The sequence below is a fragment of the Dietzia sp. IBK-p2-16D genome, assembly GCF_057773085.1.
The window spans coordinates 745,645-803,315 of sequence record NZ_JBYMTL010000001.1 but is presented as its reverse complement, the minus strand read 5'-3'; the positions used below and the strand labels follow the sequence as shown (position 1 = coordinate 803,315).

The 57,671-nt window shown below is 66.0% G+C and carries 28 protein-coding genes and 1 tRNA gene (2 of these 29 only partly in view); 13 read left to right on the top strand and 16 right to left on the bottom strand.

Annotated features, from left to right (window positions below; all coding sequences use genetic code 11):
- The 6 genes in view from AC3DE3_RS03695 to AC3DE3_RS03670 are tightly spaced (at most 1 nt apart) and all read right to left on the bottom strand, a layout consistent with a single transcriptional unit that may run on beyond the window.
- Positions 1-4,172, bottom strand: the 5' portion of a protein-coding gene (locus AC3DE3_RS03695; protein ID WP_488368992.1) for a DEAD/DEAH box helicase. It extends 502 nt beyond the left edge of the window; the window shows 4,172 of its 4,674 coding nt (coding positions 1-4,172); its start codon is at positions 4,170-4,172; the stop codon falls past the left edge of the window.
- Positions 4,169-8,851, bottom strand: coding sequence for a hypothetical protein (locus AC3DE3_RS03690; protein ID WP_488368991.1), 4,683 nt, complete (start codon positions 8,849-8,851; stop codon positions 4,169-4,171). Before AC3DE3_RS03690 ends, AC3DE3_RS03695 begins: the two co-directional genes overlap by 4 nt.
- Positions 8,848-11,181, bottom strand: a complete 2,334-nt coding sequence (locus AC3DE3_RS03685; RefSeq protein ID WP_488368990.1) for a 3'-5' exonuclease — start codon at positions 11,179-11,181, stop codon at positions 8,848-8,850. Before AC3DE3_RS03685 ends, AC3DE3_RS03690 begins: the two co-directional genes overlap by 4 nt.
- A 1-nt stretch (position 11,182) precedes the next feature.
- Positions 11,183-17,566, bottom strand: a complete 6,384-nt coding sequence (locus AC3DE3_RS03680; protein ID WP_488368988.1) for a DEAD/DEAH box helicase — start codon at positions 17,564-17,566, stop codon at positions 11,183-11,185.
- Positions 17,563-22,173, bottom strand: coding sequence for an Eco57I restriction-modification methylase domain-containing protein (locus AC3DE3_RS03675; protein ID WP_488368987.1), 4,611 nt, complete (start codon positions 22,171-22,173; stop codon positions 17,563-17,565). The genes AC3DE3_RS03680 and AC3DE3_RS03675 overlap by 4 nt, the downstream gene beginning before the upstream one ends.
- A 1-nt stretch (position 22,174) precedes the next feature.
- Positions 22,175-25,156, bottom strand: a complete 2,982-nt coding sequence (locus tag AC3DE3_RS03670; protein ID WP_488368986.1) for a helicase-related protein — start codon at positions 25,154-25,156, stop codon at positions 22,175-22,177.
- Between the two features lie 264 nt (positions 25,157-25,420).
- Between AC3DE3_RS03670 and AC3DE3_RS03665 the strand changes: the two genes are divergently transcribed.
- From AC3DE3_RS03665 to AC3DE3_RS03650, 4 genes are all read left to right on the top strand, one after another.
- Positions 25,421-30,850, top strand: coding sequence for a DUF4011 domain-containing protein (locus AC3DE3_RS03665; RefSeq protein ID WP_488368985.1), 5,430 nt, complete (start codon positions 25,421-25,423; stop codon positions 30,848-30,850).
- Between the two features lie 261 nt (positions 30,851-31,111).
- On the top strand, positions 31,112-32,545 hold the full coding sequence (locus tag AC3DE3_RS03660) for a DUF3375 domain-containing protein (RefSeq protein ID WP_488368984.1): 1,434 nt from the start codon (positions 31,112-31,114) through the stop codon (positions 32,543-32,545).
- Positions 32,542-33,177, top strand: coding sequence for a DUF4194 domain-containing protein (locus AC3DE3_RS03655; protein WP_488368983.1), 636 nt, complete (start codon positions 32,542-32,544; stop codon positions 33,175-33,177). The genes AC3DE3_RS03660 and AC3DE3_RS03655 overlap by 4 nt, the downstream gene beginning before the upstream one ends.
- On the top strand, positions 33,170-36,598 hold the full coding sequence (locus AC3DE3_RS03650; RefSeq protein ID WP_488368982.1) for an ATP-binding protein: 3,429 nt from the start codon (positions 33,170-33,172) through the stop codon (positions 36,596-36,598). The genes AC3DE3_RS03655 and AC3DE3_RS03650 overlap by 8 nt, the downstream gene beginning before the upstream one ends.
- Positions 36,599-36,638: 40 nt before the next feature.
- On the opposite strand, the gene AC3DE3_RS03645 is transcribed toward AC3DE3_RS03650, so the two are convergent.
- The 3 genes from AC3DE3_RS03645 to AC3DE3_RS03635 all read right to left on the bottom strand — a co-directional run bounded on the left by AC3DE3_RS03645 (position 36,639) and on the right by AC3DE3_RS03635 (position 43,366).
- Positions 36,639-37,811 carry an ISL3 family transposase gene (locus AC3DE3_RS03645; RefSeq protein WP_488368981.1) on the bottom strand — a complete coding sequence of 391 codons (1,173 nt, stop codon included), beginning with the start codon at positions 37,809-37,811 and terminating at the stop codon, positions 36,639-36,641.
- 276 nt (positions 37,812-38,087) lie between these two features.
- A complete protein-coding gene (locus AC3DE3_RS03640) occupies positions 38,088-39,839 on the bottom strand; it encodes an RNA-binding domain-containing protein (RefSeq protein WP_396443664.1) in 1,752 nt (583 codons plus the stop codon).
- 530 nt (positions 39,840-40,369) lie between these two features.
- On the bottom strand, positions 40,370-43,366 hold the full coding sequence (locus AC3DE3_RS03635) for an AMP-binding protein (RefSeq protein ID WP_488368980.1): 2,997 nt from the start codon (positions 43,364-43,366) through the stop codon (positions 40,370-40,372).
- 202 nt (positions 43,367-43,568) lie between these two features.
- Here AC3DE3_RS03635 and AC3DE3_RS03630 point away from each other — a divergent pair, with 202 nt between their 5' ends.
- A complete protein-coding gene (locus AC3DE3_RS03630) occupies positions 43,569-44,684 on the top strand; it encodes a hypothetical protein (RefSeq protein ID WP_488368979.1) in 1,116 nt (371 codons plus the stop codon).
- Between the two features lie 154 nt (positions 44,685-44,838).
- Complete coding sequence (locus tag AC3DE3_RS03625) at positions 44,839-46,965, top strand: FAD-dependent oxidoreductase (RefSeq protein ID WP_488368978.1); 2,127 nt, start codon at positions 44,839-44,841, stop codon at positions 46,963-46,965.
- Between the two features lie 42 nt (positions 46,966-47,007).
- Here the strand turns inward: AC3DE3_RS03625 and AC3DE3_RS03620 are convergent, their stop codons facing one another.
- Positions 47,008-48,198, bottom strand: coding sequence for a PD-(D/E)XK nuclease family protein (locus AC3DE3_RS03620; protein ID WP_488368977.1), 1,191 nt, complete (start codon positions 48,196-48,198; stop codon positions 47,008-47,010).
- 197 nt (positions 48,199-48,395) lie between these two features.
- On the opposite strand from AC3DE3_RS03620, the gene AC3DE3_RS03615 reads away from it, so the two are divergent.
- Positions 48,396-48,469 (top strand) — tRNA-Met (locus tag AC3DE3_RS03615).
- Between the two features lie 212 nt (positions 48,470-48,681).
- Here AC3DE3_RS03615 and AC3DE3_RS03610 read toward each other — a convergent pair.
- On the bottom strand, positions 48,682-48,990 hold the full coding sequence (locus AC3DE3_RS03610) for a hypothetical protein (protein ID WP_260488147.1): 309 nt from the start codon (positions 48,988-48,990) through the stop codon (positions 48,682-48,684).
- Between the two features lie 375 nt (positions 48,991-49,365).
- Here AC3DE3_RS03610 and AC3DE3_RS03605 point away from each other — a divergent pair, with 375 nt between their 5' ends.
- Together AC3DE3_RS03605 and AC3DE3_RS03600 are read left to right on the top strand one after the other, a co-directional pair.
- Complete coding sequence (locus AC3DE3_RS03605) at positions 49,366-49,875, top strand: hypothetical protein (RefSeq protein WP_260488145.1); 510 nt, start codon at positions 49,366-49,368, stop codon at positions 49,873-49,875.
- Positions 49,876-49,962: 87 nt separating this feature from the next.
- Complete coding sequence (locus AC3DE3_RS03600; protein WP_260488143.1) at positions 49,963-50,292, top strand: nucleotidyltransferase family protein; 330 nt, start codon at positions 49,963-49,965, stop codon at positions 50,290-50,292.
- A 21-nt stretch (positions 50,293-50,313) separates the two neighbouring features.
- Here the strand turns inward: AC3DE3_RS03600 and helR are convergent, their stop codons facing one another.
- Positions 50,314-52,563 carry an RNA polymerase recycling motor ATPase HelR gene (gene helR / locus AC3DE3_RS03595; RefSeq protein ID WP_488368976.1) on the bottom strand — a complete coding sequence of 750 codons (2,250 nt, stop codon included), beginning with the start codon at positions 52,561-52,563 and terminating at the stop codon, positions 50,314-50,316.
- A gap of 241 nt (positions 52,564-52,804) precedes the next feature.
- Between helR and relB the strand changes: the two genes are divergently transcribed.
- Entirely contained in the window at positions 52,805-53,026 is a 222-nt protein-coding gene (gene relB, locus AC3DE3_RS03590; protein WP_119192871.1) for a type II toxin-antitoxin system RelB family antitoxin, read from the top strand.
- Position 53,027: 1 nt separating this feature from the next.
- Positions 53,028-53,300, top strand: coding sequence for a type II toxin-antitoxin system RelE family toxin (locus tag AC3DE3_RS03585; RefSeq protein ID WP_488368975.1), 273 nt, complete (start codon positions 53,028-53,030; stop codon positions 53,298-53,300).
- A 23-nt stretch (positions 53,301-53,323) separates the two neighbouring features.
- Here the strand turns inward: AC3DE3_RS03585 and AC3DE3_RS03580 are convergent, their stop codons facing one another.
- Entirely contained in the window at positions 53,324-54,172 is an 849-nt protein-coding gene (locus tag AC3DE3_RS03580) for a class I SAM-dependent methyltransferase (protein WP_488368974.1), read from the bottom strand.
- A gap of 150 nt (positions 54,173-54,322) precedes the next feature.
- Between AC3DE3_RS03580 and AC3DE3_RS03575 the strand changes: the two genes are divergently transcribed.
- Complete coding sequence (locus AC3DE3_RS03575) at positions 54,323-54,658, top strand: hypothetical protein (RefSeq protein ID WP_488368973.1); 336 nt, start codon at positions 54,323-54,325, stop codon at positions 54,656-54,658.
- 109 nt (positions 54,659-54,767) lie between these two features.
- Positions 54,768-55,988: a methyltransferase gene (locus AC3DE3_RS03570; RefSeq protein WP_488368972.1), complete on the top strand. Its 1,221-nt coding sequence runs from the start codon at positions 54,768-54,770 to the stop codon at positions 55,986-55,988.
- Positions 55,989-56,047: 59 nt separating this feature from the next.
- Here the strand turns inward: AC3DE3_RS03570 and AC3DE3_RS03565 are convergent, their stop codons facing one another.
- The 3 genes from AC3DE3_RS03565 to AC3DE3_RS03555 form a co-directional block, all read right to left on the bottom strand.
- Positions 56,048-56,347, bottom strand: a complete 300-nt coding sequence (locus AC3DE3_RS03565) for a hypothetical protein (protein ID WP_260488133.1) — start codon at positions 56,345-56,347, stop codon at positions 56,048-56,050.
- 121 nt (positions 56,348-56,468) lie between these two features.
- Positions 56,469-57,275 carry an enoyl-CoA hydratase/isomerase family protein gene (locus AC3DE3_RS03560; protein ID WP_488368971.1) on the bottom strand — a complete coding sequence of 269 codons (807 nt, stop codon included), beginning with the start codon at positions 57,273-57,275 and terminating at the stop codon, positions 56,469-56,471.
- A 1-nt stretch (position 57,276) separates the two neighbouring features.
- On the bottom strand, positions 57,277-57,671 hold the 3' portion of the coding sequence (locus AC3DE3_RS03555) for a class I adenylate-forming enzyme family protein (RefSeq protein WP_488369106.1). 1,210 nt of this gene lie beyond the right edge of the window; only the last 395 of its 1,605 coding nucleotides appear in the window; its start codon lies beyond the right edge, outside the window; its stop codon occupies positions 57,277-57,279.

Sequence of the window (57,671 nt, the reverse complement as noted above, 5' to 3'; positions counted from 1 at the left end):
TCGTGATTGTGTGGCTTGGCCCAGCCACAGAACGCACAGACAGAGAATCCACCGCCCAGGCCCTCGGAGAGCACCACCATCTTGGCGCGAACACCAGCCGTCGCCGTGGTTATGACATCGCTGCCGGTGAGCTCCACCTTGAGCCGGGAGTCCCCGGGGTCCTCGACGTGCGACGACCCTATCGATCGCCGCACCGGCGGGGCCGCACCAACGGCAAGTGGGTCCGGATCTGCGACGAATCCCCATTCCGGGATGATGAACCGCTTCGTTTCGGAGCCGGTGACGGGTTCTGAGCAGACCGTGCAATCGGCAGCCTCAGTGCCTAACGAATGGCCGGAGGAGAACGCGTCGCAGTTCTTACACACTCGGTACTCCTGCCGGACGAACGCCTTTCCGGGCTGCATCGCCACGGCCCGAGAGGTCCACAACTTGCCCGCGGCGACGACTTGGCTGCCCGGTGCATAATCGAGAATGGCAAGAGCCAAATCGCGGTCCAGCTCGAGCTGTTGCCCAGCGGGGTCGGACGAGTGGTTGGTGCGCATGCCGACGGTGTCAACCGGGAAGCCGTACTTGGGTAGCACGTTGCGCTGGGCAAGGACTGACAATGCCTGCCGCTTCTCGACCGTGTTGAGAGTGCGCACCAAACGGTCGGCGAATTTGAACTTCTCCTCGTTCTTCGCCTTGTCCTTCAGCTCGTTGAGCTCTACTCGTTCGGCGTTGAACTCCTCCGCTGTGCGGGTGAGGAGGCTTACGAGATCCGATACCCAGGAGCTGTCCGCGACTCCGAGATCATCGTGGAGCTCCCACGGCACTACGCGGGCGACGGATTCAGAAATCTCGGCGGGAACAGGGTCGAGAAAGCCTCGGATTTCCTCCCACGGAGCGCGGCCGGACCCATCGGTGCCAAACAGGTCCACTACGTGCCGGAACTCGACCGATGCGGTGTCGAATTTGTGACGGAAGAAGGCAGAGAAGACGATCGAGTGAATGTGCCGGCGAGCGATCCTCTCGTTGGTTATGGGGACCCACGGCACGCGCATGACTCCGCTGATCATGTCGGTCGGATCATTGAAACGGGAGAGATCGCGAGACCTCCGCTGCGCGTAGGTGGTGACGAACGCCGCAGAATCAGTGCGACGCCCAGCGCGTCCCGCTCTCTGGACGTAGTTCGCGGTACGCGGAGGCATGTTCCTCAGAACGACTGACTGGAGATCGCCGACGTCCACACCGAGTTCGAATGTGGTGGAGCATGACAGGACGTTGAGCTTTCCTTGGATGAAGTCGTTCTGTACTTCGAGGGCCTGCTCTGACGTCCACTGAGCGGTGTGCTCCATTGCCGAGAGCGGCGCAATCTGCAGAGACCGGTACAGGTGCCGATAGTGATTGGTTTCGTCCGCGAGCTCGGGGACCGGTGCCTCGATCAGTGTTCCGTCGCAGTTGATCGTGGGGCAGATGTTGGCGGCGTTGTGGGCGGTGAGCGTTCGGCAGACATTGCACTGCCACCACGTCGCAGACGTCCCCGAACGGAGCTCGATCACTCGGTGGTCGAGCTGGAACGCGCCGGTCTTCGGGGAGTTGGGACGGAACCAGCCCAGCCCGGGGCCACCCGGTCGAGCCGGCGGATTCATGAATCGCCACAGGTTCTCAAGAAACTTCGGCGCCTGGTCCTTCATGCCGACGGTCTCGAGGACCCGCTGGAGATAATTGAGACGCTTGTTGGTTCCGCGGGTGGGAGCCCAGGAGAGAAGGTTGCTTCGCCGGTCTGAGCCTTCAGGACTCATCGACACCACAACATTTCTCGGCGCGAAGATCTCATCCTTGACGTTGACGCCTTCCGGCATCGTCACCGCACCTTGTCGCCGGGTCATGACGGCGAGCTGCTGCAGCACGGCTACCGCGCCCTTGTCGCCGAGGGCTTCGACCAGCGGAGGCGGAAGTTTGATGCCGTCCGGCATATGCATCGAGACGAGCATCAGCCCAAGTCCCTCGAGCGATTGCCTGACGTCGGTGCCGATCAGATCTGACATCAGCCAGTTGCCGACCTCGCGATCCATGGTCATCTTGGTGGCCTTGACCTCGAACAGATGCGCAGCTTCCCCTCGTGCGACTCCGCTGTGGATCATGTCGGTGACACTTCCGCCGTAAATGGAGAAGGCTGGATCCTCGAGTACCTGTGCGAGGAGGCGGCGCTGCATGAGGCGTGAGTAGCTGGAGTCGAGATAGGGCGCGGCGTAGGCGGCTGCCTGGCGTGAGTCGCTGAACATGAGGAGTTTGCGCCCCTCGCCGACGTACTCACGGGAGGAATCACGAGCGATGGGCAGCTGTTGGTACAGCGATGTGGTGACGACGGCCGAGGGGGCGTCGTTGCCCAGGTCGAGTCGGCGGACGAGGTTGGCCTTGCGGGCTCCGCAGTGAGTGCAGGTGGACAGCCCGGCCTTGGATGTCTGCAGCGAGGTAATGGGGCGGATCTCGCCCTGACCGCAGTCACGGCGACAGGTGAGGGTGGCGCTGTCGGAAACGTGGCCGCAGCCGGTGCATAGATAGTTGAGTCGCGGATTACTCTCGGCGGCATCCGCCTCAAGAAGGTCGTCGTCCTCATCCACCGTGACCTCGTCCGAATCGAGGAGGGCGAACCACTGTGCGCGAAGCTGTCGACCGTTGACGGGCACCAAGCGGTCTGTCTCCCCGTCGATCTCGCCGGCCAGGTAGACGGTCCCGCACGAGGTGCACGTAGCAAACTCAAAGGTGGCGGCGTCACAGGTGGGGCATTGTTCGTGCCGGGCCAGGTGCACGTGCGGCCCGGACGGCGAGAGGCAGGTGAAGGCACCCTCGGTGGCGCGGACGAAGAAGTGGTAGCGAGCTGAGAGGACGGGGTGCCCGTTCGGGAGGCGTACCTGGCCACCGAGTCGTACGAGACCTTCGACCAGCCGGTCGGCGTCATCGTGGTCCGGCCACAAAGTAGCTCCGACGGCCCGGATGTCGCCGGGACTGCCGGCGAGGAGTTGGCGGAGGGCGACCACGTGCTCCTCGTGGTCGAGGGCCGTTCCGGCGTCCGGGTGTCCCGACAGGGTGACTAGAAGGTCCAGATCGGGCCCGGAATCGGTCTCCATGCCCCAGTCATCGGTTTTGCCCTCGAGCACGGCGGTCAGGTCTTCTGGGCGGAGCGACCACGTGGCGGCGTCGGTGTTGGGAATGCGGTCTGCGTAAACGACGTCCTGGATGGCGGGATCATCTGTGTACTCGAATGGGGCGTTGAACAGCTCGCTGGCGAAGGTCGTGACCGCATCCGGTTCACCGTCAAGTGAGGCGGAGGTGGCGATGTACTGGAGCCGCCCATTGGGGGTGACGCGGTCTTTGAGGCGGCGCAGAAGCATCCCGACTTCCGCTGCCTGTGCGCCGTCGTAGACATGGGCCTCGTCGAGTGCGACAAAGCGCCAGGTTTGGCCGGCGAAGAGTTCGATGTCTCGGGGACGTAGCAGAAGATACTCGAGCATCGCGTAGTTGGTCAGGAGAATGTGTGGAGGATTCTCCTGCATCTCCTCCCTGCTCAGCCGTTCGTTGGGGAGGATCTCCTGATCCGGATGGAGCGCCTTGAAATGTGCGTGTGCCGCTTTGCGGGTCTGCTTGGTCTCACCCGTATACCTACCGAAGGTGATCTCGGGGACGTCAGCGAGCAGCGTGCGTAGTCGCTTGAGCTGGTCATTGGCAAGGGCGTTCATGGGGTACAGCAGAAGTGCACGGACCCCGGGCCCCAGCGATCCCGCATCCCGCTGGGCGATGAGGTGGCTAAAGATCGGGATCAAGAAACTCTCGGTCTTACCTGAACCGGTGCCGGTGGTGACCACGACGTTCCGCCCGCCCACCACCTTGCGAATCGCGCGCTCCTGGTGGGAATAGAGAGGCCTGCCCAGCGGAAGATTCTCGCTCTCCAAGCGACGGAACCCAGGGGTGAGCACACCCTCCTCGACGAGTTGGTCGAGTGAAGCGCCGGGGCTGTACGGCGGTGTGGTCTCGAGAAGCGGGCCCTTGGTCAAGCTGCGCGTGTTTGCCACGACGTCCGAGAAGGCGGTGTGAAGCTCGGGATCGTTCGGACTGAGCAGCGTGGTGATATAGCGCTTGTAGGTGGATTCAATTGCGCGCGCGGTCGCCAGTGGATCGAGCATCTCTGTCATCGGTAATCCTTCTGCACTACGGAAGTTGTTTCAGCGTCGGCGGCCACGATCGCATTCGCCCATTCTTCGTCGCTGCGCCAAGGAGTCGAGATGATGTCTGGGAAGCGGTGGTGCCTCACGAGAGCTTCGGCCAGCAAGAGATCGACCATGGTCTGGACGGGTTCCTTTCGAGCGAACTCGGACCACGCCTCGAGGAGGGGCTTCTGCTTGAAATATCGAACCTGCCCCATCGCGACAAGCCTGGCGAACAGGGCCAGGGCAAGGCTGACGAACGTCGCGTTTGCCCAGGCGTACTCCTGCGTGTCGAGACCGTCGAGCGGGTCGCTACGGGACTCGACGTGCCGCCACAACGTGGGGGATTTCTTGAGCTCGCGCATCGGACTGAAACCGCGGCCCATCACGACCTTGTACAGCTCGGTGAAGACGGATCGGTCCTGTGCGTGCTGCAGCTCGAAAAGCGAGAAGAAGCCTTCGTAGCGAGTGTCCTCGTCGACGAGTCCCCCGGGAACGATCTTCCGCCCGGCGAGCACGCTCTTGAGAAGTTCCGGATTGCTGCTCAGCGTTGCCGCGTTGCGATCGACGACAGTCTCCGAGAGCGGATCGACGCCCGTGTCGAGGATCTTGATGAGGCTACGACCGCCGATCTCATCAAGCCGGCGTAGCAACCACTCGCGGAGCCCGGGGTCGGCGCGACGTAGGTCTGCCATGGACACGAGCATGTCGAGCCAGGGTTCGGTAGCCAGTTCCCCGCGGCGAGTTCCTGGCCGAGAGACCTCCACAGACTCGAAGACCAACCCGGTACGGATGTAGAGAGCAAGCTTCTCCGAGGTGGACAAGTTGGACTCTGCTAGAGAAAATGCGCTCATTCGCGCATGTCGACACACGAGGTCGGAAATCAACTTGAACTGGGCCTCGTGGGAGTCGAGAAGGCCTCGGTCGAGATACGCCAGCGCATGCCACAGTTTGTAGTTGGACGCCTCGACATTGGGGTAAGGCGTCTCGCCAGCAAGGAAACGCGAGAGGCCCGCTGACGGTGTTTCCCCGAAATCCCCGGGCCGTTCCAGACGCACACTGTCCCTGGTGGGAAAAGGCTCTGCAGGCAACGGATCCCAGTCGTCCTCGATGACCGGGGCAACCCGCAGCGGACCGACATCGCGAACCGAGGTGGGGATCTCGGCTTGTCCGTCTACTACGGGGATCGAGATCGGGGCCCTCCAGGGACGTGCGGGCTGCCAGACGTGCAGCACCACGTCCTCGGTTGACGCGAGTCCGCTGACATAGATCGTGTCGTCGTCCGCGGTGATTTGCACCCTCGGGCCGACAGTTGAGAAGCGCGCGAGCGGCGCAATCCATGTGCCAGCAGTTCCCGGGTAGTGCAGAAGTAACTCAAGCTTGCCGCTCTGCGCGGTCTTGGCCGCAAACGCGAGGCGATCGGAGCTCACCTTGAGGACGTCGGACCGAGTCCGCTCGGTGATCTCCAGGCGGGCTTGGATATCACCGCGCGGGTCCCGGATGACAACCTCGGGCCGGACCCCGTCCGGAACTCCTCGCACCGCGAGCGTCGCCTGGCTCAGAGCTTCAGGCCGTATGCCGATCTGCCGGTCGCTCCATGTGGGCAGCGCGCCCACGGGAGTGAGCCGGAATTCGACGCGGGGCGGTCGGACTTTCAGCGTCGCCGATGCTGGACCGTTGGACAAACGGACATCGCGAGAGGAGGTACGCGAGTCGAAGTCCAGGCGCTGAGGTGACACGCGGAGAGTGTCCGAAGTGGTGGTGAGGGTGGCACCGAATTCTGACAGTCCGTCGCTTTCGGGAAGTCGCACGTCGTCGTCGTACTCGATCTGCAGTCCTTCGGCGACGTAGACACTGTCTTCGAAACGAGCCCCGTCGGGGCCTGTGACGGCGATGTCGAACCGGCCGAGGAGCTCGTGATCTTCTTCGAAAAGCTCCAAGGCTTCCAGCTCGTCGGGGGAGTAGGTGCCCTGCACGATCCAGTCGTGTGCGCCGGAACGCCTGTACCTGACAGTCCACGGCACAACATCGAGTGGACCAAGGGGCGGCAGGGCGATGTAAGGCCTGGATCCAAAGACCGGAAGACGCTCGTGAAACACCCCGTCAAGCAGATCGAGCGGGTCGTCGTCGGTCCAATAAAGGTATGGCAGCTCGCGCTTGCCTACAGCGAAATCGACCGGTGGGTGGGTGCGGTGTTGTAGACGCACATGGTCGGTTTCCGATAGATCCCACTGGTGAATGTGCCACCCGGCCCACCCATTGGGCGCGCCGTATTGTGCGGCTACGCGCGGGGCGAGACGGCCTTCGCCTTTGATCTCCAGGTCATTGGGCTGGACCACCACCATCTCGCCGCGCGGTAGACGCTGACTGATGGGGATGTGGGCACCGTCGGTGGTAAAGGCGATAAGCGGCTGCGCGGGTTCGTAGAGGCGCATCTCCACCGGATCGTTGAACGAGGGGTGGGAGACGACGATACGACGAGTCGGCCGGTCGATGGGGACGTCCACTGACTCGTCCCGGGCGAATCGATCCGGAGAGACGTGGATCACGTCCGAGTCCAGGGTCACAGCCCACGGCGAAGACGTGTTGCTGATCGGCGCAGGTAAACGGATCACGAGCCCGTCATCGCCGCCGAGATGCAGCGTGGGCGTCATCTTGGACGATCGACGCCGGGCGCGGACCTCCTCGCCGATGTCCTCCCGCAGGAATGCGTCGCGGAGTGCGAGGCGGATCAGCTCAGGAAGGCTGTCGGCGGCGGCAGCCACGGCGGCTTCTCCGCTGATGTGTTCGTCAGCAACGGACGAGACAATCGATGCCAGCGAGCTCAGGATCTCGTGGCCGCGGGGCCCGGAGTGATCAATGAAGATCTTGATGGATGCGTCGAGTTGGTCATAAAGCGCATCATGGCTGGGTTCGACGATCCACGACGGGAACGGGCGGTCCTCCTGGTTGTCGACCAGCGCTACGTAGGTCGTGAGCGCGTCCAGTAGCTTGCCGAAACTCGATGCTGGAATGCCGGCGTGAATAGTCAGGCGCTGTACGTGCCGGTCCTTGGGAAGACCCGCTATGGGATCGAGGCCGAATCGTTCGAGCAAGGGTTGCACGCTCTGACGGAACGCGTTCTCGTCAGTTTGCCTGCGTTCGATTTCGAGACGTTCCCAGAACTTGGACCAGTAAGTGTTCTGCTCGAACCCGACCGACCCCATCCCAACTAAGGCCAGCAATGTGGCGGCAGGATAGAGACGGATGAACTGAGCCGTGGAGGTCTGGCGGCGGCGAGAGAGGCGGTAGCGCTCACCGAATGTGTCGAGCAAGCGAGTGAGGTCGGCTGCCGACAAGTCGACGTCGGCGGCCAGGACCGCGCCGGTCAACTGCCCACGGAGGACTTTCTCCCACGTATCCAGGTTCGAATCGGGCGGTACCAGGGGTGCGGCCGCCGGGGCCTCGTGCTCCTGGACAGGCGCCGGTTCGTCAGTGTCCGGTGCTGGCGGGGAGGGTTCGGTGACAGCGGCGGGCTCATCTGCTGAAGGCGTAGCCGGCTCGTCGATTCGCGGCGGAGCAGGCTCCACCGCGGGTTCCGGGCCCGGAACCGGTGTCGGTGTGGGCGTCGACTCCGACACAGGTGCAGGGTCGGGCGTTCGAGCAGTATCGGAATCAGGAACCGGTGCCGAAGCCGGTGCCGAAGCTGGAGCAGGTGCCGAGGGCGCAACCGAGCCGCTCGCCGGTGCCGGCATGGTCCGTACCCCGGTCACCGCGTGGCTGCGGAGAACACGGTTGACGTCCGCAGCGGGAAGTCCGAATCCCTTGCCAATCTCGGTGAGGATCGCGTCGGGATGCTCGATGACCCATTCCAGGATCGCGTGGTCGTCCGCGGACAGGCCGACGGGCGCAGTCCCGTTGATGTCCGTGACGAGCTCTCCACGGTTCAGGGTCAGATCAGGGGAGATCGCTGCCACTGCCTCCATGAGCGTCACCGGAAGGAGCGGGATCTTCCGCAGCAGTTGGGGGTGCGACGAGGTCAGAGCATCAGCGGTGCGGCGACCGGTGTGGGCGTGGATGCCGGCGATCCAGTCCTCCACTGTCGGTGTTCCGGCGAGGTCGAAGGCGCGAGCCGCAGCCTGTCGGATGAACGCGTCGAGATCGGGGACGTCGAGGTCTCGGGCTGCGTACTCCTCGGCTTTCGTGCGGTCGCGCCCGCCGATGGCGACGTCGACCAGAGCGTAGAACTCCGTGGGGTAGAGAGCGAAGAGAGCGGAGCCCACTGCGGACAGGATGTCGTCGGTGGGCCAGCTGATCGCACCGGTGGCGCCCGCAGCGGCGTTGGCCTGGGCAAGAGTCAGATGGATCTGCCGGACCCCCTGACGGGAGCGGACGGGGAGAACATCGACGGCGGCGACCGACGCGACTGCGGCGAATGTAGCGGGATTGGAGTCTTGGCCTAGTCGCAACGGAAACCGCGCCGGGATGAGCGGATAGAGCTCGCCGAGTGAGAGGTCGCTGACCGACCTGTATGCCGAGGCGATCTCGAGGATCGTTTCGGTGCGGTCCTCCGGACTGGTGCTGTGGATTGCCTCACGCGGACCGACAGGCACGTGGTCGGCGATCGGCTCCCAGTGCGGGAACGCCTCGATCCACCAGGTCCCCGCACCTCCCGATGCGCGCCTCATGCGGCCGCCTCGATGATCGAATCGGCGGGTAGGAGGGATGAGGGCTGGGCTCCGGTCGTAATGACGAGCTGGTCACGTGCACGCGAAGCCGCCACGTAGAGCAACGAGCGCTCACGGCGCAGCAACAGTTCGCGGTCCTCCTCGGTCAGTGCCTTGTTGCGGACCGGGCCGGGCATGGTCCCCTCGGAGACCCGAGCGAGAACGACGTGAGAGAACTCCATTCCCTTCGAGGAATGCATGGTCATGACGTGCACGCCGGGTCCCTCGCCGGTCGAGACCGTGATGCCGCGCGCGGAGAGGCCGTCGGCGATCCTGTCGACATCGCGCTTGTTGTGCGTGAGAACGCCGATCGACACGCCCTGGGCATCGTCGTCCAACCATTCCCGGATCTTCTTCTCAGCAACGGACAGTTCGTCGGCCAGGGTTTCGCACTTGGTGATCTCTGGGACCGGGCCGCTGCGGGCTGAGCGGTAGCCCTTGGTCGTGTCTTCCTCGCCATCGGTGTTCACGAAGGTGGCCCCTTCGAGGATGCCCATGGCGAATCCCAGGTTCTCGGCAGTAGTCCGGTAATTGAGCTTGAGACGGTTGGCACGGCCCCTGATGTTGATTCCAAAGTGCGAGAGGCGGGTGGGCCGACCGTAGATCCGCTGGTGGCCGTCCTCTGAGATGAACAGATCGTTGGGCCCGTCCGACACTACCGCCCTGAGGAGTCGCCAGTGGCCCACGTGGAAGTCCTGAGCTTCGTCCACCACTGCGTGGTCGACCAGTCGCCCGCCGCCTTCCTCGGCCTTGAGGTCGAGCACCGCGGCGGCGAGGCATCCGAGGACGGGGAACGTGTGCTTGTTCTCCCGCCGGGCGATGGCGAGGTACGCCTCGATCGCCGACCACACGGCGATACGCGCTTTGCGATTGAGCGCGGTGCCTCGTCCCGAACGATCGGCCTTGAGGTAGCCGCCCTTGGAGGTGATGCGCTGGGCCAGGACCACGGCCTCGAATTCCCCGCGGAGGAATTCCGGGGTGGCCGCTGCGCCTTCAGGAGCCGTCTCGGTCCGCTCCACCGCTTCCAGCCAGAGGTCCCGGTCGTCTTGGTCGCTCAGCGGTGCGGGAGCGGCCGCCAACGGTTCGCCGAGCACCCGTTGCCCAGCCTGCGAGATCTGGTCCCTGGAGGCTCTGCGCAGCGCAGCCATGGTCACCTGGTCGATACCGGCGACGCACACGCCCGGATCGCCCACCTTCGTGGCTTTGGGCAAGGAGGCGTCGAGGACAGCAAGCTGCCGTTCGAGGGATGCCGCGAGTGTCTTGGTGAACGTGGTGAGCAGGACCCGGGGTGGATTGCCGTCGAGGCCGGGCCCATCGATGGTGCCGTCGACCAGCGCCTTGGTGCGGTGGAGAGCGACCACGGTCTTACCGGTCCCCGCTCCTCCGGAGACTCTCCACGACCCCTTGCGGCTGCGGGTGGCGAGCGCACGCTGGGTGGGGTGGAGGAAGGTGGTCCAGGCCTGGAAGTCCCGATTCTCGATGATGTCCCGCATTGCGGCGTCGGCATCCTCGGAATCCCCGAGGTAGATGAACTGCATGGACGAGGCCGGCCGCCTGACGGCCTCGAGGAACTTCTCCTCGGTCAGCTCGTCGTCCTGGTCGGTAGGAGCAGGTTCGTCGCTGACGTCCAGTCCTAGCTCAGAGCGGACCTGCTCGATGCTGTAGCCCACCGCGAGGCCCAAAAGCGCGTCCCGTTCCCACGGTGCTGCCGTGGCGAGCACACTCTCGAGCTCGTTCAGGGTCTCTGCCGCCAGTGCCGGGGCGGCCACGGCATTCTCGATCCCCAGTTCTCGCTTCAGGGCGTCGGCATCGATCCCCGACTGGGCGAACTGCGGTGCGGGCGAGCGCGGGCCCGCCTGGGGCTCACCGGCTGCCAGTTCAGCCTCTGCAGCCTTGGCCTGTGCCTCGGCGATCTCGGCTTTCCGCTTGTTGGCGGCCGCGATCCGGGCGTCGATGACCGGGTCCTGTTCCCGAACCAGCGTGAGCACACCGTTGACCGGGTTGACGGTCAGTCGCTGGGTGGCGGCCTTGGCGTACGCGTCGTCGTGCGGGAACGTGCCGACGTAAACGTAGTGGACCTGCTCGCCGCCGCTGATGCGGAACAGCAGCGCCCGGAACTTGTCATTGACGCGGACCGAACGGATGCGCGGGTCGATCGCGTTCTTGATCGGCTCCACATGCGCGCCAACGGTCGTGTCGTCCGCCCGGAGCTTGGCGAGCATGTCGTACACACGCTTGGACAGAGAGCCGTCGAGATCTTCCTTCTCGTCGATCATTGTCATGGTTGCCATGTCAGTTCCCCTCTCCGCTCTCGCCGCTCAGGGCGGCCTGTAGCTGCCCGGCAACGTCGTCAGCCGACCCGTCGATCACGTACCAACCACCCGATGTGAGCGACCGCACCATATCTTCGGAGTCCGACACGATCACCGCAATACGCTTGTCCGGCCACGAGAACGAGGCGATCTGCCCCGCGAGCTCCTCGCCGTAGTCGGGTATTGGCACGTCGAGTGGGGCCAGCAGGTCGATCAGTTCCCGCTCGCGGAGGGACTCGTCGAGGTCGGGCTCGATCTGCTCGGCGATCTCCTGCCATTCGGCGGGCAGGATGACCGCAGTGGATTCGGTGGATACCGCCACCTCCGGTTCGGCGGCCGCCGCGACTTCTGGTTCGGTGACGACGACGAGCTCGTCGACCACTCGGATCGTCGACCGGGTCTTGCGCAGAGAGAGCAGATTGGACCATCGCAGGAACCAGCGCCAGTCGGCCAGGTATCCGTCCGATGCGACGGCGTCGTCCGAAGCATCGATTGCCAAGTCCACAGTGAGGCTCGACGGTTTGCGTGGATCGCCCGTGAACGTGGCGCGAGCGTGCGGGCGGATTGTCTCGCGGACGGCACCGTTACGGGTGCTGGTGGCAAGTCCGTACGCGGCGCTGACGTCGCCGACCGAGCGCCATTGATTCACGTCGGGGTCGAGGAGATACTTGACCAGGAATGTCACCGGGTCGCCCGCCGCGACCTCGAACTGCGCTTGTGTAATCCCCAGTGTCGAGCTGAGGTTATTTGCAAGAGCGGGGTTCCCCCAGGTGACGGCACTGGCGTTTGACTCCAGTTCGTTGAGGTCCTCATGGGTGATCGCCCACGGGACCCACCTTTCGATGTCGCGGATCGCCTCCCGCTTGTCCACGTCGTCGGCAACTCGGTTGTGTTGTGGGGTCGCGTGGTATTTGGCGCCGTCGGCGTAGATGGCGAAGGTGTGCAGGTTCTGGTTGTCGGGTCGTAGGACGTAATCGGGCCGGGTCAAGGCGCCCGGGGCGTCCACCTGGGCTTGGAGGTCCCAGGTGACTTTGGATCCGGGCATGCGGATCTGCAGTTTGCTGTATTTGCCTGCGGGCAGCTCCGTGATCTTGGCCCGGGTGTTCTCGAGCGCGGTCCGGAACGCGTGCCGGAAGCGGACCTCCAGCGCGGAATCTCCGAGTTTGTCCTCTTCTTGCGTCTCCACGATCGTCCAGTCGTCGCGGGAGGGCGCTGTGTCGTCGTGCCCTCCGCCCGATAGGAGCGCCAACAGCGCGGTCTCCGCTGCGGCGCGGGAAGTCCGGTCCACGTCGCCTGGGGAGGAGTGGGGCAGGAGGCACTTCGGACAAGCGAGTCGGTTCTCTTCGGCGCACGGGCAGTCACGGACCGCCTCCCACGCGGCGTGCAGCAGTTCCCACACCTGGTGGGGTGAGGTGAAGCCGGCAAGATATCCGGTCCCTCCGGGTACGCGGTCGTGCATGAGAAGCGCGGGGGAGGGTGTGCCCAGCTGGGGGACCAGGACGGAGGCCACGTCGAGGTGGCTGGGGTCGCCTCCGAGTACCCGTTTGAAGCCGAGCTTGAGCGCGGCGACGAGGCTGGGCATGGCGAATCCGTCGTAGGTGGAGACAGTGCTGGGTAGGTAGAGCAGTACCCCCTCTGTGGCGAGTGTGCGGCCGAGGGCTACCTGGACGGAGTGTTCTTCGGTCGCTGTGGCGTGGACGCACCAGGGCCGGTGGTCGCGGCGTGAGTTGTTCCCGGCCTCGGAGTCGAGGTGCCCGCAGTACTCGCACAGGCGGAACCGGGGGGCGGCGGGTTGGTCACCTCCGACCATCAGCTGCGCTCCGTGCCCGGTGCCGAGGTTGAGCCAGCGGACATCGGCTTTGCGGAGGTAGCGCGCGCCGAATCCGTTGTTCTCCACGAACCAGGCGGAGCTCGCGTCGTCGGACTTCCACGCCAGGGTCCGTGCCACGGTGAACCGGCGACGGTGCCGGTCCTCGTGGCGTTCGTCGACGGTCGCGGAGTCGCGCGTGACCTGGGCGGCGACCCGGCGCAACGGGATCACGTCGATCAGCTGGTCCGTGTCCGCGTAGCCGGCGGCGCCACACGCCGGGCACGAGCCGGGCGCGGCCCCGGCCAGAACGGTCTCGGAGTAACTGCAGGCGGGGCACAGGCGCCATTTCTCCAGGGCATCGCCGTCGGCACCCATGTCCACGCTGCTGATCTCGATCCGCATGCGGTCGGCGTAGAAAGAGTTCCCCGGCGCCAGCTCGGTGAGTGCGGAGGAGACGGACCGCGTGAAGGTGGACGACGTGGCGTCCCACTCGAGGGTTTCGGGATCGTAGGTGGAGATGGAGGCGGTGAGGTCCACCGTGTCGTCGAGGAGCTGGTACCCGGGCAGCAGCCCATACCGCTCGAAGGCGGAGATCCAGTACTCCTGGACATGCTCGCGACGCTGACGCAGCGTGGCTTTGAGGGACGCCTCGGCGGCGCGATGGTCGTCCTCGTCCTGATCGCTCGCTCCGGGGCTGTCCACGCGCTCACCCAGCACGACCAGGACCGCGTCGAGCGAGTCGAGGCGGTTCGACAGTTCCTTATACTCGTCGCGCCAGCGGTGCGCGGCGAGAAGCAGCGTGGAGGTGAGTGACTGGGGCGCGGGTGTGCCGTCAGAGGTGGTACCGGTTGCCCACCCCCGCAGGTCAGCGGCCGCGGTCTCGCTGACAAAGGTGCCGAGACTGCCCAGGAATTTCTCGAGCAGGCCCTCCACGCGCGGCGGGATCTCGGTACCGAGGACGGCGATAAAGGCGTCGGGTTGGGTGGACATCACGTCCCGGGCCCTGCGGCCCTCAGGGTGGATGCCCTCGAGCAGGAGCGAGTCGATCGCGTGGGCGAGGAACTGCCGGCGCAGGATCTCGGCGGCGGACAGGAACGCGGCGGGGGGTTGGACGGCCCCGTTGATCATCGAGAGTGGGTCGTGGACGACGGGCAGCGTCTTGCCCCGCCCACGCACCAGTGCCACCACGAGCGAGTTGCCGGTCAGGCGTCCGGCGCGGCCCACGCGCTGAACGTAACTGGCCACCGAGTCCGGCAGGGACGAGAGCATGACAGACGAGAGGTCTCCAATGTCGATGCCCATCTCGAGGGTGGGGGTGGCAACCAGGACGTTGGGCGCGCCGGGCTCGTCGGCGGCGGACTTGAACTGCTTCTCGATCCGCGCCCGCTCGGCGTTCTCCAGAAGGCTGGTGTGCTCTCGCGCGACCACGGCTCGGCTGTTGGCTGAGTGGTAGAGACGGCGGTAGTAGTTGCCTGAGTCGATGGGGGCTGTCTGTAGCTGCCCCCGGCATTCCACGGTCAGGCACGGCGCGCCGGCCACATGGGCACGCACGGATTCAGCGGCGGGGGTGGCGTTGTGGCAGACGTCGCAGCGCAGCTCTGCGGGATGTTCCTCGGCGGTGACGACCACCTGCTTGGGGTCGATCCCGTATACCTTCGCGTTGGTTTCGGTGGTGGTCGCGGTGAGCACGTCGGCCTCCGCGAGACCGTCCATGAGTGCGGTGACGAGCTTCGCTCCACTGTCGGGTGTGACAGACAGGTGCCGGGCGGTCCAGCGCGCGTACCAGCCCCGGCTGCTGGCCACGGCGTCGGTGCCGTTGCGGTAGGAGTCGCCGGTGAGTGTGGATCCGACTCGGGGGAACATCGGTGTTCCGCCGATGGGAAAGCCCGGCACTCCCTTGGCGCGGGCCGCGCGCTTGTTGAGGTGCCAGGTGTTTCCGTCGGTCTGTACGAACTCGCGCACCCAGGCATGATTGATGCCGCCGCGCTGGAGGATCCGCTCCACCACTACTCGGGCCCACGTTAGGAGCTCGGTCGCGCTTGGCTCGGACTCGGTCAGCGTGGACTCGACGGTCGTGACGTCCCACGCGGCCTTGGCGGCGGCTGTAAGCACTGCGGGGGAGGCGTCGACCTCCGCGATCGCAGCGCCGGTGAGCGAGAGGGTGCGGCCGACGGTGGACCGGAGTCCGAACTCGAGGGAGAGGTCGAACAACAGTCGGTCTTCGACGGACCTGGTGGCTTTGCGCTTCTGGGCAGCGGGTGCTTTGGGGTCCCAGAAGGGGGCGAACGAGCGGCGGTCGGCAAGGGAGGGGTGGAGCAGATGGTAGCGCTGGACGGGGGTCTGAGCCATGCTCTGGACGCGCCCTGCGAGCAGATCCAGTCGGATCGAGTCGCCGTCGAGTGCCGAGGTGATGGCGGTGCGCAGCGCGAAGGCGTGGGATCGGGCCTGGACGAAGCCGGCGCGGTGCGAGGCGTCCTGGACGGAGTCGCTGAACACGAGGGTGCGCTTGTCGGCGCTGTCGAGTCCGCGGGTTCCGAAGAGGTTGGACAGTGCCACCGAGAGCAGGGTGGCCACGGCGGATCCGATGAAGCGGATCGAGTCGCGGGTCCCGCAGGCCGGACACGTCTGGCGCTCGGAGAGCTCCTTGGCGGCGGCACCGGTGTGCAGGAGTACCGGGACGATCCGTGGGTCCACGTCGCCTGTGGGATCAAACGATTCCGCGGTCCGGAGCTGGGATTGGGGGGAATCGAGCCACATCAGCGAGGTGGTCGAGTCGCGGGAGCCACGCACCTGGGACAGCGGTACATCGCTATCCAGGGCCGCGTTGACCTCCTGGTCGGCGGAGATGAGTGCACGGGTGGAGGTGCGGTCGTTGAGAGAGGCGCGCCGGATGGTGTCCGGGGTGAAGGTGGGGGTCTCGGTTCCGGGCTCGAACACCGTCATCCAGCCGGCGCGTCCGCAGTGTCGGCAGTAGATCGCGGGCAGGTGGTCTCGGGACGACTGGAGGTCGGCCTCGGCTGCGTCCTCCGGGTAGGCGTCGGGCCCGTCGTCGTGCCAGCGGTAGGCGATGTCGGTGGCCACCGCGCGGTCGAGGCGGGACAGTTCACGAACCCAGAGGTGTGATTCAAAAGACGGCAGGGTCCGGCCCACGATCGGGTCACGCGAGGTGATCTCGGCCCGAAGATGGCTGAGTGCGCCGAGCACGTGGGCGAGGAACTGCTCTGTGGCCTGCCTGCGGCGTGAGTGCTCGGCGGGTAGTGTCAGCGCGGTGAGCTCACTCAGGCTGATGGCATGGGCGGAGTGGGTGAGGATCCGGGCGATGAGATCGTGCGTTCGTGTGGCGTCCAGCGCCGCGTCGAGGGCGGCCTCCTCGGACAGTCCCAGAATTTCGGTGCAGTACGCGGCGTAGGTTGCCTCGGCGGTGTCCTCGCCGCGTTCGATCCGCTCAGCGATGCTGGCGTTGAGGATCTCGATCTGGGCGGGACCCGCCGAGGTTCCGGTGGGCACCCGGTCTGTTGCGGGCACGCCCATCCACTGGTCAACGGTGAGGCGGGATTCAGTGAGGACGGCCTCGGCGGGGAAGTGTTCGCCGAAGATCGTCTCGGCGAACTCGCGGACGGCCTTGGTGTCGCCGTCGTCGCCGAGGGTGGCGGAGGTGGCGACGGGCGTGATCCGCCCGAGGGGGCGGGCGCGGTCGACGTCGGTGCGGGCGATCGGCGCGGCGTCGGTGGAGTCGAGGTGGTTGACGACGACGAGGCCGAGCCGTCGCAGGAGGAGCGCAACATCCGTGCCTTGCGCGGCATCGTAGGTGTGGAATTCGTCCAGCACGACGTATTGGAGCGCCGGTGCGGAGATGCGCCAGATGTCGGCGTCCTCGGGGCGCAGGAGGAGCTGGTCGAGCATCTTGTAGTTGGTCAGCAGGAGATCCGGGGGATCCTCGCGCATGGTGGCGCGGTCGGTGATGAGCCCCGCAGAACTGACGGTGGTGCGGCCTGAGCCGGAGTGTTCGCCGGTGTAGAGACCTGCGGTGATCCCAGCCAGCCCGGGCTCGGTAGTAAGGAGCCGAGTGAGGCGTTCGGCCTGGTCAGTGGCCAGGGCGTTCATGGGGTAGAGCAGGAGTGCCTTGACGCCCCGCAGGCCCTGCTTGCGGGCGCGCACGGCGTGGTCGAGGACGGGATAGAGAAAGGCCTCGGTTTTACCGGACCCGGTGCCGGTCACTACGAGTGTGGGGTCGGGGCGCCGCCACGGCTCGGGGGAATCCGGGCCGGGCCTGCTCGAGAGGCGCTCGAAGGCGGCGGCCTGATGAACGTAGGGCCGGAACGGGAAGGTCGTGGGGGCCCAGTCCAGCACCTCGGAGGCGCCCTCGGCGGCGGGTTCGAACGGCATGCGGGTACGCACGAAGGGGCCTTGGAACATCCCGGTGCTGCGGTTGCCGACGAACGCGGTCAGCGCGCTCTGGGTGAGCGTGTCGGCCAGGGCGAAGGTGGTGGAGAGATATTCTCCGATCCCTTCCTGGAGTTGCTGGGCGGCGGCCAGGGGCAGCAGTGCGCTCATGCGTTGTCCTCCGTGAGTTCGCGTGCGAAACGTTTGTAGGCGGCCCGCATATCGGCCTCGCGGTCGAGGATCCGGAAGGGATACTCGAACACGTAGGTCGCCCCGGATTGCGGGTGCGTCCAGGCGCGCTGATCCTCACCGAGTTCCTGCCCAGGCTTGAGCTTGCGTTCAAGCTTCGCTACGTCGTCGGCGACCTTGCGACCGTTGGCGTCGAAGAGGTCCTGGGAATCGTATTTGCGCATCACCGGGAATTGGGTGCGGTAGATCATGCACAATTCGTCGGCAGTCACGCCGAGGGCCAGCGCGACAAGCGCGTCGATCTCGACTTGTGCCTGGCGGCGTTCTTCGCCCTTGCGAAGCGAGAGCTCGGGAGTCCATTCGATGCCAGTGACTTCTTCCCAGAGAGGAGCGTAAGCAGAGGTGAGGCAGTTGAGTCTGAGCGATCTTGAGATAACAGGAGATCTTGCAGGGCCCGGCGGAAGGCTAGGGAGAAAACCGACAGCATCGCCGTACAGATGTGATTTACCGGCAGTCCGAACAGTGTAATCGATCAGAATGGAGGAAAGTGCACCAGAAATCAAGGCTATTGTTTCGGGCTTGGCAGCGACGAGACAGTCGACGGCGTTTACATTTGCAGTGCCTGGTGGGATAATTGCGGGATAAAGAGTCCGGAACCCAGTAGTGGAGGCCATGTCGCGCCAAACGACTCGGAAAAAGTTCCGCAAACTAGCGGGTGGCCCGTTCGCGATACGAATTTTTTTGTATGAGTCTGCGTAGGTTGCTGGATCGACTATCCTGCGGTATGCGGTCGCAGGTATAAACTCAGGCGACGCTGCCTCTAGATCAATTTCCGACCAGTCAAGATTATTTTTGAGAGTCGGGTTGGGCTGTTTTGATAGTGGGTTTAATACTCCTAGGTGTGGACCTTGGATAATTACTTCGGCCCAAGATTCTGGTATGGACCACATCGTGTCGAAGTATCCCCGCTTCTTATCGGCCGATTCTTCCCAGCCGTTAGAGAAACCCGCACTGTACTCGCGGACTCTTGGGGCTACGACTAGTTTCCGAAGAACGCCCTCTGCCTCGCGAGTCACCGAATAGATCATGCGCGATTCTAGGGCGGGCGTGTCCTCGTCCTCAAGAATCGACTTCCACAACTCGAGAGTGGATTCGTCGATGTGGGTGATCCGGTCTCGATGGGGGCGTAGGTCCCACTTGCCCTCGTCATTTTTCAGGCCGGGCAGTGGGCCTGTTCCGTCATGAAGCAGCGAATCTGCGACGGTTGCCGGATGATATAGGTTCGTGGCCGACGAGAATGATGGAAATTCCTGGTGGCGACCGTACGTGTTGATGCCATAGGTGACGAGATGATGAACGTCGAATAGTGCCAGCTCGTTGATGAACTGCCAGTGTCTCCGAAGCCTCAGGTAGGCTTCACGCCTCAGTGGTGCCGCCTTCTTCTCTGTAAAGTGCGACTCAGGGTGGATGAGCGTGACTACACCATTGTCGCCAGCTGAACGCCAGCTTCGCTGGATGAACGCTCGGTAGAGGTCGGGTTTCTGTCCGGCGAGGAGCGGGTACTGAACGGTGCTGCTGAAGAAGGCTGAGGTCACAAGCGTCTCTGCTAGGCCTTCTACTAGAATGTCTAGCGCCCCTGGCCTGCCTAATGTGAGGTCTCGGCGGTCGCTTTTCGCGGCCTGTGTCGGCTTGTGCGCCAGAATCCACCACGGGTCGGACTCGCCAAGGAGTGCCTCGATGTCCGATTGCGGCCGCACCCACGGCGGGTTTCCCACCTGCAGATCGAAGCCGCCAAGAGCGAAGACGGGGGAGAAGTCCAGCTCCCAATGGAAGAAACCACTGTCATCGGCTACCCGCTTGCAGATCGTCAGCCACGGATGGTCGCGGAGAACCTGATCGATCCGTGCCTCCTGCGCGAGGGAGCGGTCGATGTCTTCAGCAGAGTCGATCTCCGCCCACGTCAGGTCGCCGCCAAGGCGGGCCTGGTCGTCGCTGTGGCCGTACTTCCTGCTGCCCTTCTGCGCGTCGGAGTACGACTTCCCCAGCAGCGCCTCGAGACCATCGATCCACTGGTCCAGGTTTGGGGGAGTGATCACCTCGCCGCCGACGGTCGTTCGCTCCTCCGTGAGGGGCCAGAACCACATCGCGCACCACGCGTCCATCGCGCGGCGCAGCCGCTGGAAGGCGCTACCAGGATCGGCGAACGATTCCTCGATCACCGCGCGGGACACCGGGTTGGCGGGTGTGGTGACGTCGGTGCCGTAGACGTCGATCTTCCGCCGCACCTGGTCGTCGGCGATCCGCATGCGCACCAGCGCGATCTGCCACAGGCGTTCGGTGCGCTCAGCGAGATCCGTGAGACGCCGCACCTGGGTCTTGGTGGGCTTGACCGTGACGGACTTGCGCCACGACTTGAGTTCGGCCTGCGCCTCCCCGACATAAGGCTTGAGGTCCTTGGCATCGGCAGCCGAACCCCAGCCGGCGGCGGGCAGGAGGAAGTGATGGATCCGGCCGCGCAGGGACGGATCGACTCCGGTTTCGCCGTCGACCGCAGCGGCCAAGGCCTCCATCGGTGCATCCTGAGGCTCAGCGGCCAGCCACTGCTTCTTCTCCACCTGCGTCGGCGAGTACGTAGCGCGCCGGGCGCCGATCAACGAGTTGCCGCGGCGCAGGTGCAGTCCGAACCACGGCGCCTGGAGGCCCGGCGTCATGGTGTCCAACCACAGAGCGATCTCTGCCAGCTCAACGGCGGTGGCATTGAGGTCCACCCCGTACACGTTGTGTAGGGCGAGGTAGGCCTTGACCTTCTGCAGCTCCGCCGTGCGAGTTTCCGGGTCGATCTCGTCGTCCAACTCCTGCTGGCGCCGGTCGAGGTACAGCTCAGCGAGCTGGCGGACCGCCTCCACGGCGAACGCGCCCGAGCCCATCGCCGGCTCACAGATCGAGAGCGAGAGGATGTCCTCGGCACTGTCGATCCGGCCAGTCGCGTCCAATTCCTCGATCGCCTGACCCACCACAAACTCACTGAGCACCTGTGGCGTGTAGAACGACGCCGACCGCTCCCGGTCCCGCGAAGACTGGCGGAACACGAACGACCCGCGCGGGTGCGTGACCCACCGGTCCTCGCCGGTCACGGGATCGCGGCGCAGCACGCGATCGCCCGCCGGAACCTCAAGCGAATCGTCCCGACCGACCACCCACGACCCCTTGGACGCATCGCCACCGCGGGCGACCTCCCACAGGTCCTCGGTAGCGATAAACCCCGAGTACGACATCAAGCCCTCATAGACCTGGCCCAGCTCGGTGACGCCCAGGGTGGCGTAGGAGATGAAGCCGCGATCCCGACCCGCCTGCTCAGGGGTCAGCAGCAAGTTGGCGAGCACCCGGTACAGCGCGATGTTGGACAGCCGCACCTCGTCGATGAGCGCCGTGGCAGACGCGGAGAACAGGTCCGCAGAGAGCTCGTTGAACTCCAACCCCGGCGCCAGCGCGGGATCCTCGACGGGATGATGCCCGCGATCGACCAGACGGAACAACAGAGCGAGCGACTCGTACAGATAGGTGCCCTGCTCCTCACGCGGCGTGGCCGGCGGCGCGAGGATCTGGTCCCGTAGGCGGGTGAGGCCGTAGCCGTCGTCGTACTCGGTGGAACCCACCGGCAGAATGCGCAGCTCGGGTGAGGCCTCGGCGAAGAGCAGGAACAGGATTCGGTACAGGTAGCGCAGCGACTGGCGGGCCAGCAGCTGGCCATCCACGTCGTCGGCACTCAGGCCATTGCGCCGTCGGCGGGTTAGCACGTCATTGGCGATGAGCTCAATGGACTCGCGGACCGCCTCGCGCAGAGACTCGGACACCTTGACCGAGTGCTGGCGCGAATCCTCCAACACCTCGGACCACCACACCGTGCCGTCGGGACGACGCTCGGAGGACTCGCGGCTCGCCGCCGCCACTACGCGCTCGACCTCGCCACCCGCGCGGGTGTCATTGCGCTCCAAGGCAAGCAGGAGGTCGATCGCCAGCGAACGACCCAGCGGCCACGACTCGCGCTCGGCCAACAGGAACCAGCGACCCGCGAGCACCGCGACGAACGCCGGCGGTGTGTCGGAGACGAACAGCTCGCCGACCAGCTTCCCGATCTGTGAGGCGTTGGATTTGCCGTCCAGAGTCACAGAGCCGAGGGCAGTAGCGCCCCGCAGGTCCTCGACCGTGTCCACCGGCTCGGCCTCAAGCAGCACCATACCGTCGCCTGCCCATGCCTGTGCCGTCCACGACGCGTCCCCGCGCGTCCACGCGAACTCGGCAGGGGTGCCATAGCCGAGAGCTCGGCGCAGGCGAGTGCGTTCGGCCTCGTCCGCCGCAGGAATCCGTCCGTCCTCATCGGGAGCGAGCTGCGACAGCGATGCGAGAAGCGCCTGCCGCTCGCCGGTAAGGCGCTTGAGCGGCGATACCGCGCCGTCCGCAACATCCTGCTTCCACCCCTTGACCAGGTTCTTGACCTGGGCGAGATAGGACTGCTTGGTCTCGTCGGTGGTCAGGTAGTGCTCGCTGATCCACTCCTCGACGTTGACGATCGCGCTGTCTGCCGCCATGTCAGCGATCCTTCCGGTCGGTGGTGGCCTCGGCGGCCACGGGATGGTCGTGGGGGACGACGACGACGAGGGGCCGCACCAGCCGTTGCTCGGGACGGAGCTGCTCGGCGAGCTCGGCCTCCTCGCGGACCCGGCGGGAGCGGTCGCGCCACTTGGCGGAGTTAAACAATTCTCCGGCCTCGGTGCTCCACTCGTCGGAGCGGTTGTGCCAGTACTCCACCCTCGACTCGGCCTCCGCCGATGCCGAGGCGAACATGCCGTCCAGACTCGCCCCGGTCTCCTCCACCGCAGTGGGGATGAGCGCAGAGAACTCGTCGGACTGAGCGACGGGGCCAGGGTTGGTGGCCGACCCGTCGAGCCCCAGATCCCGCAGCCAGGCGTACACGTCCGGGATCGTTCTGCCAGCCGGGAACGTGGGCGTGCGGAACTCCACCACGTGGAACGCTCGGGAGACCACCTGCCCGCGACGGTTCATCAGCGTTCCCATCACAAGGACCGTGGGGTGGTCGACGCGGCCGCGGATTGTCGGCACCTCCAGCCGCGCCATCGACGACAGCGCCCGGTCGGCTGCCCAATCCGTGACCGGATGCAGCGGCCCGAGGAAGTGCGCGATCGGCCACGTGGTCTCCGAGGCGCCCTCCCGTGCTTCCAGGAGCGAATCCGTTGCCCGTTGCGGTGAGGTAGCCAGCGTCAACTGCTCGCGGACCTGTCGCTGACGGACATAATCTTCGGGAAGCAGGTCGAGACGGCGAATCAGGTCGTCAGTCGGCTCAAGCTGAGCGACGTCGTTGGCGTGACGACGCCACGCGATGCCCCCGGCCCGCCTCGGCGCCTCGGGCGTTCCGTGGAAGGCCTCGTTCACAGCATCCTCGAGGTAGGAGACCTCGGAGGAGTAGACGCTCCGGCGGCCCTCGATATCTGAGTTCGTCCCGCTGGTAGTGGTGGCCTCGTCGTCGTCATATTCACTGGCGCTGCCACCGGCACCTTCCTCGGTGCCGCCCGCCCCCATCAGCTCCAACCAGGCGTCGATGTCGTCCAAGTCCACCGCCTCTGCGGCGCCCGCCTCGCGGACGGCCTCGGTGACCTGCTCCGGGCTACGCACCGCGTCGTCAAAGTCGCGGCGCCGAGCCAGCACCTCGCGAATCGCGTCCTCCTCGCCGCGGACCGAGTGCTCACCCATGAGCGACGCCACGTCGCCGAGCTGGGTGTGCGCCTCGTATTCGCGCTCCATCAGCCGCTGCAGCACCCGCAGATCGCCCGGGGCCGCGGCCTCCGGAGGGTCGAGCAGCAGCGTGGTGATGACCGGTGAAGTCCGCTGCCCGTAGCGGTCCACGCGGCCATTGCGCTGCTGGATGCGGATCAGCGACCACGGGATGTCGTAGTGCACCAGCTGGTGGCACTGCGAATGCAGGTTGACGCCCTCCGACGCCACATCGCCAGTGACCAGGACACGCAGCGGACTCGACGAGCGCTTGAACGCGTCCACCACATCCATCTGCTCCTGATCAGACAGGCCACCGTGCATCACCTCCACCGCCTCGAGCTTGAGCTTGAGGTCCCGTGCCAGGTTGGACTGCAGCCAGTGCAGCGTGGCCACGCGCTCGGAGAAGATCACCACCCGCTGCGGACTCCTGGGGCCGATCCCTATCGAACCCAGGTGGCGCAGGAGTTCCTGGTACTTGGCGCTCGTCGCCGGCGTGACCTCGGTCGCGAGTTCTGCCAGCCGGTCAAGCGCCGCCCGCTCGGCCGGTTCGCCGGTGGTCTTGCGGCGGTTGGCCACCGACTCCGAGAGTGCAGCAGGGGAGGAGAGGTAGGCCTTGGCCAAGGTCCACGGGAAGAGCCGGTTGTCGCCCGAAGGCGGGCGCACCCCGGGGCCCGTCCACGTGTCACGAATCTCCCGGGCCAGGGCCGACTCCTGGAGAGACGCCGGCACCAGCACGTTGTTCGGTTCAGCACGCTCCGCCCACGCCGCACCCACCTCATTGGCCACCTCCGGGCTGTGCCGGTGCCGACGAATGATGAGCCGCTCCAGATCCTCGCGCCGGACACTGCCGTCCGGGTGGACCACCGTCGGGTCCAGCAAGCTGAGGATCTCCTCGAAGCTCTCCGCCTTGCCGTTGTGCGGCGTGGCCGAGGCCAGTAGCAGTGCCTCCGTGGTGGGGGCCAGCAGGCGGGCGAGCTTGTTGTTCTGCGTGGAAGCGTTAGTGGCGTTGTGGATCTCGTCCATCACGATCGCGTCCCACCGCACCCGCTCGAGTTGGGCCTTGTACTTGGCGGACTTGAGCGTGTCCATCGAGACGATCACCCGAGGGAAGTACGTGAACGGGTTGCGCGTAGCCGGGAGCGTGCGGCGCACTTTCTGGATACCCACCGAGTCCAGCCGGACCAGCGGGATCGCGAAGCGAGTCCAGAGCTCCTGCTGCATCTGCTCCAGGACGTGGCGCGGGGTCACCACCAGGATCCGTTCGCCTCTGCCGCGACGGATGAGCTCGGCGAGAATCATTCCGATCTCCAGAGTCTTGCCCAGCCCCACAGCATCCGCAATCAGCAGGCGAGGTCGCAGAGCCTTGTTGGACAGCGCCTTGCGGACCGCACTGAGCTGGTACTCGAGATGGTCCGCGAGCATCTGCGGGGCGACGTGCAGCGACTCGTCGTAGAGGGGGACCGGCGTGCGCCGCAGTGTGGATTCGAGCCACAGACGCGAGCGACGGTACCCGGGGGAGTCGTCGGCGACGACCGTCGAGTCCCTCGGGTCGAGGGGTCGTACGTCGTCCAGATCCGTGTAGAAGGACGCGGTGGTGTCCCGAACGTAAGGGCTCACCCCACGCACGTGGAGGAGATAGCTCTCGCCCCCGGACGAGGGCGTCGCCGCCCGCTCAACTGCCGTGATGAGCCACTCCTCGTCCCGCACCACCACCGTGACGCCGGGGGCGAAGGGGACCTGACCTGTATCGACGATCTGGGCGGTCTGAGTGCTGGGCACAGGCGAAGTCCTTCGTCTTGATCCTCGGGAAAGGAACCCCTGAGGTTAGTGGTGATCACACTTTTCCGCACGGAATCCTGGACAGGTGTCAGGCGCGAAATGGCAGGATCCTGCGGAGAGGAGCTCGAGTGCCCGGTGTTTACATCGGCGCCAAGCACCTCTGGACCCGTCGTTGTCTGAGCAGACTCTTATGATCTTTGTCGACGACAACTTCTGCCTACACAGATCGGCCGACCTTTGACTTCGAGGACTGAGAACAGCGTCGTGACGACCGAGATAGAAGACCGAATTTCTCACCAGCTTCGCGGGTGGCGCGAATCGCTGATCGACCTGAGCAAGCGGCAGAAGCTGCTCTACTTCAAGCACCTGCGCGTGGGGACCCTGGAGATCCGGTCCGATTCCCTCGCCGACCTGTACGGCCGGGTCAACTCGACAAACCTGGTCCTCACGTCCGGCAAGGATGAGGATGGAACTGTCATAGCCCCCCGCGGTGGTGACACGCTGTACTGCCCGAACGTAACTGAGAAGGCGATTCAGAACGCCGCCACGGCGCTTCTGAACAAGGCTCGGGACGTCTCGACCGGCCAGGGTGTGTGGTCATTACATCTCGGCCTCGGGATGCTTCACTGGAACGATCCGGTGGCGGGCGAGAAGCCGGAATCGCCCGTCCTCATGATCCCCGTGGACATGAAGCGCGACGGTGTGGGGAAGCCGTGGAAGGTCGCCATTCGCGACGAGGAAATACAGTTCAACCCTGCACTCCGCCTGAAGCTCCGAGAGTTCGACATCACCGTCTCGGACGACGATGAGGCTGAATCCCCTGTGGATCTTCTCGCCGAGCTCGCCAGCAGTCTTCCTGCGGGATGGGAGCTTCGCGAGCGGACGGTGTTGGCAAACTTCTCATTCCCCAAGCTGGCGATGTTCTACGACCTGCGTGACAACTATCAGCAGATCTTGAACCATCCCCTGGTCCAGATGCTCGCGGTGGGATCGGACGCTCCGGCCGCCCACGAATTCCCCTTCGAACCCCGGCCCCTCTCGACCCTCGATACCTATCGCCCACTCGGGTCGTCGATGAGCATTCTCGATGCCGATTCTTCGCAGCGACAGTGCGTTGCCGCAGCTCTCGACGGACAGAGCTTCGTGATGGACGGTCCTCCCGGTACCGGCAAAAGCCAGACGATCACCAACATCATCGCCGAGCTGATCGCAGCGGGAAAGTCGGTTCTGTTCGTTTCCGAAAAGGTGGCGGCCCTAGAGGTCGTGGAGAAGCGCCTGGCCGAATCCGGGCTGGGGCACCTGGTCCTCAACCTCCACGGGGATCGAACCAGGAAGGAAGTCGCACAACACCTGGCTGAGACTCTCACCACGTCGGTATCCGAGCGGAGCCGGATGAATTCCGGTGACTTGGGGGCCCTCGCCGATTCGATCGACGATCTCACCAGTTTCGCCGCCGCCATGAACGAAAATCGTCAGCCACTCGGCAGGTCGCTCATCTCCGCCATCGGCGAGGTAGACCGCCGGGTGCAGGGGATCGCGCTGCCTCCCCTGAGCTCTCCGGTTGATGTCGAGCACCTGGACGACAAGGCGCTGAGAGAAGCGGAGAAGATCGCCGGCAGGTACGCCGAGAGTCAGACAGAGTTCAATGAGTTGACGGATCCGGTGTGGGTTGGGCTCGCGACCTCCACCCATTCCCGCAACGAGATTAACCTCGCAAAGCTCAACACCCGTCAGGCGGTCGATGCGCTCACCACCGTCCTGGACGCTGTGAGCACGCTCGACGAGGATTTCGACCTTCCCCCGGCAGCGAACATCGACGAGCTCGGACAGCGACTACGGCTCGCGGACCTCATGTGGGCACCACGGAGGGTGCCCTTCGAATGGTTCGCCAACGAGATGGCTTCCATCGCCGATCGATTGAATGAGTTGCTCGCGCTTCGCGACACGTGTGCAGCAGAGAGCCGGAAGCTCGACGCGATCGTCAAGGACTCCTGGCGGACGTGTGATGCACGTAACCTCCACGAACGGCTCACCGCCGCACTCGAACCGCTCAGCGGTCAGTGGAACGCGGATTCCGCCCGTGCTGCTGCAGCCGAGCTCGGCTCGTGCGCCCAACACCTCGCGGAGATGAAGGGTGCGCTGGGCTTACTGGTCCGGGCGTTCGGCCTCGACGAGGCGGCGGTGACCGGAGCCCAGGTCGCGCACCTCGTCGACCTGGCCGGACTCGCCACAAACCCGAACCGACCGCCCGCGACATGGTTCGACCCGGCGCGTCTGCCGCAGATTTCCGCCACCGTGGCGGCGATCGGAGAGGCGGCACGCGCAGAGGAGGACGCGCGGGCAAAGGCCTCGGAGTTCTTCCTGCCGTCGCTCCTCGGCGAGGACTTGCAGTCACTCGTACAGCGGTTCGCCGCGCACAAGGGGAGCGTCTGGTCGAAGCCCGGGCGGGCCGATCGCAAGCTGTTGAAGCAGCACACGGTCAGCGGCAAAGTGCCGAAGCGGATTATCGAGCAGTTGCCCAGTGCAGTGCAGTGGGAGGCGGCCGCGAACCGATTGTCCGCCGAGTGCGAGAAGGCGGCACTCGTCCTCGGGTTCGCTCCCGATCCGAGCGCTGAGTCAATCGAGAACTACATGTCGGCTCTCGATCTCGGCGAGACCGCCGTTCAGATCGCGGGACTCACCGTGCCGTTGGCTTCGGTGGCGGAACAGTTGGCGTCGGATGGGACTCCCGCTCCCACCCTCCTCCCGGCCGCACAGTCGGTCCATGAGCATCGATCAGCCGTCCATTCACACCTGGAGAACTCGGAAGTCCGCAGGCTCGTCAAGGCCTGGAATACCCTGCCGATCGATGCCACCGCGCAGGAGGTTCGTCGGACCCTGGATTCCCTCTGGAATCTCGCAGGCGTGTTGGCCGAGTCCTACGAAGCGTTGAGTCCTGGCGACGAGCCAGGTGCAGATTCGACCCGCGTCCTCTCGCTGCTCGTCCGCATCATCGAGTTGGGCGACAACGAGGCGGAACTCCAAGGGAAGCTCGACCAGCTGGGACTCAGCAACCCGCAAGGGCTCGATCGAGATGAACTGTTGGCTGATCTCGAGTGGGCTGAAGCGATCCGCGCTGCGGTCGGGCGGAGACTCGAGCGTGAGGACTACGAGGCGCTATACAGGGTGCCCCGCTTCTCGGCCGATGTGAACGACGCGCTCGCCGCCTATCGCGCCGCCGTCGGGGACTTTTTGGCGATGTTCGCAGCAGAGCGTCGGGACGAGCTCGCAGAGGAACTGGCCGGGACTCCGTCCCACTGCATCGATCTCCTTGCCAATGCTTCCGACGAGGCACCCCGGGTCATCCCCCTCGTGGACAACCTCGTTCAGTGCCGCTCGTTCATCGACGAACAGGGGTTGGGTAGGGTTGCGGACTTCTGTGTGGACAAGGACATGGAAGCGTCCAAGGTCTCTGACATCCTGGTGGGGGCGCTGCTCGATTCATGGATCGATCAGGTATCGCTGTCCGACCTTCGGCTCGAGCGGTGGCGCTCCTTCGAACGTAACCAACTCGTCGCCACGTTCGCGAATCTCGACCAGCAGCTCCTCAGGAGTGCCTATTCCAGGATCATCCGCGCGTACAACGGCAGAATCCGTGGCGTGTTGCAAGAACCCGGGGCACAGGTGATCATTCGCGAGTCCGAGAAGAAAACTCGTCACCTTCCGATTCGGAAGCTGCTTGATCGGTCCACGGATGTCGTCCAATTGATCAAGCCCTGCATGATGATGAGCCCCCTGACGGTGTCGAACTATGTCCCGGCCACGACGAGGTTCGACGTCGTAGTCTTCGACGAAGCGTCCCAGGTCAAGCCCGAAGATGCCGTGAACTGCATTTACCGCGGCCGACAGCTCATCGTCGCAGGTGATCAGAAGCAGCTACCTCCCACTTCGTTCTTCTCGGGTACCGACGACGAGTCCGACGAGGAATTGGACGACTTCGAGTCGGTCCTCGATTCCGCGAAGGCAGCCGGCCTGACTCCGCTGCCGCTCACGTGGCACTACCGATCCAGGCACGAGAGTCTGATCGCGTTCTCGAACCGAGCTTTCTACAAGGGACGCCTCCTGACGTTCCCGAGTGCCACCTACGAGGCCGACGACCTCGGTGTCAGCTTCCACCACGCGCATGGCGTCTACCGGCGGGGAACCTCCAGAGACAACCCCATCGAGGCCGCGAAGGTCGCCGAACGCGTGCGGTTCTTCGCAGAGAACTATCCTGACCTATCGATCGGCGTCGTCACCATGTCCGAGGCGCAACGGACCGCGGTTCAGGGCGCCATGGAGCGACTCGCGCAGGAAGCCTCCGCTATCGGGTCACTGCTGAATTCCGGAGCGGGGATCGACGACTTCTTCGTGAAGGCATTGGAGAACGTCCAGGGTGACGAGCGTGATGTCATCATCATGTCGATCGGCTACGGGCCCGATGAGCACGGCAAGTTCACGATGACGTTCGGGCCGCTCAACAAGAAGGGCGGCTGGAGACGGCTCAACGTGGCCATCACCCGTGCTCGCCGACGCCTCGAGGTCGTGGCCTCTTTCGAACACGACCAGTTGACTCCGGGGGACAACGAGACGCTTCGTCACCTCCGGCGGTTCATAAATTACGCGCAGAACGGTCCGGGCGTCCTCGCTATCGATTCCGAGGACAGCTTGGGCGGAACCGAGAGCGTTTTCGAGGACCAGGTCCTCGCTCAGATCGAGTCCTGGGGGTACGAGGTGGTGACCCAGGTCGGTGTGGCCGGGTACCGGATCGACATGGCCGTCCGGCACCCGGATCGGCCCGGCACGTATGCGCTCGGAATCGAATGTGATGGGGCCGCCTATCACTCGGCCCCGACGGCGCGTGATCGCGACCGGCTTCGTCATGCCGTCCTGGAGGGACTCGGGTGGCGTCTCCACCGGATCTGGGGCCTCAGCTGGTGGCGTGACAGGGACAATCAGGTTTGGGCATTGAAGCTGGCGATCGAGAACGCCATCGCCGACTCGGCCCCTGCTCACGAAGTCCATGTGAGTAGCGTGGGCGGCAGCGCGGCTGTTGACTCGGTGGAACTCGACTTCGGCGCATCGACCGATCGAGACGAGTCGGCCGACGAGCCTGACGGTGACCGATCGGTCGGCCAGGGTGGAGACACTGGCTCGCTTCCGACGTGGGTCCAGCCCTACGAGTTCGCCGAAGTCGCGCCGACCGTTCGAGATGGCGTCTCCTACAGTGCGTTTCTCGCGGCGCTTCTCGAAGAGGCTCCGGTGAGCGAAAACCGGATGCACGAAATGCTGAAGGCCTCGTTGGGCGTCGCCAGGGTGAAGCCGGAGCAGCAGGCACAGGTCATCGGAGAGATAGACAGGGATCCACGTTTCACCCGTGATGAACGAGGGTTCGTGCACGCCGTCGGTAAGCCGGTCGACTTCTTCCGCACGCCGGTCAATACCGGGGCGCGCACGGTTGTCACGGAGATCTCCGACCCCGAACTAAAGTTTGCAGCTATCCAACTAGTGGGCGAACACTTAATCATCGATCGCGAACGACTGGTGGAGGAACTCGTTCGCATCGCGGGGGATTCACAGGTGACCCGACCTGCCCGCCGAATCATCGAGAACGTCATGGAGCAATGTCATCTAGAGGGCTCCCTGACCATCGACGACGACGGGGCAATCTCCTGAGCTCCGCAGGACCGCGCCTCGGGTGGTTCCAGATACCGGGCGCAGCGATTATGGACCGGATACGGACCACGCTGAGGAGCGGCCCAGCCAATGAAGCCCACACCGGCAGGAAGGTCGTGGCCAGAGGCAGCGCAGCTCAATTCGAGTGATGAGGTTCATTCGACATCGCCCCGCCGCGACCTCCTCACCCCCCGCTCCTAGACTGTCCCCTCGGTGCCCGAGCCGCCGTCACCTACAGTCACCCACCCCGAGGAGCCCCACGTGGAGTACGCGCAGATCGAGGCGCTCCGCGAGCGGCATCCCGCCTGGCGGATGCTGCGCGCCACGCACGCGCCGCTGCTGCTCACGGTGCTGGGCCGGTTCTTTGTGGATGAGGGCCGGGGCGCCAGCCCGGAGGGCGAGCTGGTGGCGGCGCTGGACGACCAGCTCTACGCCATCAACGCCCAGGATCCGGAGAATCCGCGGTTCCTGCGCACGGCCGCCGAGTACCTGGCGGACTGGGCCGGCCCGGAGGCGGGCTTCCTGCGCCGCTTCTACCCGCTGGGCGCGGACGAGATCCACTACGACGCCACCCCGGCCCTAGAGAAGGCCTACGCCTGGGTGCAGGGCCTTGCCGAAACGTCCTTCGTGGGCACCGAGTCGCGCCTGCAGACCGCGGTGGACCTGCTGCGCCAGATCGCCCAGGGCACCGAGTCCGACCCCGCCAAGCGCCTGGACCAACTCGAGCGCCGCAAGCAGGACATCGAGCGCGAGATTGACCAGCTCCGCCAGGACCCGGCCTCCGGCCTGTTGGACCGCACCGCGGTCCGCGAGCGCTACCAGCAGTTCGCCACCACCGCCCGCGAGCTGCTGGCCGACTTCCGCCAGGTGGAGGAGAACTTCCGCGCCCTGGACCGCTCGGCGCGCGAGCGCATCGCCACGTGGCAGGGCAGCAAGGGCGAGCTGCTGGCCGAGCTCGTCCACGGCCGCAGCATGATCGACTCCTCCGACCAGGGCCGCAGCTTCCAGGCCTTCTACGACCTGCTGCTGTCCACCTCAGGCCAGGAGGAGCTGTCCATGCTGCTCGAGCGCCTCACCGGCATCGACGAGCTCGGCGCGGACCGGCGCCTGCGCACGGTGCACCACGGCTGGGCGGAGGCCGCGGAGCGTACGCAGCAGACGGTCCGCAACATCTCCGAGCAGCTGCGCCGATTCACCGACGACCAGGTGTGGCTGGAGAACCGGCGGGTGCTGGACCTGGTGCGCCAGATCGAGACGTCCGCGCTGCAGGTCCGCGAGGGCGAGCTCCCGGAAATCGGGCTGGAGCTGGAGGAGACTGCCGTCGACGTCGCGCTGCCCACGGATCGTCCGCTGTTCACCGCCCGGCCCGCCGCGGAGGTCAACAGCCTGCTCGATCCTGTGGACACCGAGGAGGTCGACACCTCGGTGCTGACCGACCAGGTCGTCGTCGACCCCGCCCGCCTGGCCTCCCGCATCCGGGCGCTGATCCCGGTCCGCGGCACCGCCCGCCTGGAGGACATCGTCACCATGTACCCCCTGCAGCACGGGGCGGCCGAGATCGTCGGCTACCTGGCGCTCAAGGACGACGACCTCGAGGTGACCACCAACGAGCACGAGGAGACCGTGATCCAGTACCACGAGGCCGGCAGGTCCATGCGTGCAGTGATGCCGCGGGTGGAGGTCAGGCGCCGATGAGCGAGGCACACCGCGCCGCCCCCGACCGCAGCGCATCCGACAGTGCTGGACCCGACCGCGCCGCCCCCGAACGAGCGGTGGCCGTCAGCGCCATCCGCCTCATGCAGGGCGTGGTCTACCAGGAGACCGACGCCTGGGACGACCTCGTCCGCCACCAGGGCGCCGTCCGCGACCACTTCGCCGTGGTCGGCCTGGAGGTGGTGATCGACGACGACGAGGGCTACGCCTACCTGCGCACCGCCGACACCCCGGAGGGCGAGGACGCGCTTCCCCGGGTGATCCGTCGCCGCAGCCTGACCTACGCCGACAGCCTGCTGCTGGTCCTGCTGCGCAAGCGGCTCGCCGAGTTCGAGTCCGCCGGCGATCCCGGGCAGTTGGTGCTCACCCACGACGAGATCGTGGAGATGATCCAACTCTTCCTGGCGCGCAGCACCGACGAGGCCCGCGAGGCCCATCAGGTGGACGCCTCCATCAACCGGCTGGTCGGGATGGGGTTCCTGCGCCAGCTCAAGGACCGCAAGGGCACGTGGGAGGTCCGCCGGATCCTCAAGGCGTACGTCGACGCCGAGACCCTGTCCGATTTCTCGGCCAAGCTCGCCGAGTACGCCGAAGCGGGGGCACAGAATGACTAGCGGCCTGACGAGCGGCACGGCCAGCGGCCTGTTCTCCCCGGTCGAGCTGGGGGTCAAGGGCCGGCCCGGGTTCCGCCTGGCCCGGCTGGAGGTCCTCAACTGGGGCACCTTCGACTCCCGGGTGTGGCACCTGGATCCGGCGGGGGAGACGCTGCTGCTCACCGGCGACATCGGCAGCGGCAAGTCCACCCTCGTGGACGCGGTGAGCACGCTGATGCTGCCCTCGCACCGGATCGACTACAACAAGGCCGCCGGCGCCGCCCGCAAGGAGCGCACCCTGCGGTCCTACGTGGAGGGCCACCACAAGACCGAGCGCAACGAGGCCACCGGCACCGTCCGGCCCGTGGGGCTGCGCGACGCGCGCTCGTACTCGGTGATCCTGGGCGTGTTCCGCAACGAGGGCTACGGCGACGAGGTCACTCTCGCGCAGGTCTTCCAGCAGCAGGACGCCACCGGCCAGCCGTGGCGCCGGTTCGTCACCGCCGACCGGGCGCTGTCGATCGAGGGCGAATTCACCGACTTCGGCACCGACCTGTCCACGCTGCTCACCCGGCTCAAGGACTCCGGCGCCGCGGTGGAGAAGGACTTCCCGACCTACGGCCGGGCGATGCGCCGGCTGCTGGGGATCCGGTCTGAGCAGGCCATGGAGCTGTTCCACCAGACCATCTCTATGAAGTCGGTGGGCGACCTCAACGAGTTCGTCCGCACCCACATGCTCGAACCCGCCGACGCCTCGGCGCGGATCGAGGGCATCCTCCGGCACTTCGAGGACCTCACCCGCGCCCACGACGCGGTCAAGCGGGCCCGGACCCAGCTGGACGCGCTGGAGCCGCTGGTCGAGTCCATCGAGACCTACGACGCCGCCCTCCGGCGCCGGGAGCGCCTGCGGGACGAGCGGATGGCGATCCGGCCCTACTTCGCCGAGCTGCGGCTGGCCCTGCGCCAGTCCGAGATCGACACCCTGGGCCACGAGGTCGCCACCGCCACCGCCGAGCTGGCGCGCATGCGCGAGCGGACGCAGGAGCTGGCCACCGAGCGCGATGGCCTGGTCACCGTGCGCGCCGAATCCGGCGGTAACCGCGTGGGGGATCTCGAGCGTGATGCCGCCGCTGCGCGGGAGCAGTTCGAGGAGCGTCGTCGTCGTCGGGACAGGTTCACCGACGCCCTCCACCGCGCCGGACTGGACCCGGTGACCGACGAGGCGGGGTTCACCCGCCTGGCCGAGCACGTCGCCGCCCGCCAGGCCGAGCTCGACACCCTGGCCGCCGATCTCAAGACCCGGCACGACGCCCTGGTGATGGACCACGGCGAGCGCCGGCGGCTGCTGCGCGAGGTGACCCAGGAGCTGGAGAGCGTGTCCGGGCGCTCGAGCAACATCCCCGCCGAGCAGCTACAGGTCCGCGACCAGCTGTGCACCGAGCTCGGCGTGGACGCCGCCGACCTGCCCTTCGCGGGCGAGCTGATGGACGTGGCCCAGGAGCACGCGCAGTGGCGCGGCGCGGCCGAGCGGGTGCTGCGTGGGTTCGCCCTGTCCCTGCTGGTGCCGGAGAGCCTGTACGCGGGCGTGTCCGAGTGGGTGAACTCGCGCCGGCTCACCGCCCGCCGTTCCGACGGCCGCGAGGTGGGCGTCCGGCTGGTCTACGAGCGGGTGCCCGAGCGGCACGTGCCGCTGCAGCGGCCGCAGGCGGCGGGGTTGCTGCTGGCCGACACCATCGAGATCGCCGACTCCCCGCTGCGGGGCTACCTGGCCAAGGAGCTCTACGCGCGCGCCGACCACCGGTGCGCGGAGACCATGGAGGAGTTTCGCGCCGCCGACCGCGCCGTGACCATCCAGGGGCAGATCCGGTCCCGTGGCTGGCACGTCAAGGACGACCGGCAGTCGGCCACCGACGCCCGCGGCTGGGTGCTGGGCTGGCGGACCGAGGACAAGGTGACCGCGCTGCGGTCCCGCCGCGCCCAGCTGGAGGGCGAGGTCGCCGAGCGGGCCACGAGGCTCGACGCCGCCGTACGCGACCAGGCCACGCTGGGGGAGGCGCGCACCGCGCTCATCCGCCTGGCGGAGTACACCACGTGGCGGGACCTGGACTGGGTCGAGGCCAAGGAGCGCGCCGAGTCCGCCGAGGCGGAGCGGCGCCGCCTGGTCGAGGGCAGCAGCGAGATGGCCGAGATCGACCGGCGGCTGGCCGACCTCGACAGCCGTAGGGCCGCGCTGGCGGAGGACGAGCGGGAACTGGCCGATCACCGCAGCCGCTGGCAGAGCAGCATCGACCACGAGACCCGGCAGATGGCGCGGGACCAGCGGGCCCTGGCCGAGCTCGACGACGAGCTGCTGTACGCCGCCCGGGAGGTGTACCCGCAGCTGCGCGAGCGCCTGGGCTACACCGAGGACAAGGGCGCCGAGTACGCCCAGACCGCGGACGAGGCCCACACCGCCGAGCAGGCGCTGGGCGACGCCGTGGACGCCGACGTGGAGCGGGCCCAGCGGGAACTCAACGCGCTGACCACCCGCATCCAGCAGGCCATGGCCGAGATCTGCCGGCGGTGGCCGGACCAGACCAAGGAGATGGACGCCTCGATCGCCGCGCGGGACGAGTTCGTGCGGTTCCACGCCCGCCTGGCCGACGACGACCTCCCGCGGTTCGTGGGCGAGTTCGAGGAGCAGCTGCGCAAGAACACGATCCGCGAGCTGGCCGGCTTCCACAACTGGCTGCTGCGCCAGGCCGACGACATCGGTCAGAAGATCGAGAAGACCAACGAGGCGCTGGGGGCGATCGACTTCAACCCCGGCCGCTACGTGCGCCTGGACCGGGAGCACACGGTCAACCAGGAGGTCCGCCAGTTCCGCGCCGACCTGCGCGGGGTCACCGACCAGGCATTCGGCGGCGAGGGGCAGTACTCCGAGGAGCGGTACGAGCAGGTCCGGGCCATCCTCGAGCGGCTGCGGGGCCGAGAGGGCCACAGCGACGGCGACCGCGCCTGGCGCTCCCGGGTCACCGACGTCCGCAACTGGTACACCTTCTCCGCCTCCGAGCGGGATCGCGAGACCGATCAGGAATGGGAGCACTACCGGGATTCCGACGGCAAGTCCGGCGGGCAGAAGGAGAAGCTGGCCTACACCATCCTGGCCGCGTCCCTGGCCTACCAGTTCGGACTGGAATGGGGAGCCGACAAGGCCCGCGACTTCCGCTTTGCGGTAATCGACGAGGCCTTTGGCCGCGGCTCCGACTCCTCGACCCGCTACGCGCTGGAGCTGTTCGCCAAACTCGGCATCCAGCTGCTGATCGTCACCCCGCTGCAGAAGGTGCAGGTGATCGCGCCCTACGTGCGGTCGATCGGGTACGTGGACAACGTGGACGGCCGCTGTTCGCGGCTGGTGCAGATGACGACCGAGGAGTATCACGAGTTGCGCGGGGGGCAGTGAGAAACTGGCCCTTCCGGATTTAGAGTGCGTTGATCCGGTTCTAAAGCTGTCCGGAGTGAATGAGCGACCGCAAGATGTAGTGCTTGAGGTTGCGGAAACCTAGGGCGATTCCGCGGAGGTGCTCGAGGCGCCCGGCCCGGATCGAGCGCAGGAGCTTGTACATCGCGATCTTGCCCTCCCGCTTGCCTGCGGCTTCGTAGGCGGCGATGAGTCGCTGGTAGACGCTGTAGGTGACCTCCACCGCCGCGTGCGCGTCATTGGCGGTGAACGCCTTGAACAGACGGACCTTCTGCTTGTCGGTCAGCAGCTCAGCGCGGGTGCGCAGGGTGCGGCGGATGCCGTACAGCGGATCGCCGGTCTGTCCCCGGTGTCCGGTGGTGGCCTGCTGGATGCGTTCGCGGCACACGGTGAGCTTGTCGGCGGCCAGGTGCACGACGTGGAAGGGGTCCATCACCGTCCGTGCTTCGGGGACGGCTTTGGCGGCGGCGGTGTGGTAGCCGGCGAATCCGTCCATCGTGACCACCTTGACTCGGTCTCGAAAAGCCTGGTCGCGGGCGTCGAGCCACTCGGTGAGGACCTTCGCCGAACGGCCCGGGACCATGTCCAGCAACCGGGACGGGCCGGTGCCGTCCACGACCGGGGTGAGGTCGACGAGAACGGTGACGAACGAGCTGCTGCCGTCGCCGCGCACGTGCTTCCATTTATGCTCATCGACCCCGAGAATGCGGACGCCGTCGAAGTGTCCGGGCTGCTCGTAGACCATGGAGCGGATCTTCGAGACCGCCAGGTCGTTGACCAGGTCCCAGCCCAGCCCGAGGGCCTTGGCCACGGCGGACACGCTGGTGCGGTCGATCGCCAAGCGCTGCAGGATCCAGCGGCTGCAGCGGCGGGTGGTCTTGGCCCGCGGCTCAGCCAACGCCGGCATCCGCTGCTGGAAGACCCTCGTAGCGCACTCGGTGTTGTCGCAGGTGAAGCGCGGTACCCGCACGTGCAGTCTGGTCGGGTGCCCGACGATCGGTAGATCCGTGACCTTCCGCTGGACGTGGTCCCGCAAACGGCCCGCCATCCCGCACTCGGCGCAGGTCGGGTCGAGTGTGACCGGGGCGCAGAACAGGTGCGTGAGCTCGTCAGCCACAGCGGCGTCGGTGATGGTCACCCCGAGTTCGACGGTGCGGCAGATGGTGTCGGCGAGCAGGCTGGCGGTAGCGTTCAAAGCGGGTCCTGGGGATGCGAAGTGCTGGTGTAGGAACTTGCATCTTCACACGCCCCAGGACCCCTACATCTTGTGCCTCACCGCATCACCGGCGAACCCCAGCTATGCACTCCGGATCCGGAAGAGCCGAGAAACTAACCGTCCGCACCCGCACATATTCGTTAGTGTTGTCTAATCGGGCCGGTGGAGAGTAAGCACGGCCGGTGAGAATGCACTGATGGAACTCAGGAGAACGTCGTGCATCGCCGCGGCTAATTGGTGTGGTAGTCAGCTGTTTTATAGGAGCCCGTTCTGGTTGGCGTACTCGAACGCCTCGCGTCCGTCAAAGAACTTCGTCCTCGGTCCCTGTCGGACAAAGAGGCCGCCCTTCTTCCTATCAACTTCCTGTTCGCAGAAGATTGCTTTAGGGCTCGCTTCAGCGTCTATTCGAATTAGCTGCCTGCCGCGAGGAGTGGGCCAACTGATCGAGAGCAAAGCAACCCCGGCCGCGCCGAGGTGAAAATTAAGCTTCTCGACCAGGAATAGGCCGAGTTTATCCCGAGATCCTTTGCTTTCTATGTCGGGCTCGATGCCGCGAACAGTTCCGTCGTCTTCGACTCCAATGAGGAGTGTTCCACCTCTTGAATTTAGGAACCCCATCACCGACTTTATTACCTGGTCGACGATCACTTTTTCGGGTTGCCCTTCGTGGACTGGTACCACTAGGGACGTTTTGAACTCGACGGCGTCACCCTCGCCGGCTTCAATTAGGTCACTCACCTCGACGGCGGAGCCGGATGCCAAGGTTGCCCTACGCCGAGCGAACTGGTGGATCTGGACTAGCGCTGTGAGTAGGCCACTTTCTGCGTACCGGCCCGACCTGAGTTCGACCAAACCGAGGCGCTCGAGTTCAAGATGCGCGAACTCGGGGTTCTCAACCAGGTCTGAAAAGTCGACCTCCTTATCGAGAAGCATGTCAATCGCCGCACCCTCGTCTGGGTATCGGTCTGCAATGTACTTTCTTGCCTGTCGTAAATAGGGTTTTGAAGCGCGCAAGTATTCGGCGGAGACGTCGTTTACCTCTGCTGCGGAGATGTGCTGGACTTCGATCGCCGTCTGATCCTTCCGCTTCGCTACTGCGGACGCCAAAGTTCGAAGGAGGGTGACATTGCCTCCTGACACTTGCGCAGCTTGCCGCACAGCTTCGCTATCCCAAATTAGACCGCGACGAGACCCAATCTGATTAAGAAGGGATGCCGATTCTTCCAGCGAGAGAGGTTCAAGATAGAAGGTGCGCGCAAATCGAAAGAGAGGATTCTCTCTGCCATATAATGTGTGTTCTTCAATGATTGCGTTCGCGAGTCCAACGAAGCCGAGATTGAATGATCCGAAGTTGGATCCTTGGTACTCTGACTGGGAGTAGTCCTTGCTGATCTTCCGCAATACCCCCAGGAATTCCACTACCTTCCTTTCTGTCTCGCTGCCAACTATATGCGGCGCCTCGGGCGAGCAAATGTGTTCAACTTCGTCGAGGACCAATAGTACGCTTACGCCCTTATAGCTCCTCGATTGAAGAAGGTGTCTGAGCGCGTTGTCGAACTCGTTGATTGTAGGCTGCGCGCTTAAGTTCGAAAGCTCTTCTACTCGGAGGCCCTTTCGTCGCGCCGCTAGTTTAATTCCTTTCGCAACTTCGGCAACCAACTGGCCAATTTTGAGATCTTGGATCGCAGGGAGGCCTTCGAGGTCTGCGTCGCAGACTAGCTGCTCCCTTTCTAATTCGGCAGTCTTCTCGAGCTTTTGTCGAAGCATATTGACTACCGATGTCTTGCCAGTCTTTCGCATCCCAAAGAGTCCGAACGCCGACCCCGAATTGACGCAAGTTTCGAGGTTGGTCAGTAGTTGGTCGCGGCCAAAGAACTGGTCGCCTTCTACCGGGTTCGTAATATCGTAAAGCTCTGCTTGGGCAACTCTTTGGGCGGTGATTTGGAATATCTCGCGGCCTGATTCGGGATCGGATAGCGGAGGAAGGGGGATGAAAGTAGTGGTCATGGCCCGGGTGACGTTATCTACCGATGCGACGAGCCGCGGCGTATTGGCGTTCAGATAGCAAATCCATTTCGTGACTTGTCTATCTCCGACTTGAGACAAAATTGAGGGGAGCGCTTGGGGCAACCGCGCTTGAACATCGTGATGCGGGGAATACAGGATCGGAACTTCGGTGTGTATTCCAAAACGCTTCTGCATGCCCTCGGAAAGTCTAAGGAGAACCAGCCAAACACCTTCGAACTGTAGTGGCTCCTTGATGGGGCCTGCATAGGTGAAACGGCACCCTAGCTGCAAGAAAGAAGCATGGTGATTCTTAGCGTGAGGGAATCTACTCTCCAATTCTTCAATTTGCGCACGAACGCGGTAGTTGTTCGGAAAGGGAACGCTTCCGATCCGCAGGGTGTCTACCGAATTGGTGTTAGCTTCTGGTGTCATAATATTTCTTTCGGTCCGAGTTGTTCAGGACTTCGTCATATTAAGCCCGAGAGCTCGATTCTGACGCAGATATCGAGCCTACAAGTACTGAGTACGTTCTAACCCGCCGCAGTCAGCTCATCCCGCACCGCCTTGGTCAGCCGCACGTACTCACCCGTGTCGGGATTGCGGATCCAGGTACGCGGGCCGGCCTTCGGAAGTCCCCGGGCTGCGAGCGTCCTGGGGTCCGGCCGGAACCAGTTGGTCACCCGGATGTCTTTGACGACGTGGACGATGTCCGGTTGTCCGGCGGGCGGGACCGAGGCCAGCGCGCCACCGATGTCGGCCGCGGTAATGGGATCTGAACCCCATAGGTTCACCGCGGCGACGGCGACCGGGCCCATAGCGCCATCCACCTCGTACAGCACGGCTAGGTCTACCTCGGGCAAATCGCCGAGTGCGTCGGCGACCTGGATCGGGTAGACGGGACCATGCTCGGTGTGGACGACCGAGCTCGCTGAGCCGAGCAGCCAGAAGTCGCCGTCCCTGTCACGCTCGAAGATGTCATTGGTCGACACCCACGTGTCGCCGGGGCGGAACACCCCACGGAGTTGGCGCACGGAAGCGTCCAATCCGACCCTGGGCCGGGTGAGAAGGACGCCGGGTGCGTCGACCTCACTGGGTACGGCGAAGCCATCGGGGCCGGCGAGGATCGCGCCGGTGTCGGAATCGACCTCGACGAGACGCACGTCGGCGGTGCCGGGCAGTGGGCGTCCGCGCGCGCCCGGCTTGGAGGTGGTGAGGTTGGCCAAGACCACATCGGACTCGGTGCCGGCATAGAACTCAAGGACCCGCGTGCCCGGGTAGCGGTCCAGGACCCGCCGCCACAGCCCACGGGGCATGCCTGACCCCATGAAGAGTGAGAGTGTCGGGAGCGTCTCGCGCGGATGCACCGGCCGGCGCACCAACTCGCGCATCATCGCCCAGGTGTAGGACACCACCGTCACGCCGTAGCGGCGGATCTCCTCGTCGAAGGTCGCCGGATCGAAACCGCGGGACAGCGCGATTCGGGCTGCTCCCGCCACGGCACCGCCGACGGTGGTGAGCAGCCCCGATGGGTGGTGGAGAGGGCTGAGGCAGTAGACGGTGGACTCGGTGGTGAGACGCGCGGCGCTGGCGGTGCCGAACGCGGACGCCGCCCACCGGTGGTTGGTGACGAGCTTGGTCTGCCACGTGCCCGTGGAGCGGGTGAAGAACACAAAGGCCAGGTCGCCCCCTCGGCCGGGGTTCGGCCGGTACCAGCGGGGCAACTCGACCGCCTCGGGGTCGATGCGCTCGAGGTCGACGACGTCCTCGCCGAGGTCCGCGGGCAGGTCGCGCTCACCGCCACCACCGCCGAGCACGAGCGCCCGCGCTCCGGCATCGGTGGCCTTGGACGCGTGCTCGGGGTCGGCGACCACGTCGGTCACGGAACTCAGCTGGAGAAGTTCGGGCAGTGACTGGGACGGGGGCAGCAGCACGGCCACGGCACCGAGACGCGACAGCGCGGCGATCGCGACCAGCGCCGAGGGGCGCGTCTCCATGACCACGCCGACGTGGTCGCCCTGGCGCACGCCGACCGTGATGAGGCCCTTGACCACGTTCGTGATCCGGGTGTCAACGGCCGAGTACGTGTGGACGCGGTCGGAGAACAGGAAGCACGCGTCATTCGGCTGGTTCCGGGCGCGTTCGCCGATGATCTTGGCGAACGAGATCCGGGTCGCGGGCTGGATCTGCCCCAGCCGGATGAGACGCGGTGCCGCGCGCACCGCCTCGTATCCGACGGCTCGCGTCGTCTGCAGGGCGCCCAAGGCGAGCTGCCCCGCACCGCGCACCACGCCGACCCCGAGTCCGGCGGCCTGGAACGCCCCGTCCGCCGCGAGCATGATCGCTTTGGTGGGGGAGGAGTCGACGACGGTGTCGGGGTCGACCTCGGTGACGCCGTCCGGTGGAACCCCTCGGTCTTCGATCCAGTCGATCCAGTGAACGACGGTGGGCCACGTCAGCGAGGCGGCGGTCGAGCCCACGACGAGGCCGAAGTGCCCGGCGCGGACCGAAAAATCGTAGACATCGGCCGCGGGAGCGACGGACGCGATCTTGCGGACGCCGGCCGGGACGCCGATTTCGTCGACCTCGCCGAAGACGGCGAGGACCGGACAGGTGATGTCCGCGAGTGAGACAACATGGTCGCCGACGACGAATCCACCGACCATCATCCGGTTCTGGATGACTACCTGTTGCATCATGTCGACGATCGCGGGCCCGGACCAGGCCACGAATCCCTCGCCCCCGATGAAGCGGCGCTGTCGCTCGTGGCCGAGAAGCGCGTCGCGGTCATGGAGTTGGCGCAGGAAGTCCACCTGCGAACGGGCGGTCTTGATCGGGTCGAGCAGGCGGAAGGCTGCCGAGGCCAGCCACCCGGGCAGTGGACGTTCGTTGAAGACGTAGTCGGCGACAAGGCGCGCGATGGTGACGACCACCTGCTCGGGAATGCCGAGCGGGGCATTGGCGCGCCAGTCGACGGGGGAACCGAACGTCACGATGCTCTCGAGGTCGCGTGAGCGTCGGTAGGCCGCAGCCTGGTAGCAGAACATGCCGCCCTGGCTGTACCCACCGAGATGCACCGAGCGGCCGGTGGCCGCGGTGGCGAGGTCGACGGCGTCGCTCACCGCCACCACGTGGTCGGTGAGGGTGCGTTCGAGACCGCCGGTCTCGAGGTCCGGGGCACCGAAGTCGACCACCCACGGGTCCATGCCTGCCTCGTGCAGTGCGGCCACTGCGCTGGTCGAGGGGGACACGTCCCAGACTTCCGCGGAGATCATCATCGGCGGAACGAGCACGATCGGCGGCCGCGGCACCTCGTCCTCATCGATGTGGACGCCACTATGCCCAGCGTCCCCCGCCGCCGGCGGGTAGTAGCGGCGCAGTCGGAACATCGGGCGCCGTGCGACGATCTCGAACGGAGACTGCTCTTCGTCTGTCTGAAGGCCGCCGAAACGCAAGACCTCGACCGCGTTGAGAACGTAGGACGTCGCGGTCTTGAGTGCGGCCGAGACGATGTCAGGGGTGGGAGGCATGGTGAGTCCGAGGGTAGAGGGTGCAGCACGGGCACCGAGAAGATCCAGCGGATAGCTCCGCGACTTGCGGCTGTCCGCCCCCGCCGGGCCGATCTCGTCGTCGCTCGCATCCCCGCTACAAAGCCGGGATCCTTCAGCATGGCCAGACCCACTTAGACGCTTCTCCCGAACGAGTGTCTTACTGAGAAGCTACTCTCCACCAATGGCCTCTCTTAATAACTCGCTTATCCCAAACTGGGTGCCCGATCCCGCTGTCGCCACGTGGGCAGATCAGCAGGGCTTCGGGCCGGCGACCCAGATGTCTGACAAGTCGCTCAGAGCTCTAGCGAAAAGGCGGAGCGGTAAGCCGGCGGGTCTGTACATGTGGGAGGGTGAGGCCAACGAGGTGTACGTAGGAATCTCGAGCACGTCGGTGGTGTCGAGGCTGCGGCAGCACGTCAAGGACTATGATCACGCGAATATACAGTCGTTCCGATATATGCCAGAATCTGCGAACACGGCAACCTTGAGGGCGGCAGAGCGCGAACTGATCTACGACCTCTGCCGAAACGGGTTCACCTGTTTCAACCGAGAGCACAGCGCGGTGATCTACGGGACGTCCGTCTTAGACGAGCTCGTCTCGGTGGAGGAACAGAAGGCATGGTTCAACAGCCCTGCGGAAGCCAATCTCGCTGATCTTCGGTCTGGCGAAGCCGATCGGTCTGTCCTCGGCGGAAAATCGGCGGAGGTGCGCTCGAAGGTCAGGTTCGAAGAGCTTTCTTCGCACCCTGAGTTCGAGTCGATTCTGGAAGCGCTTGCGACGTATCTGCACGGGTGCGTGCTCTTCCCGAGGCGCACGCAGGGCCAGTTCTGGTCCCTGTCTTGTCTCCCGAGCCTGAGAATGGGAGGCGGAGTCAAGCGTCTGGTGACGCTCAATATGGGGATGCTCGAGGTCTTTTACCTCAACGAGTTACCGGGCGGGAGGCTGGAACTCGGTGTCGCGACGGACAGCACCGTACTTCCGGCCCGCATGACGTGGTGGGCACTGAAGCATCGCGGTGCGTCGATGGCTGGTCCCGTGCACAAGTCCTCGGGACCCAACGCGGAGTATCTCATCTTTAAGTCCCCAACTGCGTTCGTGAAGGCGATGAAGAAGTCGGACAAGATTCGCTCCGCAGCGGCGAGGTACTCCCTGGACAGAACTCGTAGGGGGCGGGTTTCTGGGCGGTACGCCGATGCGCACAACGGGTTGCTGGCTGGGGCGGCGATCGACCGGGCGGCTGGAATTGGCTTGCCGACTGTGGGTCTGCGTGATGCCCTCGGTGCCGATGACGAGTAGTTGCTCGTAGCCGACTGAGCCGGCAAGGCAGCACCTGGTAGGGGATTGCAAGACGCACTCGCTGGCTTCGTCGTCGTCCCCCACACCCCGTCGACCACAACCCACCGCTCAAAAACTGGAACCTGTTATAGACACCCGTCAACTCGGGCGTATCATGATTGACGTGACGACCCTCACCTCATTCCCTCGCCTCTTGTCGCCCGGCCGCATCGGCCCCATGGAGACACCCAACCGCATCGTGCTGCCCGCCATGGACATGAACGTGTCCGAGGACGGCGAGATCGAGCAGCGGGAGATCGACCACTACGTCGCCCGCGCCGCCGGCGGCGCCGGGCTGATCATCACCGGCGCGTGCGCGATCGCGTTCCCGGTGGGCGCGGCGTCGTTGAAGGAGCCGGGGCTGTCGGATGACAAGTACATCCCGGGCCTCAAGGCGCTGGCCGACGCGGTGCATGCGGCCGGGTCCAAGCTGTGCGTGCAGTCGACGCATCACGGCAAGGTCGCGCGCGTGGACATCGCCAACGACCGCCCCCTCATCGCGCCGAGCACCCCGGATTACGACTACGACTACTCCGCCCTGGCCGACAGTACGGGCGAAGAGTTGGGTCGGATGGGCGCGGCGACCGGCGGCAAGAAGACGGTCTACAAGGAGATGGACCACGACGACATCGCGTGGCTCATCAACACGTGGGCCGACGCCGCCGAGCGGATAGCCAAGGCCGGCGCGGACGCGATCGAGATCCATGTGGCGCACGGCTACATCCTGGGCGTGTTCCTCAACCGTCGCGACAATTTGCGCACCGATGAGTACGGCGGGTCGCTAGAGGATCGGGCGCGGCTGGCGTGCGAGGTCATCGCCGCGGTCAAGGAGCGGGTGGGGGACACGCTCGCCGTGCTGGTGCGCGTGTCCGGCGAGGAGTACGGCCAGGACGGCGGGCTGACCCTGCCCGAGGCCACCGAGGCCGCGGTGCTGTTCGAGCGCGCGGGCGCCGACGCCATCCACGTGACCGGCTGGGGCCGCAACCCCTTTGATAACTTCACCGACGGCCCCCTCCCGGACACGATCGGCGCGTACGTGGACAACGCCGCGGCCATCAAGAAGGCCGTGTCGATCCCCGTCATCGCCGTGGGTCGCATGTTGCCGGAGGTGGCGGAAAAGGCGATCGACGACGACAAGGTGGACTTCGCCGCCATGGGCCGGCAGTTGCTCGCCGATCCGAACCTGCCCAACAAGTTGGCCGCCGGCACGCCGGAGCGCGTGCGCCCGTGCATCAACTGCTACCTCTGCGTGGCGGAGAACTTCTTCGATGACACCCCGTTCTGCGCGGTCAACCCGGCGCTGGGTAACGAGACCCTGCTGCCGCTCACGCCCGCACCCAAGCGCGAGCACGTCGTGGTGGTGGGCGCCGGACCCGCCGGCCTCGAGTCGGCCCTGGTCCTGACCGGGCGTGGGCACCGCGTCACCGTGCTGGACAAGGCCGACCGTCTTGGCGGCACCATGTGGTTCTCCACCCTCACCACGCCCGACAATGAGCCGCTCATCCGCTTCTTCGAGGCTGAGGTGAAGCGGCTGGGCATCGACGTGCGGTTGAACACCGAAGCCACGGTGGAGTCGATCCGTGCCCTCGGCGCCGACCGCGTGATCGTGGCGACCGGCGCGAAGCGTCCGGCCCCGGCGATTCCGGGCGGCGACCTGCCCCACGTGCACACGGGCGACTCGCTGCGGGCCACCATGCTGGGCACCGCCACCGCCGACGAGGCCGGGGTCTTCCTCCGGACGGTCGGCAAGCTGGGCCGGCTGTCGACCATCACCAAGCGCCCGTCGTGGATTCGTCGCTTGACCAAGATCGCGCTGCCGATGGGCAAGAACGTCGTGGTGATCGGCGGCTCTCTCGTGGGGCTGGAGTTGGCGGAGTTCCTCGCCGAGCGCGGCCGCAAGGTCACCCTCCTCCACGAGTCCCAGCAGCTCGGGCTGCCGCTGGCCATGCCGCGTCGTTGGACCGCGGTGCGCCACGCCAAGGAGCACGGCGTCGACATCCAGCGCAACGTCACGGTCTCCCACATCACGGACTCGGTCGTGGCTTGGGCCGACCGTAAGGGCCGCGCTCAATCAACCCCCGCCGACATGGTCATCTACGCCGACGGCACCACCGCCGCCGCGCCACTGGCGGACGAGCTGCGCGCCGCCGGCATCGACTGCGAGGTCATCGGCGACGCCGGCGAAGTGGGCTACATCCACGGCGCGATCCACTCGGCGTGGAAGGTTGCGGCTGTCGGCTGAGCGTGCGAGATGGCCCCGCCTCGAGCTGATCGTCGAGGTCGGCTAAGCGTCGTCGATCAGCGACAGGACCGCGTCTCGAAGGCGAAGGTCATTACGTTCGAGCCCGTCGAGCACGCCTGAAAGGCTGACATCCGTCTGCGCGATTCGCGAGATCCCTTCGCCGGTCGGGGCCTGAAGGGTGATGAACACCCGGGAGTAGTCCGGGTCGTCGAGCGGTAGGGGAAGGCGGGCGTTTTCCACCACCGCAGTGGGGCCGAACTCGAGGAAGACCGCGGGCAGTTCGTCGCGCCGCTGCAGTTCAACGCACCACTCCCATTGCCCGACGAACCTTGTTGCCACCTTATCGATCGTCCCGTGACTGAGAGACGCATTGAGCTGGTCTGTGAGCACTGTACGGGCGAAGGTTCGCAGCCTGTCCTTGACCGATGCGAGCGTTGCCCGGCTGTCTTCAAACTGCCGCCGAGCGTGCTCCGCCACGAGATCCGCGAACTCCTGGGCTGCTCGCTCCTGGGGCCGGTGCCCATATCGCGCGGACTCTCCGGTCTCGCACATCGTCTTGATGAAGCGGATTTGCTCGTCGACGTTCACTGCGGCTGGACCTTCCACGAAGTGCTCGATCATTTGGCGGAGGAAAAAGTGTTGGTCAGGGTGGCGATCCTGCCATTGCCGATCGCCGTCAACGTGCGCGTGCAACTCTGTGAGCAGATCGGCGTAGGTGACGACAATGGCTTGCTCCCAACCGTCACGAAGGCGGTGGATGTCGTGCCTGTGACAGAGCAGCACGACCGCCGCCGGTCGTCCGCCCGCGGTTCCGTGGGCGAGGTAGCGCTGGTAGTCGTGCCCGTGTCCGTCGGAGGTTTCGAAGTTCTCCACCACCACGGCTGCATCAGGCCGGGAGAGCACGATGTCGGCGATGTCCATGACTGCGCCAGCCGGGATCTCATCACTTGCTCGTGTGTCGACCTCCTGGACAACCCGGTATCCAGAGTCCGGCAGCGTGCCTTGTACGGGGAGCGCAGCATTGATGCGGGCGAGAAATATTCGCTGGAAAGTGTCTTCGAGACCGTGGGTCGCATCAGTGGTCAGCAACCAGGCGAAGACGTTCGAGAGCTGCTTCTCGTGGGTGCCGTGGTGCATCACCCGGAAGATGTTGAACTGCTCGGCCAAGCTCTTCGAAAGCGAGGGCAGGAGAGCCGTGACGAAGCCGCCCATGCTCGTCGAGTGAGGAGACATGGCCCGATGCTATGTCGAAGCAATGGGGCTGGCGCGGGAGGCGATCTCCCCGTCGTCATCAGAAACTTCATCCGAGTAGCCCCCGCTGTGCCCCGCCCGGCCGCAATTACCGCTGGTGATACCGCAACGATGCGCAGCTACTCGTCTATCGATTTGGAGCTTCGAACGGTCGCACGTACTGTCGGTGAAGCAATCGACGCGGGGTGGAGCAGCTCGGTAGCTCGCTGGGCTCATAACCCAGAGGTCGCAGGTTCAAATCCTGTCCCCGCTACACATTCACTCAAGCCCGGTTCCCTGTTGGGGGAGCCGGGTTTGAGTGCTTTCCCCGCCCCGGGCCCCGATCTACCAACGAGCGGAGGCGGTCAGTGCTGGGCAATTAGAGACGACTGCGGCACGCGCGCTCGCGCGGGAGGTCGACGACGGCCTGTGACCTGGGGTGCCCTGCACGGGGCGTTCAGGGCGCCCCTGGTCAGCGGCCTGGCGCTACCCCGCGACGATGAACCACCCCCAGAGCCCGGCGGCGGCGACCGCAGCGAAGGACACTATCGCGGCGAGTGCAGTAGCGAGGGTCGCCTGTCCCTGCCGATTGCCACGGATTCTTATCACCACGACGCCGACGAGAGCCCCGAGTGCCATCGCCGGGAAAACCGGGGCGCTGACGTTCGCGGCCCCGTGAGTAGCGATCTGCCACGCCGTCCACGCGGTCGTGAGGAGAAAGAGGATCCCGTAGGTGCCCGCGAGCGCCGCGAACGTCTTCTTCCTCAACGCTGTGTCTCCTCCGGTCGGGTCCATGTCTGTGTGACGCTAACAGCGCCAGGTCGGTGCCTTCCGACAATGCGGACGGATCGCGAGGGAGTACTCCTCGTCGTCGTCGCCCATTCCCGACCCCGTGCCCGCGGGCGCGAACCGTGTGGCTCGGCTGCCCTCCCAGGGCCAGTGGGACGACATCGCGGTCGCCCAGGGCGCGCGTGCGGTAGATGGGTGTGGAATCGGCGGAGTGCACCGCCGCGGGCACGGGTCGACATCCAGCGTCGTGTGAAGAACAGCGGTGGCGAGGTTGAATGCGCCCACGGGTCTATCCATTCTGCTTGCCGCTGTGCCTGCCGACTGATGGCCTCTTCTGAGTTAAGGGACGTCGGCTCGAACAGCGGCTTCTATAGTGCGGCAATGGGACCCGACGATTACCTTGAGAAGTCCCCGGACTCTGGACGAATGGGTAAGGCGGCGGAGCTGCTCGTCGCCGCCACATGCATCCTGCAGTCCCGCGCGAAGCTCAACGTGTCGACGTCGATCATCGACGACGAGGGCGTCGACCTGGTTTTCCACCTGCGCGAGCACACCGCCACTCTGGCCGTCCAAGTGAAGGCGCGAATGTCGGATGGGCTTGTGGTGCAACGCGGCCGTTTTCAGGCTGTTGTCCGCGACTCGTCCTTCTACCCACGCAGCGACCTGGACATGCTGTTCGTCTACGTAGACGTGACGCGGGGGTCGATCGCGCAGTCGTGGATGGTGCCGAGCCCCGTTTTCGAGGCGAACACGACTGTGAACGCACGGGGTCGGCGCGTCTTCTCGGCTTCGATGTCCGCCGAGAGTGGCGACAAGTGGTCGAAGTACAGGCTCGCGGAAGGCGAGTTGGCTCCCCGGGTGGTGCAGCGTCTGGAGTCAAGCGACCTGTGACTGCCCGGTGGCGATTCCGGCGACGGAGGCACAGGCGGTAGAGCGCATGGGTCTTCCGTCAGCAAATGCAGCCGATATCCTGAGGCTATGACGAGCACCGCCCCGACTCCCGAATCGCTCGCCTTGCGTGAGCTCATCGAGGCGCGTCGAGACGAGTTCCGAGCCCTCCTTGCCAAGTACGCTGCGACGAATCCGATGCTGTTCGGATCAGTCGCCCGCGGTACTGCGAATGGCGGGAGCGACGTGGACATCCTGGTCGATATGGACCCAGCCGACGGCAACCTCCTCATGCGAGCCTCTGGCTTGTTGGAAGAAGTTCGTATGCTCTTCGGTCGCGAGGACATCGACATCTTCCCCGAGCAGTTGCTCAAGCGACCTATCGCGGACGTAGCGCTGAGGCAGGCGTCGGCGTTGTGACGCTGCGCGCCCGGCGAGAACCTACGAGCTGAGAACGACCAACTGCTGCGTCGCTCGCGTCATCGCCACGTAGTGGTCGACTGCACCGGTGACGCCCGAGCCGAACGAACCCGGGTCGACAAGGACCACCAGGTCGAACTCGAGGCCCTTGGCCTGCGCGGGGGTCAGCGAGCGGACGCGGTCGGATCCGTTGAATTCGGAAACGGTAGCGCCGGACCCGCAAATAATGCCGACCGTGCCCTCGGAGTGGGTAGCGAGCCACCCGTCGATCACGTGCTGGAGATCCTCGACGTGGCCGTACTCGACGGGGATCCCGCTGCGGCGCACCGATTCGGGGACGTTGGCGTCGGGACGGACCGACCGGATCACGGGTGCAGCGGCCTCCATGACCTCGGCGGGGGTGCGGTAATTGATGCTCAGATGCACGGAAGTGATGCGGGCAGGGGAGAGGCCAATGCGCTCCAGCCGGCCGGGCCAGGACTCGTCGAAGTCGCGGCGGGACTGCGCGCGATCGCCGACCACCGTGAGGCTGCCCGACGGGCAGCGGCGCAGGATCATCCGCCACTCGGCATCGGTGAGCTCCTGAGCCTCGTCGACGATGATGTGTCCGAACACGCCCGCGAGGCGGGACACGCCAGCAGTCGGGTCGTCGTCGGTCGACGGGTCGAGCAGGGATTCCTGCAGATCGGCGTGGCGGAGCATGGGGGAGACCCCCTCGGGATCGTCATCGGCGGCGATGAGGTCGTCGATCACCCGCTGGCGCCTTGCGAGTTCTGCGGATCGCTCGGCCCGGTGACGCTGCGTTCTGCGCTTCCGGTCGGCATCACCCAGCCGGTGGTGGGCCGCGTCCAGGAGCGGCAGGTCCGCGGTCGTCCATGAGTCGGCCGCGGGTCGCTGAAGGAGTTGCAGCTGCTCGGTGGTCAGCCACGGTGCGCACAGGCGCAGGTACGCCGGGACGGTCCACAGGTCCCCGACAAGATCGGTGGCGTTGATCATCGGCCATGCCCGGTACAGGGCACGGTGCAGGTCCGGGTGTGCTGCGAGCTCTGCGCGGAGGATGTCCGCCGGCACGCCACCGCCTGCACTGTTATGGAGGGCCCGGTCAACGAGGATCTCGGCGAGCGTTTCGCGGATCTGCGGGTGAGCTTCGTTGTGTGGTGTGCCGTCCTCCACGGAGGCGAATGCCTCGGCCCAGTCGGCCGGCGTCAGGCGCAGGTCCAGCCACTCGGTCTGCATCACCATCGACTGCTCGGGCGGCTGCTCGTAGAAGCGCACCGCGGCCTCGATCGTCTCGACCATGCGGAGCTCTGACTTCAGTCGGGCGACCTCGGGATCGGGTTCGTCGGGCAGTCCGCCGGGCGGTGCCGCGATCGTCCCGCCGAGCGCGGCGACGCCGAGATCGGCCACGGTCGCCGTCTGCACGCTGTGCTCACCGAGGGAGGGGAGTACATCCGCCACGTAGTCCAGATACGGCCGGTGCGGCCCGACGAGGAGCAGGTTGCCGCGCCGCAGCCCCTCACGGGACTGCGCGTGCAGCAGATACGCCGCCCGGTGCAGGGCCACGACGGTCTTGCCGGTGCCGGGCCCGCCGTCCACGATGAGGGCTCCCCGGGAGTCCGCGCGGATGATGGCGTCCTGATCGGCCTGGATCGTGGTGAGCACATCGCGCATTCGGCCGGTCCGCGCCTCGGACAAGCTCGAGACGAACGCCGAGAGGTCGTCGGGGCTGACGTGAGCGAAGACCTCGTCGTCGTCGCCAAAGACCTCATCCCAATAATCCACGATGCGCCCGCCCGACCACCGGTACCGCCGGCGATACGTCACACCCCTCGGATCGGCGAGCGTCGCGGCGAAGAACGGCTCCGCGGCCGGGGTGCGCCAGTCCACGAGGAGGGGAGTGCCGGCCGCATTGGTGAGGCCGATGCGGCCCACGTGCACCGGCGCGGCCTCGGCTGCGGTGGGGCTGGAGTCGGCGGGGTCTGACATGGCCACGGCGTAGTGACCGATGCACACGTCCAGCCCGAAGCGGCGCAGTGTGGCGAGCTCGGCGACGAGGCTTCGGATGTCGGCGTCGCGCTCGATGGTCTGCGCGCCCCGGCCTGCGGGGTCGCGGCGGCGCACGTCCAGACGGGCGGACAGCAACGCGACCTTCTGGTCGAGGGCGCGGGAGACGGTGGCGAGGTGGCGGTCGTCGTCGGCGATGTGCGCCGGGGCAGCCTTGTGGGCGAGGTGATCGGGGAGGGCGAAGATGCGGCGTGCCTCGGGGGACATGGCGCCAGTGTGCGCCCCCACCGGGGTCTTGCCGCAAGGCCCCCTACCAGCTATAACTTGAAAAGGGGAGGGGTTTCCGGCAGGAGTCTGGTTGTCTGAAGGCTGCCAGATCGACGCCGCGCCTCGCAGTGGCTCGCCCTCACGCTTGGCGTCAATCACGCTCTCGACATCGACCGGCCGGATGGTCACGGTCTCAGGGTGGTCACTGGGTCTATACTCGTATAGCAGCGGAAGGGGTGTCATGACGGCCAAACAGCTGAACACCAAGTTGGACGACGAGACCATCGCCCGTCTGGACCATCTGGCTCGAATCACCGGCAGGTCCAAGTCGTTCTACGCGAGCGAGTTCATCCGCAGCGGACTCGACGAGATGGAGGACTGGTACTTGGCCCGGCACCGTCTGGAGGAATTCAGGCAGTCAGACGATTCCGCGATCCCGTTGGACCAGGTGGACTGGTCCTGAGGTGGCGTATCTGGTCGAGGTCACGCCGCACGTCCAGAAGGTCATCACCAAACTCGGTCGACAGGATAGGACTGCGCAGCAGAGAATCCGGGCATTCCTCGAGGAGCGAATACACGGGTGCGAAGACCCCGGGTATCTCGGGAAGGCACTTCGCGGCGACCAGCACCTCTGGCGGTACCGCGTGGGCGACTACCGGATCATCTGCTCGATCGAGGATCAACGGGTGACCGTCCTCGTTGTCGATATTGCCCATCGGCGCGAGGTCTATCGATAGCGGCCCTTGGTGCTTCTGCCCTGTCACGCCCCGGGGGCACGGGCTTCTACGACCCAGGTTCCGGCGCCCAGACGGACCTCGCCGTCGGTGACATGTTCACCCAGCGCGGCCGCGGCCGCGGCGACAGCGGAGTCGCGGGCATCGGGGTTGGCGGCCATCGCCATCATGGCCTGGGGGTTCTGTTCCAGCGCCTGCCGGGCGAGTTGTTCGAGGCGGTCGGCGGGGCCGAGGGTGACCTCGTCGGGGCCGGGGTTCACCTCGACGGACTGGAAGCCGGCGGTCTCCAACACGCTGCGCACGCGGTCCGGGTCAGCGAACGAGAACGGCCCCGGCGCGCCCGGAGGTGGCACGGGGGCACCGGCGAGCCGGGCCAACGCGGCGCCGGTGGGGACGGTGATGAACGGGTTCGCGGCGGGCGCGGCAAAGCAGACGAACGCGAGCCGGCCGCCCGGTTCGAGGGCCGCCCGGACGGTGGAGAACGCCACCTCGGGTTGGTCGAAGAACATCACGCCCATCCGTGAGAACGCGGCGTCGAACAGGCCGGGCAACGGCTCGCTCTCCACGTCGAGGGTGAGGAACTCGACGTTCTCCGCATCAGCCTCATCCACCAGGCGAGCCTGCGCGCACTCGACCATCGGTCGGGACACGTCCACGCCGACCGCCGACCCGTTCGGGCGCACCCGACGTCCGATCTCCAAGGTCGTTGTCCCGGTCCCGCACCCGATGTCCAGCACCCGCTGCGGTGGGCCGAGGTCCAGGCGGTCGAGGGCCGCGCGACCGAGCGGCTCGAGAATCGTGTCGTACGCGAGCGCATTGCGCACCCACGACTGCCCCACGGGACCACTCCAGAGGTCGGCCTGCGATGCACTCATGATGAGCTCCAATGCCTCGACTCCCATCGTAGAACCGGGGAGAGGCGACCGGAACCCTCAAGGCAGCGGCACCACACTCACAGGGCACGCGACTCTCCACAGGCTGCGGTCCCGGGGACCGTGACGCGGGCGAGGAAGCCGTCGAGAGGTGTGACGCTGTCGGCCATGCACATCGCCACACCCATCTCTGGCACTCGCTACGACACCGTGCTCCGCCAGGCCCTCGCCTACGTTCGCGCCGGGGACTACCGCGCTCGCCGAATCACCCTGAGGGGAGCGCCCGGGGTCTTCGCCGACAGGACCGCGATCGTCACACCCCATCGCGACAGCTCCGGCGCATTCGATGCCGATGATCTCGCGGCCCAGCTCTACGCGCTCGCCCACGGCATCCCGTCCGACACGGCCACCTACACCGACGGCTACTTCATCAGCGGGGGACGGATGCACTCGGCCCGGGCCGAGCCGTATGAGATCGACTGGCCGTGACCGGTCGGCGGCGGAGCTGAGACACTGGGTGCGGCCCGGTTCACGGGCAACCTGCTCTTGCGCGTCATTCCTCCCCACGGTCGAGTGCGCGCCTGTTCGAAGGACTCACGTGTCTTCTCCTGCCGCCCCCGGGTCGCCTGTGACCACCGTCAGCTGGCGCGAAAAGGGCGAGGACCGCACTGCCGGGTGGCACTCCGAGAACGGCGCGCCGCCGCCGCGGGACATCGTGGTGATCCACGACGACATCGCCGCGGACAAGGCGCTTCGGATGATCCGGCGGGGCACCGGCCTGCTGTGGCGGGGCGACTTCCACAACGCCCGCCAGCTCATGCGCGCCCTCGACCGGCGTCTGCAGAAGCGGGCGTCCCGGGCTCCGCAGAGCTCCGACCCCGGCGAGGTCTTCCTCGCCAACCGGAAGGCACGCGCGCAGCGGGCGGAGACGCTGGGAAGGGTCCTCATCCCACTCGAGCAGGATTACTCGGTCAGACTGCGCCGAGCGCCCGACGTGCGCGACGGCTGCACCCATGCCTACGGTCCGCCGACCGACTCGGGCAACGACTCCCCCGGTCGGGAGACGCTGGTCTCGCTGCCCGAGCTCCTCGGCGTCATCAGCGCCTACGAGTGGCACCTGGGCGGCATCGAGGTGGCCGCGTTGGGGGCTCGGATCCATCCCGCCTACGGCGTGTTCGCGCCGACCCGTGACGAGTACATCGACCTGGTCGCCGACGCCCCCTGGCCGCAGGGTGTCGAGAATCCGATCGTGTGGGACATCGGCACCGGAACCGGCGTGCTCGCGGCCGTCCTGGCCCGGCGCGGGGCCCGGCAGGTCGTGGCGTCCGACATCAACTCGCGCGCGGTGAAGTGCGCGCGCGACAACGTGGGTCGGCTGGGGTTGGCGGACCGGGTGGACGTGGTGGAGGCCGACCTGTGGCCTTATGACGACGACGACGACGACGAGGTGGGCGACTCCGGGCGGGCCGACGTGGTGGTGTGCAACCCGCCGTGGATTCCCGGTCATCCGACGTCGGCACTGGAGCAGGGGATCTACGACCCGGGCTCGGACGTGCTCAGCCGCTTCCTCGGTGGGCTCGCCGACCACCTCACGCCGCAGGGCGAAGGGTGGCTGATCCTGTCCGACCTCGCGGAGCAGCTCGGCCTACGAGCCAGCGACGAGCTCCTCCACCGCATCGCCGACGCCGGGCTGACGGTTCTGGGAACGCACGAGACGACGCCTCGCCACCCGCGCGCGGCCGACAGCGCCGATCCACTGCACGCCGCCCGGTCCCGCGAGCGGACCATCCTGTGGCGACTGGCCGCGCGGCCCTCGTGACGGCCCGCGCGGGGGCGGCTGGGTGACTTCGTCCGCCGGCAGCGGGACAGCAGAGGTATTCAGTCGCCGGCGTCGATGTCAGGCGGGCCCGACGGGTGGTTCTTGCGGAGAAGCCCGGTGGTCGTCCTGATGAGGACATCGGCCACCAGCAGCGGCGCGATGACGAACACCGCGCCCCACCCGGTGGCCGCGACCGGCACCCAGTTCTCCCACCACATGCTGGCGTCGCGGGCGTAGTTCCGGCGCCGGGACAGCGTCAGCAGTCGCCGCGAGGTGGTGCCGTCGTTCGGATCGTGGGCGCGCCCAGCATGCGGTGAGCCCGCGAGCAGGCCCGATACGTCCGATTCGGACGCTTTCACGTGGAAGCTCGCCTGCCGAGGAGAGCGCGGAACCGTGTCCATGATGAGGATTCGACACCGGACGGACATCGGATGGGGAGGCGGGCGCCCGTGGTCCCGACCCCGGGCGCCCCGCCATCAGTCAGTCGGGGTACCGCGGATCGCGTCCGTCGAAGAACGCCGCGGCACCCTCCTGCAGGTCACCGTCGGGAATGAGGTCGATCCACAGTTCGCGCTCGAGTTCGAGCCCGGCGGGCAGGTCGACGTCCAGGCCGCGGTCCACGCACTGCTTGACGCTGCGGATCGCTCGCGGGCTGTTGACCGCCATCGTCTCGGCCAGTTCCAGGGCGAGCGGCAGCGGGTCGTCACCGTCGGAGACCGCTTCGACCAGCCCGATGCGCAGCGCCTCGGCAGCGTCGACGGGCCGGGCGGTGAACATCATCAGCTTGGACATGCCCGGCCCCACCAACCGTGCGAGGCGTTGCGTACCGCCGGCCCCGGCGAGGATTCCCCACCTAACTTCGGGCTGGCCCAGCTTCGCGCGCGCGCCGGCGACCCGCACGTCGCAGGCCAGGGCCAGCTCGCACCCGCCGCCGAGGGCCGTGCCGTTGACCGCGGCGATGACGGGCATCGGTAGCGCGGCCACGCGGTCCATGAGCCCCTGCACCCGCTCCACGAACTCGCGGGCGGTGGTCTCGTCGGTGATCTGCTGGAACCGGTGGAAGTCGCCGCCGGCGCTGAAGTGTCGGCCGGTGCCGGTGATGACCACGGCGCGGGCCGCCGAGGACTCCAGTTCGGTGAGGGCCGCTTCCATGGCCTCGACGAACGGGTCGGTCCAGGCGTTGACCGGCGGGCTCTGCATCCTCAGCACCGCGATCTGGTCCGAGTGCGGGAAAAGGTCGACCAACGGCATGGTCTGGTCAGCGTCTGTTCTGTCAGTGCCCGTCACGTCAGCGTCCCTTCCGCGCCACGCGCTGAGACTCGTCGGTGGGCCTGGCGGTGAGTTCGTTCTTGAGGATCTTGCCGGAGACGTTGCGGGGGATCTGGTCGACGAACTCGATGAACCGCGGGGCCTTGTACCCGGCCACCTCGGTGCGGACGGCCTCGTCGAGTTCCGCGCGGGTCAGCTCGACGCCGGGCTCGGGGATGACGAACGCCTTGACCGTCTCGCCCCACTCGGCGTCGGGGATTCCGGCCACCGCCACGTCCGCGACCTTCGGATGCACCTTGAGGATGTTCTCCACCTCCTGCGGGTAGACGTTCTCCCCGCCGGTCTTGATGAGGTACTTGGTCCGGTCCACCATCCGCAGCGTGCCATCGTCCTGGAGGACAAAGACGTCGCCGG

What these genes read in the sequence shown, in the direction of transcription:
- AC3DE3_RS03630 (WP_488368979.1), top strand. Translation starts at nt 43,569, where the DNA reads ATGGCCTCTCTTAATAACTCGCTTATCCCAAACTGGGTGCCCGATCCC.
- AC3DE3_RS03675 (WP_488368987.1), bottom strand. Translation starts at nt 22,173, where the DNA reads ATGGCGGCAGACAGCGCGATCGTCAACGTCGAGGAGTGGATCAGCGAG.
- AC3DE3_RS03625 (WP_488368978.1), top strand. Translation starts at nt 44,839, where the DNA reads ATGATTGACGTGACGACCCTCACCTCATTCCCTCGCCTCTTGTCGCCC.
- AC3DE3_RS03620 (WP_488368977.1), bottom strand. Translation starts at nt 48,198, where the DNA reads ATGTCTCCTCACTCGACGAGCATGGGCGGCTTCGTCACGGCTCTCCTG.
- AC3DE3_RS03580 (WP_488368974.1), bottom strand. Translation starts at nt 54,172, where the DNA reads ATGAGTGCATCGCAGGCCGACCTCTGGAGTGGTCCCGTGGGGCAGTCG.
- AC3DE3_RS03690 (WP_488368991.1), bottom strand. Translation starts at nt 8,851, where the DNA reads ATGAGGCGCGCATCGGGAGGTGCGGGGACCTGGTGGATCGAGGCGTTC.
- AC3DE3_RS03600 (WP_260488143.1), top strand. Translation starts at nt 49,963, where the DNA reads ATGACGAGCACCGCCCCGACTCCCGAATCGCTCGCCTTGCGTGAGCTC.
- AC3DE3_RS03685 (WP_488368990.1), bottom strand. Translation starts at nt 11,181, where the DNA reads ATGGCAACCATGACAATGATCGACGAGAAGGAAGATCTCGACGGCTCT.
- AC3DE3_RS03605 (WP_260488145.1), top strand. Translation starts at nt 49,366, where the DNA reads ATGGGACCCGACGATTACCTTGAGAAGTCCCCGGACTCTGGACGAATG.
- AC3DE3_RS03635 (WP_488368980.1), bottom strand. Translation starts at nt 43,366, where the DNA reads ATGCCTCCCACCCCTGACATCGTCTCGGCCGCACTCAAGACCGCGACG.
- AC3DE3_RS03655 (WP_488368983.1), top strand. Translation starts at nt 32,542, where the DNA reads ATGAGCGAGGCACACCGCGCCGCCCCCGACCGCAGCGCATCCGACAGT.
- helR (WP_488368976.1), bottom strand. Translation starts at nt 52,563, where the DNA reads ATGTCCCCCGAGGCACGCCGCATCTTCGCCCTCCCCGATCACCTCGCC.
- AC3DE3_RS03650 (WP_488368982.1), top strand. Translation starts at nt 33,170, where the DNA reads ATGACTAGCGGCCTGACGAGCGGCACGGCCAGCGGCCTGTTCTCCCCG.
- AC3DE3_RS03640 (WP_396443664.1), bottom strand. Translation starts at nt 39,839, where the DNA reads ATGACCACTACTTTCATCCCCCTTCCTCCGCTATCCGATCCCGAATCA.
- AC3DE3_RS03680 (WP_488368988.1), bottom strand. Translation starts at nt 17,566, where the DNA reads ATGAGCGCACTGCTGCCCCTGGCCGCCGCCCAGCAACTCCAGGAAGGG.
- AC3DE3_RS03610 (WP_260488147.1), bottom strand. Translation starts at nt 48,990, where the DNA reads ATGGACCCGACCGGAGGAGACACAGCGTTGAGGAAGAAGACGTTCGCG.
- relB (WP_119192871.1), top strand. Translation starts at nt 52,805, where the DNA reads ATGACGGCCAAACAGCTGAACACCAAGTTGGACGACGAGACCATCGCC.